The organism is Micromonospora sp. WMMC264 (assembly GCF_027497275.1).
Lineage (GTDB): Bacteria > Actinomycetota > Actinomycetes > Mycobacteriales > Micromonosporaceae > Micromonospora > Micromonospora chalcea.
Genome location: NZ_CP114907.1, coordinates 3,083,495 through 3,140,082, shown reverse-complemented (window position 1 = coordinate 3,140,082; position 56,588 = coordinate 3,083,495). Strand labels below are relative to the sequence as shown.

The window sequence follows — 56,588 nt, the reverse complement described above, 5'->3', positions numbered from 1 at the left end:
GCGGCCGACCCGAAGAAAGGTAGCCAGAGCCAGTGAACCGTCCCACCGCAGCCACCCCGCTCCTGCCCGCCCTGTCCCGCCTGCTCGACGAGCAGCCGGACCTGACCCTCACCCTCGCCGGCGCCCCGTTCACAGTGGCCGAGCTCGACGCCGCGTCGCGTCGCCTCGCCGGCTTCCTCGCCGACCGCGTCGCGCCCGGCGACCGGGTCGTCGTCCTCGCCCGCAACGGCCGCCTGGCCCTGCTCTCCTGGTGGGCGACGACGCTCCGCGGCGGTTTCGTCGTCCCGCTCAACACGAGCAACCGCGGCGCCGTACTGGCCCACCAGGTGCTCGACGCCGACCCGGTCGCGATGATCGTCGAGGACGAGTTCGTGCCCGTCCTGGACGACGCCCTCATCGGCACGGAGCTACGGGTGCCGGTCCTCGTCGGCGCCCCCATCCGGCCCGCCTCGGGCCCGGCGCCCGCCTGGGCCACCGAGGTCGTGGACTTCGACGCCGCCGTCGCTGAGGGCTCGGCGGTGACGACCACCCCGGACCTCGACGCGTACGCCACCAGCCACCTCATCTACACGGCCGGCACGACCGGGCCGTCCAAGGCGTGCATGGTCAGCCACGGCTACGTGGCGAACATGGCCCGCCAGATGCACGAGAACCTCGAACGCCGCGCCGACGACGTCCTCTGGACGGCGATGCCGCTGTTCCACATGGCCGCCGTCGGGCACGTGATGGGTTCGCTCCAGCTCGGCTCGGCCATCGACCTCGCGTCGCGCTTCTCGGTCCGGGGCTTCTGGAACGAGATCCTGCGTAGCCGCGCGACGATGGCCGCGCTCATGGGCTCGATGCTGCCGATGATCGCCGGCGCTCCCGACTCCGAGGCCACCCGCGAGGCCTACGGCCGGCTGCGCGTCGTGTCCGGCTCGCCGGTCACCGCCGAGCTCGCCGCTCGCTGGACGGAGCGCTTCGGCGTCGAACGGGTCGGCTCGGGCGCCTACGGGCTGACCGAGGCCTGCCTGATCACCCTCACCCCACCCGGGGGCTACCGGGCCGGGAGCGCCGGCAAGATCAACGACTCCTTCGAGGTACGCATCGTCGACGAGCACGACAACCCGCTGCCCGTCGGCGAGGTCGGCGAGATCGTCGCCCGTCCCAACCGTCCGGCGATCATGTTCAACGGCTACTGGCGTGAGCCGGAGAAGACGCTGGAGGTCTTCCGGGGACTGTGGTTCCACTGCGGTGACTACGGCCGCCTCGACGAGGACGGCTACCTCTACTTCGTCGACCGGGGCAAGGACTACCTGCGCCGCGGCGGCGAGAACATCTCCAGCTTCGAGATCGAGGGCGTCGTCGCGACCCACCCGGCCGTCGGGGAGGTCGCCGTCCACGCCGTCCCCTCCCCGCTGGCCGAGGACGACCTCAAGGTGACTGTCGTGCCCGCGCCCGGCGCCCAGATCGACCCCGCGGAGCTCTTCGAGTGGCTGCACCCGCGCATCCCGCGCTACGCCGTGCCCTCCCACATCGAGGTCCGCACCGAACTGCCCAAGAACGCCGTCGGTCGGGTCCTCAAGCGCGTCCTGCGCGAGGAGGGCGTGACCGCGCGGACGTGGAGCACCGACCCCCGTGCCGTGACCGGCCTCCCGGTGCCGGCCGGCACCCGGGAACAGGCGTGAGCGGCGTCCCCGGCCAGCGGTTCGAAGGGCCGCTGGCCGGCCTGCGGCTGCTCGAACTCGGTGGGCAGGGGCCGGTGCCGTTCGCGACGATGATGCTCGCCGACATGGGTGCCCAGGTGGTCCGGGTGGACCCACCCGGCGAGCCCGACCGGCGGGAGCGCGCGCAGGTCAACGCGATCGACAGGGGCCGTACGACAGTCACGCTCGACCTGAAGTCCGAGGCCGACCGGGCGCTCGTGCACCGGCTGCTCGCCGACGCGGACGTGCTGCTCGACCCGTTCCGGCCCGGGGTGCTCGAACGTCTCGGCCTGGCCCCGGCCGAACTCGCCGAGCGGTACCCGCGCCTGGTCGTGGCGCGGATGACCGGCTGGGGCCAGGACGGCCCTCTCGCCGCGGCCGCCGGGCACGACCTCAACTACATCGCCGTCTCCGGGGTGCTCGACACGATCGGCCTGCCCGACACCGGCCCCGTCGTGCCGCCGATGTATCTGGCCGACTTCGCCGGCGGCGGCATGATGCTGGCCTTCGGCGTGCTGGCCGCACTGCAGGAGCGTGTCTCCTCCGGGCGTGGGCAGGTCGTGGACGCCTCGATGCTCGAGGGCAGCGCGCTGCTCACCGTCGTCATCCACTCGATGCTCGCGCGGGGCGCCTGGAACCTCACCCGTGGCACGAACTACCTCGACGGCGGGGCGCACTTCTACCGGGTGTATCGCACCGCCGACGACAGGTTCATGTCCGTGGCGGCCATCGAGGCGAAGTTCTACCGCACGTTCCTGCGTACCCTCGGCCTCGATCCGGAGGACGGGCCGGCGCAGTTCGACGAGTCGGGGTGGGCCGGCTGGGCCGAGCGGATCGCGTCGGTCTTCGCCGGCCGCACCCGGCGGGAGTGGACCGGCGTCTTCGAGGGCGTCGACGCGTGTGTGCATCCGGTGCTGGACATCGCCGAGTCGGCCGAGCACCCGCAGATGCGGGCCCGGGGCGCCGTCGTCGAGGTCGAGGGGATCGCCCAGCCGGCCCCGACGCCTCGTTTCTCGCGTACACCCGCGGGGGTCCCACGGGCCCCGCGCCGGCGTGGTGAGGACACCGACCGGGTGCGCTCGGCGCTTGCCGCGAGCAGCCCATGGGAAGCGTTGTCAAGGCCTTGACCTGCGGCAAGCCTCACTCTACGCTTCGACCAAGCGCTTGCTTGTTTGGTGATTCGCGTTTGACGACGGACGAGACGGAGCAAACGTCAATGACGACTCAGGCCCCGGTGGCCCGAAACTCGGGACCCGCCGTCTTCGCCGACATCGTGCGGGCACGCACGGGCGACGACCACCCCGGCCTGCTCTTCGAAGGCCGTACCATCACCTGGGGCCGGATCGTGCAGGAGGCCGCCGACCGGGCCGCGGCACTGGACGACGTGCCCCGGCCCGACGGCAGGCCACTGCACATCGGGCTGCTCCTGGAGAACACCCCCGACTACGTGTACTGGATCTGTGCCGCCGCGCTGGCCGGCGCCACAGTGGTCGGGATCAACCCGACCCGGCGTGGCGCCGAGCTGGCCCACGACGTGCGGCACACCGACACCGACCTGCTCCTCACCGAGGACCGCCTCGCCGGCCTCGTCGACGGGCTCGACCTGGGCATCCCCGCCGGGCAGGTGCGCAACATCGACTCCCCGGAGTACGCCGCCTGGCTGGCCCGGCACGCCGGCGCGCCGGTACCCACCGACGAGGTCGACCCGCGCGCCAACCTGCTGCTCATGTTCTCCTCCGGCTCGACCGGCGCCCCCAAGGCGGTCATCTGCTCCCACGGGCGCCTCGCCGCGGTCTCCGAGGCGCTGCTGGCCCGCACCGAGCTGACCCGCGACTCGGTCAGCTACCTGGCGATGCCGCTGTTCCACGGCAACGCCGTCATGCTCAATCTCGGCCCGGCCATGGTCTGCGGCGCGACGATCTGCATGGTCCGCAGGTTCTCCGCGTCCGGCTTCGTACGCGACGTGCACGAGCACGGCGTCACCTACTTCAACTACGTCGGCCGGGCACTGGCCTACATCCTGGCCCGGCCGGTCGACCCCCGCGACGCGACGAGCACGCTGCGGCGCGCCGTCGGAACCGAGGCCTCGGCCGCCGACATCGCCCGCTTCGCCGAGCGCTTCGGCGTCGTCATCTCCGAGGGCTACGGCTCCAGCGAGGGCGTCATGCGGATCAACCGCACCCCTGAGACGCCCGCCGAGGCGCTCGGTGTGGCCGTCGCCGGCGCCGAGATCAAGGTCATGAACGAGGAGACCGGGCTGGAGTGCCCGCCGGCCCGGCTCGACGGGACCGGGCGGCTGCTCAACGCCGACGAGGCCATCGGCCAGCTCGTCGGCGTCGGCATGGCGGCGAAGTTCGAGGGCTACTACAAGAACCCCGAGGCCGCCGCCGAGCGGGTCCGCGGCGAGGACTTCTGGTCCGGGGACCTGGCCTACCGCGACACCGACGGCTACTTCTACTTCGCCGGCCGCTCCTCGGACTGGATCCGCGTCGACAGCGAGAACTTCGCGGCCGGCCCCGCCGAGCGGATCATCGAGCGCTGGGACCGGGTGGCGGTCGCCCCCGTCTTCGCCGTGCCCGACCCGCGTACCGGCGACCAGGTCATGTGCGTGATCCAGCTGCGCAGCGGCGCCACCTTCGACCCCGAGGCGTTCACCGCCTTCCTCGACGAGCAGGCCGACCTCGGCACCAAGTGGCGGCCCCGCTTCGTGCGGATCGTCGACCAGATCCCCAGCACCGGCAACGGCAAGGTCGCCAAGCAGATCCTGCGCCGTACCGCCTGGGTCACGACCGACCCCGTCTGGGTCCGCGACGGCGCGTCCACCGCGTACCGCCCGCTGACCGAGGCGGACGTCCGGGACCTCGAGAAGCAGTTCGCCGACAACGGACGTGCCGCGCTCCTGCCGGCCACCTGACCTGCCGGCCCGCCCGGCACACCGACTGGCGCCCACGCCCCGAGAATGAGGAACATCCATGTACCTGGAGTACACGCCCGAGCAGCGAGAGCTGAGCAGGGAGCTGCGAGCCTACTTCGCGCGCCTGCTCACGCCCGAGGTCCGCGAGGCGCTCGGCGGCACCAACGAGGACCGCCCGGCCTACCGCGAGATCATCCGTCAGATCGGCAAGGACGGCCTGCTCGGACTCGGCTGGCCCACGGAGTACGGCGGCCAGGGCCGCCCGGCGATCGACCAGTACATCCTCTTCGACGAGATCAACCGCGCCCAGGCGCCGTTCCCCTTCGTCACCATCAACAACATCGGCCCGATGCTGATGCGCTACGGCACCGAGGAGCAGAAGCGCGCCTACCTGCCGGGCATGCTGACCGGCGACGTCATCTTCGCCATCGGCTACAGCGAGCCGGGCTCCGGCACCGACCTCGCCTCGCTGAGCGCCCGGGCCGAGGCGACGCCCGACGGTGGCTGGGTCATCAACGGCCAGAAGGTGTTCACCAGCGGTGTCAGCCAGGCCGACTTCGTCTGGATGGCCGTGCGCACCGACCCCGCCGCCCCGAAGCACAAGGGCATCACCATCCTCATCGTGCCGACGTCGGACCCGGGCTTCAGCTGCACGCCGATCGCCACCAGCGGCATCACCCACACCAACGCCTCCTACTACGAGGACGTACGCGTCGGCCCCGAAGCCCTCGTCGGCGAGGTCAACGGCGGCTGGCGCCTCATCACCGGCCAGCTCGGTCACGAGCGGGTGGGCCTGGCCGCGATGGGCGGGCGCACCGAGCAGCTGTGGACCGACGTCGCCGCGTGGGCCGCCGAGCCCGACGCCGACGGCAACCGCGTCCTGGACAAGCCGTGGGTGCGCACGGAACTGGCCCGCGACTACGCCGAGCTGACCGCGATGCGCCTGCTCAACTGGAAGATCGCCGTCGTGGGGGAGGGCCAGAACCCGGCGCCCGCCGCCGCGTCGGTCGCCAAGGTCTACGGCACGGAGACCCACGACCGGGTCTGCCGCAACCTCGTCTCCGTCGTCGGTCCCCGCGCGACCCGGCGCGCCGGCGCGCCGGACGCCGTCCTCGGCGGACAGCTTGAGGCGTACACCCGCGGCTCCTACATCAACACCTTCGGCGGCGGCACCAACGAGGTGCTGCGCGACATGATCGCGGTCGCCGGTCTCGGCATGCCGAGGAAGGGGCGTTCCGCATGAGCACCACGACGCAGGCCCCCGCCTCCGAAGCCACCGACCAGGACGCCTTCCTCGCCCGTCTGCGCGAGTTCGTCGGCCTCGAGGCCACGCCCACCCGCTACGCCCAGGACGCCGTCAACCAGGCGATGATCCGGCACTTCGTCGAGGCGATGGGCGACGAGAACCCCGTCTACGTCGACGACCGGGCCGCCCGGGACACCGGCCGCGAGGGCGTCGTCGCCCCGCCGCCGATGCTGTCCACCTGGCTCATGGTCGGCTACAAGGCCCACACGGCCGCCGCCGCGGGCGCCGCGCCGGACACCCCGATGGCCCGGCTGCTCGCGCTGCTCGCCGACGCCGGCTTCGTCGGGGTCGTCGCGACGAACGACGAGCACGAGTACGTGCGCGAGCTGCGCCTGGGCGACGAGATCAAGATGACCACTGTCATCGAGGACGTCTCCCCGCGCAAGACCACCGGCCTGGGCACCGGCCACTTCATCACGACGCTGCGCACCTACACCGACCAGAACGACGAGGTCGTGGCCCGCCAGCGCTTCCGCATCCTGCGCTTCGACCCGTCCGGCGCCAAGCCCGCGGCGCCGGCCGCCGCCGACCCGGCGCTGCGGCACAAGCCGTTCATCCTGCGCGACAACGCGTTCTGGTTCGCCGCCGCCGCGCAGCGTCGCCTCGTCATCCAGGCCTGCACCGACTGCGGCACGCTGCGCCACCCGCCCGGCCCGATCTGCCCGTCCTGCCACTCGTACGCGTGGCACGAGGTGGAGGCGAGCGGCCGGGGCACCGTGCACAGCTACGTCGTCAGCCACCACCCGAAGGCGCCCGGGTACGACTACCCGCTCACCGTCGTGCTCGTCGACCTCGAAGAGGGCACCCGTCTGGTCGCCGACTTCGTCGGGGACGCCGGCGAGGTCGAGATCGGCATGCCCGTGCAGGTCGACTGGCTCGACTACGACGAGAACCTCACGCTGCCGCGTTTCCGGGCCGCGACCTCCGCATCGGAGCCCACAGAAGAGGAAGGGAACTGATGGACTTCCAGCTCGCCGAGGAACAGGTCACGGTCAACGACCTGGCGCGCGACGTGTTCTCGCGCAACGGCGACCCGCAGCGGCTCTTCGACATCGAGGCCGGGCCGGACCGCTTCGACCGCGTCCTGTACCGCGACCTGGCCGAGTCCGGCATCCTCGGGCTGCCCGTGCCCGAGGAACACGGCGGCGCCGGGCTGGGCCTGTGGGAGATCGCCGGGGTCTTCGTCGAACAGGGCCGCACGCTCGGCACCGTCCCGCTGTGGGAGACCCTCGTCGGCGGCGTCCTGCCGCTGCTGCGCTACGGCAACGCCAAGCAGCAGGCCGAGTGGCTGCCCCGCGTGGCCGCCGGAGACGCGGTCCTCACCGTGGCCGTCGACGACCTGACCGACGCCCGGCCGTACGGCGCCCGCGTCCGCGCGCGGTCCGGCGCCGAGCCCGGCGGTGACGGGGTCACCCTGAGCGGCACCGCCGTCGGCGTCCGCTCGGCGCACCTCGCCGACGCGATCGTCGTCCCGGCCACCGACGAGGCGGGCGCGGTCGGGCTGTACCTCGTGCCGACCGCCGGACCCGGGGTACGCCGGGACACGTTCGAGCGCACCGACCGCGGACTCGCCTCCGACGTTCACTTCGAGGACGCCGCCGCGGCGCTGCTCGCCGAGGGCCCCGAGGAGGACCGGCTCGACTGGCTGCTGCGCCAGGTCTGGACCGCGGTGGCGGCTCTGCAGAGCGGCATCAGCCAGGCCGCCGTACGCCAGGCCGCCGACTACACCTCGGGCCGTGAGCAGTTCGGTGTGCCGATCGCGACGTTCCAGGCCGTCGCCCACCAGCTCGCCGACTGCCACATCGACACCGAGGCGATGGAGGTCACCTACCTCAACGCGCTCTGGCGCGAGACGACCGGGCGGCCGTCCCGGGCGGCGGTGCACGTCGCGAAGTACTGGGCCGCCGAGGCGGGCGACCGCGTCGCGCGCACCGTGCAGCACGTGCACGGCGGCATGGGCGCCGACGTCACCTATCCGATCCACCGTTACATGCTCTGGACCACGCAGCTGGCCAACACCGCCGGCTCGGGAGCCTGGCACCTGCAGCAGCTCGCGGACCTCGTGGGCGAGGGGGAGCAGCTGTGAGCGGCACGCAGATCACCATCGAGCAGGTGAGCCCCGGCGACACGCTGCCGGAGCTCGAGATCCCGCTGACCCGGACCGTCATCGTCGCCGGCGCCCTCGCGACCCGCGACTACGAGGACGTGCACCACGACCCGGCCCAGGCCCAGCGTCGCGGCACCCCCGACACGTACATGAGCATCAACCACACCAACGGGCTCGTCGGCCGCTACGTCACCGACTGGGCCGGCCCCGCCGCGCGCATGGTGCGCCTGAGCACCCGCCTCGGGGTGCCGAACTTCCCGGGTGACGTGATGCGGCTGACCGGTGAGGTCGTCGGCGTCGAGGAGGACACCGTGCGCGTCGCGGTGCGTGGCATGAACAGCAAGGGCGGGCACGTCGTCTCCGAGGTGACAGTGCGCCTGCCCCGCGGATCGGAGCAGTGACGTGACGTCCACCTTCCTGTCGGGTCGCACCGCGGTCGTCGGCATCGGCGCGACGGAGTTCTCGAAGAACTCCGGCCGCAGCGAGCTGCAGCTTGCCGTCGAGGCCGTCTCGGCCGCCCTCGCCGACGCGGGCCTGAGCCCCGCCGACGTCGACGGCATGACGACCTTCACCATGGAGACCAACCCGGAGAACATGGTCGCCCGCAGCCTGGGCATCCCCGAGCTGAAGTTCTTCTCCCGGATCCCCTACGGCGGCGGCGGCGCCTGCGCACCCATTCAGCAGGCCGCCATGGCCGTCGCGAGCGGGATCGCCGACGTCGTCGTGGCGTACCGCGCCTTCAACGAGCGCTCCGGCGTCCGCTTCGGGCAGGGACCTCCGCCGGCGAAGACCCAGGCCACCTCGGACAACGAGTACCGCTCCTGGGTCAACCCGTACGGCCTGCTCACCCCGGCCCAGCACACCGCGATGTTCGCCCGCCGCTACATGCACACGTACGGCGCGACCAGCGAGGACTACGGCCGGGTGGCGGTGCTCGCCCGCAAGCACGCCGCGAACAACCCCAGGGCGTGGTTCTACGGCAAGCCGCTCACGCTCGAGGAGCACCAGGCCTCGCGCTGGATCGCCGAGCCGCTGCACCTGTTCGACTGCTGCCAGGAGACCGACGGCGGTCAGGCGATGGTCGTCGTCAGCGCCGAACGCGCCAAGGACCTGCCCGTCACCCCGGTCTACATCCGGGGCGCGGCCCAGGGCCTGGGACCGGACCAGTACCAGATGGTCAGCTACTACCGCGAGGACCTGACCCGGATCCCCGAGGTCGAGCTCTGCGCCCGGCAGTTGTGGGCCCAGTCGGGGCTCGGTCCCGCCGACATGGACGCGGCGATCCTCTACGACCACTTCACGCCGTACGTGCTCAACCAGCTCGAGGAGTACGGCTTCTGCGGTCGCGGTGAGGCCAAGGACTTCATCGCCGACGGCAACCTGGAGGTCACCGGCTCGCTGCCGACGAACACCCACGGCGGCCAGATCGGCGAGGCCTACCTGCACGGCACGAACGGTGTCGCGGAGGGCGTCCGCCTCGTCCGGGGCACCTCGACCAACCAGCCCGACGGCGTCCGCAACGTCCTGGTGACGGCGGGCGTCGGCGTTCCCACCAGTGCACTGATCCTCTCCGCGGAGGGCTGAGACGCCGGCCACCACCACAGCTCCGAAGGCCGTCAGCGACCCACGGATCCCGCCCGGCAGCGGCCGGAAGGGACAACACCACCTCTGATCAGCCGGAACGACTCGGCTCGTGTTTAGGAAGGATGAGAATGGGCGTCACCATAACGGCCCGCAAACGTGTGGTCGCGTTGATCAGCATCGGGGCTCTCGCCCTGGCCGGCTGCAGCTCGCCGGACAACTCCGGCAGCGGCAGCAGCGCCGCGCAGGGCGAGATCGACACGTCGGCAGTGCTCAAGTTCGCGTCGGCGGGTCCGTTGCGCGACCTCGACCCGGCCCTGCAGACGAGCTACGGCGCGTGGGGCTACCTGTTCCTCGTCTGGGACCGGCTGACCATGCTGGACAAGGACGACAAGATCGTGCCGGGCCTGGCCAAGGAGTGGAACTTCGTCGAGGACGGCAGCGTCCTGGAACTCAAGCTCCGGGACGACGTGAAGTTCCACGACGGCACGCCGTTCGACGCCGAGGCCGTCAAGGTCAACATCGAGCGCGGCAAGACGCTCGAGGGCTCGACCCTCAAGAGCGACCTCGCCGACATCGAGTCGGTCGAGGTCGTCGACGCGACGACCGCGCGCCTCAAGCTGGTCAAGGGCAAGGGCGTCCAGCTGCCCGCGTCCTTCACCGGCACGGCCGGCATGATGGTCAGCCCGAAGGCGATCAAGGACGGCGCCGACATCAAGAACAATCCCGGCACCGCCGGGTCCGGCCCGTACATCGCCACCCAGCTCGTCCCCCAGGAGAAGCTCGTCCTCAAGCGGGCCGACAACTACTGGGACCCGAACGTCGGCCGTCTCGGCGGCATCGAGCTGCAGCGGGTGCCCGACGCCGCCGCCCGCCTCAACGGCCTGCAGAGCGGCCAGGTCGACCTGGCCCCGCTCAGCTCGGCCGGCGAGATCGCCACGGTGGAGAAGATCGTCACCCCGGGCAGCGGTCTCCAGCAGCACCAGGTGAAGTTCAAGAACGTCGTCGGCATCTACCTGCGCGCCAACAAGGGCGACCTCGTCAAGCCGGAGGTCCGCCAGGCGATCGCCCACGCGGTCGACCCGGAGGCGATCAGCGCGCTCTTCAGCGGCTACTGCACGCCGACCCGCCAGGTCGTGCCGGAGACGGACCCGAGCCGCATCCCGAGCTACACCTACCCGTACGAGTTCAGCGTGGACAAGGCCAAGGCCCTCGTGCAGCAGGCCGGCGGCGCCAAGGTGTCGGTCACCTTCGCCGCGGGCACGAACGCCGAGCAGCCCGCAAACGTCGTGCAGGCGTCCCTGCGGGCCGCCGGCGTCGACGCGACGCTCAACCCCGTGCCCAACACCGAGAACGAGCCGCGCTTCATCGCCGGCGACTTCGAGCTGATGGTCGGCACGTCGTGGAGCCCGAAGGCCGACCCGGCGGCGACGGTGAACACCTACATGCTGAACACGTACAAGCTCGCCGCGGACCCCTCGCTCATCGCGGGCAAGGCGGCCGAGGCCGCCAACCCCACGCTGCCGATGGACAAGCGGGCCCCGCTGTACCAGGACATCTGGAAGACGACGCTCGAGCAGGCCTGGTTCGTGCCGCTGTGCAACCAGACCAACGCGAACGTCTCGAAGGCGAACATCGTCGGCACCGACAACATCCCGATGTCGAACATCGGCATCTGGGACCTGCGCCACATCGCCGTCAAGAAGTAACCGGTCGCTCCTGACCACCGGTGGCGTCGCCGCCGGACCACCCGCTGCGGCGGGGGCCGGCGGCGACACCACCGGCCTTGCCGGCACCAGGCCGTGCGAGGCGCAGTCCCAGGCACACGCTCAGAGTCGAGGTAGGACATGATCCGCTACGCCAGCAGGCGCTTGCTCGCGGCAATACCCCTGCTGTTCGTCGTCCCGCTGCTCGTCTTCGCCCTGATCGAACTCGCTCCGGGCGACCCGGCCGTCGTCCTGGCCGGCGACGAGCCGACCCCGGAACGTGTCGAGGCGATCCGCGAGGAACTCAACCTCAACGCTCCGGTCCTGGTGCGCTACGCCATGTGGGTCGGCGACGTCCTGCGCGGCGACCTCGGCACGTCCTTCCTGTCCGATCAGACAGTCATCGAGCTGCTGACGCGGCGAATGGCCACGACGATGTCGCTGGTGCTCGTCGCGATGATCTTCGCCGTCGTGCTCGGGGCCACCCTCGCCCTCGTGGCCACGCTGCGCTCCGGTGGCATCGTCGACCGGTTCGTCAACGGGCTCGCCTCGATCGCGATCGCCATCCCGGGCTTCTGGTTCGGCCTCGTGCTCGCCTCGGTCTTCGCGGTGGGCCTGCAGATGTTTCCGGCGTTCGGCTACCAGCCGCTGGCCGACGGCTTCTGGCCGTGGCTGTCGCACCTCGTCCTGCCGGGCATCGCCCTCGGCCTGCTACCCGCGGCCGAGGTGACCCTGCAACTCCGCTCGGCGCTCGGGCAGGTCATGAAGTCCGACTACGTCCTCAACGCCGAGGCCAAGGGACTGTCGCGATCCAGCGTAGTGTTCAAGCACTCCCTGAAGAACGCGTGCATCCCCGTCGTCACCGTCCTCGGCTTCCGCGTCGCGGAGGTCCTCGCCGGGTCGGTGACCATCGAGATGATCTACAACATGCCGGGCCTCGGTCGTACCGCGATCGAGGCGGTGCAGGGCCGTGACATCCCGGTGCTGCTCGGCTTCGTCCTGTTCAGCACGACTGTCGTCGTGCTCGTCAACCTCATCGTCGACATCTCCTACGGCTACTTCAACCCGAAGGTGCGGTCATGAGCGCCAACCAGACCCCCTCGGCTCCGGCGCCGGGGAACGACTCGGGCCTCGCCGAGGTGCCGGCGGCGGCCATCGGCACGGGCGAACCGGAGCCGGTCGCCGCCCCCGGCATCCTCAAGAGCATCGTGCGCCGCCCCGCGACGATCGCGGCCGGCGTCTTCCTGCTCGTGCTGACCTTCATCGCGATCTTCGCCCCGGCCCTGGCACCGTACGACCCCGACGTGCAGAACCTGTTGCTGCGGCTCCGGCCGCCGAACGCCGAGCACTGGCTGGGGACCGACGACTACGGCCGGGACGTGCTGAGCCGGCTCATCTTCGGCGCGCGGGTCTCGCTGTGGGCGGCGCTGCAGGCCGCGGCCGTCGCGCTCGTCCTCGGTCTGCCGCTCGGCATGATCGCGGGCTACCGCGGCGGCTGGGTCGACGCGATCCTGACCCGCATCATGGACGCGCTGATGAGCGCCCCGTCGCTCGTGCTGGCCATCACCATCGTCGCGGTCCTCGGCGCCGGCATCACCAACGCGATGCTCGCCATCGGCCTGGTCATGGCCCCGCGCTTCTTCCGGGTGGCCCGCGCCGGCACGATGGACGTGCGGCACGAGACCTACATCGAGGCCTCGATCGCCCTGGGCTGCAGCACCCTGCGGATCGCGGTGCGGCATGTGCTGCCCAACGTGCTGCCGCCGATCATCCTCGTCATCTCGGTGTCGCTTGGTACCGCCGTCGCGGCCGAGGCGAGCCTGAGCTTCCTCGGGCTGGGCGTCCAGGCCCCCGCGGCCAGCTGGGGCTCGATGCTCTCGACGGCCTCGTCGAACATGCGCCTCGCGCCGTACCTCGTGTGGCCGCCCGGCGTGATGATCTTCCTCGCCGTCCTCGCCTTCACCTACGTCGGTGACGGCGTCCGTCGCGCCCTCGTGCGCACCCGCTCGGGCAACTGACCGTCCGGCAACCACCAGGAGCTGACATGGCACGTGAAACGGCGCCCGCCGGCACCAGGACCGACGCCACCGGCGGAACGGCGGACCTGCTGCGCGTGGAGAACCTGAGCGTCGAGTTCCCCTCGCCCTCGGGCGGCTGGCAGACGACCGTCCAGGACGTCTCGTTCTCGCTCAAGCCGGGCGGTTCGATGGCCCTGGTCGGCGAGTCCGGGTCGGGCAAGACGGTGACCTCCATCGCGGTGATGGGCCTGACCGGGGCGACCGGAGGACGGATCGCCTCGGGCCGGATCGTCTTCGACGGCGTGGATCTCACCGCGGGCACCCAGAAGCAGTGGCGGGACCTGCGCGGCCCGGGCATGGGCATGATCTTCCAGCAGCCGATCCGCAGCCTCAACCCGGCGTACACGGTCGGGGACCAGATCGCCGAGTCGGTGCGCAAGCACCTGGGCATGAACCGCAAGCAAGCCCGGGCCCGTGCCGTCGAGATGCTCGACATGGTGCAGATCCCGCGGGCGGCGCAGCGGATCGACGACTACCCGCACGCGTTCTCCGGCGGCATGTGCCAGCGCGTCATGATCGCGATGGTCATGGCGTGCAACCCGCGCCTGCTCATCGCCGACGAGCCGACGACGGCGCTCGACGTGACGGTGCAGGAACGGATCCTCGAACTGCTGCGCGACCTGCAGGAGCAGACCGGGGTGGCGCTGCTGTTCGTCAGCCACGACCTCGCGGTGGTGGCCGAGCTGTGCCGGGACGTCGTGGTCATGTACGCCGGCGAGGTGGCCGAGAACGCGCCCTCGGAGCAGTTGTTCTTCCACCCGCGGCACCCCTACACGTCCGGCCTGATCGGCTCGATCCCGAAGCCGGGCCTGAGCACCGACCGGCGGTTGCGCGCGATCCCCGGTGGCATCCCGGCGCCGGGCGCCTGGCCGCACGGGTGCCGGTTCAGCAGCCGGTGCGAGTTCGCCGTGCCGGGCCGGTGCGACGTGGCCCACCCCGGCCTGGTCCGTCTCGACGGCGCCGCCGAGCACCATGCGCGGTGCGTGCGGGCCGCGGAGCTCTCTCTGGATGGAGTGACGGTCTGATGAGCCTGCTCGAAGTCGAGAACCTCACGAAGTCGTTCAGCGCCGGCCGGGACTGGCTCGGCCGGCGTACGAAATGGTTGAACGCGGTCAAGGGGGTGAGCTTCACCCTGGAGCGCGGCGAGTGCCTCGCCGTCGTCGGCGAGTCCGGCGCGGGCAAGTCGACGGTCGGGCGCATGGTGCTGCGCCTCATCGAGCCGGACTCCGGCTCGGTGACCTTCGACGGGATCGACGTGCTGGCCACGAAGCCGAAGCAACTGCGCGCGCTGCGCCAGCGGATGCAGATGATCTTCCAGGATCCGTACAGCTCGCTCGACCCGCGGATGACGATCAGGGACGCGGTCGCCGAACCTCTCCTCGTGCACACCGACAAGGACCGGGCCACGCGGGAGAAGGAAGCCGTCGAGCTGCTCGACAAGGTCGGCATCGGCTCGCGCTACCTGGAGCGGTACCCGGCCGAGCTGTCCGGCGGGCAGTTGCAGCGGGTCGCGATCGCCCGGGCGCTGACGATGAAGCCGAGCCTCATCGTGTGCGACGAGCCGGTCGCGGCGCTCGACGTGTCGGTCCGGGCGCAGGTGCTCAACCTGCTCCGGGACCTGCAGGAGGAGCTGGGTCTGGCGTACCTGTTCGTCTGTCACGACCTGGCCCTCGTCGAGGTCATCGCCGACCGGGTCATGGTGATGGCCGCAGGTGAGGTGGTGGAGACGGACACGACGGACCAGATCTTCGCCAACCCGCGGCAGGAGTACACGAAGAAGCTGCTCGCGGCGATCCCCGTGCCGCTGCCGCGCGACGCGCAGGGCAACCGGCTCGTCGCGCCCGGAAGGGTGGGCTGAACGGTGACCGGAACGACGGAACCGACCCGGACGCAGCTGCTGGCGCGGTTCGCGACCACGCGCGACGAGGAGATCCCCGAGTCGGTACGCGACTACGGCCGGCTCGTCCTGCTCGACTCGCTCGTCTGCGGGCTGGCGGCGGTGCGGTTGCGGCGCAGCCGCATGGTCCAGCGGGTCGCGGCCCGGTTCGGCGGCCCGGCCGAGGCGACCGTGTTCGGGCTGGAGCAGCGGGTCGCGGCGATCAACGCCGCGCACGCCAACGCGGACATGATGAACGCGCTGGACGCCGACGACACGTTCTTCAACTCGGCGCACTTCGCGGTGTTCGGCGTCGCGGCCGGTCTGGCGGAGGCCGAGCGGCTGCACGCCGACGGCGCGAGCCTGCTGCGCGCGAGCATCATCGCGTTCGAGATCAACGCGCGGCTGAACCTGTCGACCTCGCTCATGGCCTTCGAGGACGGCCAGTTCCGCTGGTCGCCGTTGTCGTCGCACGGGTACGCCTCGATGGGCGCGGCCGCGGCGTGCGCTGTCGTCGGCGGCTGGGAGCCGGAGCGGCTGGCCCACGCGCTCGGCCTGGTCGCCTGGCTGGCCCCGCCGGCGAAGAACTCCTACATGGCCGAGCGGCGCTCGTTCAACGCGTTCAAGTACGGCCCGTACGGCGCGATCGCGCACGCCGGGATGCTCGGCGCGGCGCTGGCCGAGGAGGGCTACACCGGCGACCTGGACGTGCTGGACCGCACCCCGGGCTTCATCGAGGCGATGGGCTTCCTCGGCGGCGAGCGGCACGAGATGGTCGCCGGCCTGGGGTCGAAGTGGTGGATCACCGAGACGTCGCTCAAGCCGTACCCGACGTGCCGTTTCACCCACGCGGCGCTCGACGCGATCCGCGCGTTCCCGGGCACCCACGGGGTGCCGGTGTCGCAGATCGAGTCCATGGAGATCCGGCTGAGCCCGGCGGCCTACCGGACGTTGCAGTTCCGGGAGCCGGCCCCGCAGATCCCGGACACCGCCGTCGCGCCGCTGGACGGCGCCTTCAACATGCCGTACGCCGCGGCGCTGGCGTTGCTCGGGCACGCACCGGGACCGCAGTGGTACGACCCCGAGCGGCTGGCCGACCCGGCGGTGTGGGACCTGGCGCGCCGGATCACGACGGCGCCCGACCCGGTGCTCGACGCGGAGTGGGAGGCCGACCTCAGGGAACACCCGGGCGGCCAGATCCGCCGGACGCGGGGCGCGCTGACGATCCGGGCCGGCGGCCGGGAGTACGTGGTCGAGTCGGACTTCGCCCAGGGCGACCCGTGGGACGACACGACGCGGGCGGACTGGGACTTCGTGAACGGCAAGCTGGCCTCGTTCTGCGACGGGATCCTCGACGCGGGCGCGCAGGAGCGGCTCGTCGAGGTGGTCCGGGGCATCGACGACGTCGCCGACGTCACCGAGACGCTGTCGCCGCTGCTGGCGCGTGCGCGGTGAGCCGACGGATCGGCGCGGAGACGAGGTCGTTCGCCTCGTACGGCCGGTCGTGGCTGATCGTCATCCGCGGGCCGCGCGGGATGGCGTTCGACCGCTTTCTCGTGCGACGGACCGGGTTCTCGCTCGTGTCGTTGCAGTACGCGCTGGCGGGCAGGTTCCCGTACCACCCGACGCTGCTGCTGACGACTGTGGGCCGTCGCTCCGGGGAGCTGCGCGACGCGGCGCTGCCCTACGTGCCGTACGGGAAGGATCTGGTGGTCGTCGGCTCCAAGGGCGGCGGCCCCAAGGACCCCGCCTGGGTGGTCAACGCGCGTCACCACGAACTCTGCTGGATCGTCCTGCGGCGCAGGACGGTCCCGGTGCGGGCGCGGGTGACCGACGGCGAGCGCGACCCGGAGCTGTTCGCGCACGTCGTGGCGCGCAAGCCGAACGTGGGACGCTACGCCGAACGGGCCGCCGGCTTCGGGCGGCAGATCCCGCTCGTCGTCCTGACCGCCGTCTCGGGTGAGCCGCTCGCCTGAGCGGCTCAGCCCGTGGTGAGGACGATCCGCCCGACGAACTCGGACGCCTCCAGCCGGTCGTGCGCGACAGTGGCCTGCTCGAGCGGGTACGTCGCGGCGATCGCGGGGGCGGCGGTCACGGCCGAGAGGGTGAGCGCCTCGCGTAGCTGGCCGGCCACCGCCTCGGGCCCGGGCCGGCCGATGCCGCGCAGCGTCCAGCCCTTGACCATGAGGCGACCCAGGTGCAGGTGGGCGTGGCTGTCGGCGGTGACGCCGCAGGTGACCAGCCGGCCGCCGGGGGCGAGGACCTTGAGCACGTCGGACCAGAGGGCGCCGCCGACCGACTCGACGATGACGTCCACCTCGCCGCCGGGCAGCGCGGCACGCAGGGACTCGACGACGTCGGGGCGGTAGTGGTCCACGACGTCGAGCGCGCCGAGGGCGCGTACCGCGTCGGCCTTCGCCGGGGCGCTGGTGCCGAAGACGCGCGCGCCCAGGTGGTGGGCGTACTGGACGGCGAAGGTGCCGACCGCGCCCGCGGCGGCGACGACGAGGACCCGGTCGCCGGGGCGTACGCCGGCGAGGTTGACGACCGCGTCGTAGGCGGTGCGTCCGGCGGTGGGCACCGCCGCGGCGTGGACGGCGTCGAGCGCGGCCGGTCGCGGGAAGCAGTGCGTGGCCGGGACGACGGCGTACTCCGCGTGGGCGCCGGTGGTCAGCCCGACGACCGCGTCGCCGGCGGTGAAGCCGGTGACGCCCGGACCGGTCCGCACGACGGTGCCGGCGACGTCCCGGCCGAGGATGGTCGGGCCGGTGACCGCCATCCCGTGGGTGCCGCGACGGATGTAGGTGTCGACCCGGTCCAGGCTTGCCGCCTGGACCCGCACGAGCACGTGACCGGGGCCGGGCGCCGGGGCGTCGAGTTGGCCGAGGCGCAGGCTGTCGGGGGAGCCGGAGTCGACGACGTAGCTGGCGAGCACGCGATTCCTCTCAGGGCAGGGCGATGGTGGCGGAGGCGATGACGTGGTCGCCGAGGCTGTTGGTGCCGCGGACGTCGACGGTGACGTGCGTTCCCCCGTCCGCCGGCTGCAGGCCGGTGACGACGCCGTCGAGCGTGCAGGTGTCGCCGGGGTGGTTCTGCGCGGCGAGGCGGGTGCGGAAGTCGACGACGCGAGCCTCCGGTCCGGCCCAGTCGGTGAGGTAGCAGTTGACCAGCGCGCTGGAGCCGAGGATGTTCATGTAGACGTCGCGGGCGCCTCGTTCGAGGGCGGCGTCGCGGTCGAGGTGCACGTCGTTGAAGTCGAACGTCGCGGTCGCCAGCGCCGCGATGGACAGCTGGGTGACCGGGATCGGCCAGGGGGCGAGGCGTTGCCCGATGCTCACGTCGGCCCCGGTGCGGGTGCTCGTGCGGCGTTGCGGCCGGGGGGCGGTGAGCACCGGCAGGATCGCACCGTCGCGGGTGCGCCGGTGCGCCACGACGACCGGCATGCCGTCGTGCACGAGGTCGGGGCGCAGGTACGCGACGTCTCCGGTGAAGCGGGTCCCGTCGGCGAGGTCGGCGCTACCGACGAGGTAGGGGCGCTCGTCGAGGGGGGCGGCGGCGTAGCCGGGTTGCAGGTGCGCGGTCAGGGTGCCGGTGGTGCCGGCCGGCGGCAGGTCGACCGGGGCGGCGGCCGGGCGTACCGGGCGGGCGAGGCGGTCCCCTGACCTCGCCGGGCCCTCGGTCCGGGTCGCCGGGTTCCAGCGGAGCATCCGCAGGACGACGCGCCCGACCGGCTCGCCCTCGACGGTGCGGTAGTCGCTGACGAGGTCGACGAAGTGGCCCCGGCCGAGCCGGGTGGACTTCTCGGGGGAGACCGCGCCGATGGAGGGGAACTGCTCCAGGTGGTCGCCGGGGCGCAGCGGGCGTACGTAGGTGTGCTCCGTCTGCACCGCGGCCACCGAGGTGAACCCGCGCGTGGCGAGGACCTCGTTGACCCGGTCGAGGCTCTCGGCGTGGCGGTGAGCGCGCCTGTTGCCCGGCAGGGTCCACATGTTCAGCGAGGTCGCCGGGGCCACGATGCCGCCCCAGACGGAGCGGGCGGCCCACCGGGGGTCCTGGTACGCGGGGTTCTCGTCGCCGACGGCGTCGCACCAGACGCGGATGGCCGCTTCGGTGATCGCGTCCTTGGCCCGGCGGGGCGGGTCGGTGAGGCCGATCAGAGCGTCGAGTCGGGCGCGGAAATCCGCGTCACTGCCGGTCATGGGGCTCCTCTTGCGGACAACGATGTCAACCAAGCGCTTGCTTGACCATATGACCGGCGCTGCCCTAGGGTCAAGGCTCGAAACACCGGCCGCGCCCCGGCGGCGACACCGGACCGATCGTGCGTCACCAGCGCCCCGACCCGCGAAGAGGGCCGAGATGCTCCCCAGCACCCCAGCGACAGCCACCCGAGCCTTCTTCTCGTTTCCGAAGGTGACCGACCCCGCCCGCCATCGCGACTACAACGCCTGGCATCAGCTCGACCACCGCCCCGAGAACCTCGCCCTGCCCGGCGTCGTGCACGGCGACCGCTGGGTGCGTACGCCCGCGTGCGAGCGGCTCGGCAGCTACCCCGATCCCGCCCTCGCCGGCAGCCAGTACATGGCGATGTACTGGTTCGCCGAGCCGGCCGCGGACGCGGTCGCGGAGTGGACGGATCTCGGCGACCGGGCGATCCACCAGGGCCGGCGTCCGGAGCTGGCCTGGACCGAACGGCCGATGACCCGGATGTTCCGGCCCGTCCAGGGCCACGTCGCCCCCCGGGCCCTCGTCACCCTCGCCGCGCTGCCGTTCCGGCCCCACCGCGGGGTGTACGTCGAGGTGAGCCGGGTCGAGACGTCCCAGCGCCCGGACGTGGCCGACCTGTCCCGGTTCGAGCACGAGACCCAGGTGCCCGACCTGCTCGCGCGCGACGGCGTCGCGGGCGTGTGGACCTTCCGCAGCGCCCCGAGCCGCAGCCGCCCCGACGGACCCGTCGTGCGGATCCGGCTCACCTACCTCGAAGCCGACCCGGTCGAGTTCGCGCGGGCCCTGGCCGCGGACCCGCCGGCGGCCCCGCCCACGGCGCTCGCCGGCACGGCCACCCCGCTGTTCACCGGGCCCCTGGCCACCATCACACCCTGGGAGTGGGACTGGTTCGACGAGTCCGCCACGGCGACGGACCGCGTGGCATGAGCGAAGCCACCGCCGGACTGTTCGAGCGCTACGGGCCCTGGGCCCTGGTCGTCGGCGGTTCCGAGGGGGTCGGCGCCGCGTTCGCCGAGCAGCTGGCCCGGGCCGGCCTGGGCATCGTGCTCGTCGCCCGCAAGCCCGCGCCGCTCGGGGAGACCGCCGACCGGGTCCGGGCGCACGGGGTCCCGTGCCGCGTGCTCGCCCTGGACCTGCTCGACGCGGACGCGACCGCCCGGATCGTCGAGGCCGTCGCCGACCTCGACCTCGGCCTGCTCGTCCTCAACGCGGGCGCGAACACCTACCGCAGCCGCTTCGTCGAGGCGGACCTCGCCCGGGTCCGGGCCGTCATCGATCTCAACGTGACCCGCCCGCTCGAACTCTGCCGGGAGCTCGGCGCCCGGCTCGCCGCACGCGGCCGCGGCGGCATCCTCGTCGTCGGCTCCTCGGCCGGCTACCTCGGCCACGCCGACATCGGCGTCTACGCCGCCGCCAAGGCCTTCACCCGGATCTTCACCGAGGGCCTCTGGCTCGAGCTGCGGCAGGTCGGTGTCGACGTGCTGCACCTGGTGCTCGGGCTCACTGCCACCCCCGCCATGGCGCGCGCCGGCCTCGACCTGACCGGCGCGGCCGACCCGGCCGACGTCGCCGCCGAGGGGCTGGCGGCCCTGGGCGCCGGCCCGGTGCACGTGGTGCGCCAGCAGGCCGAGGTCGCCGCGCGGCGCTCCGGACCGGACCGGGCCGCCCTCGTCGCCGGCAACCACGGCGGGATGCGGGCGATGCTCGGCGGCCCGGGCACCGACCCGAGCTGACCGGCCGCGTTCACTGCGTGACGGTCCACCCGCCGTCGACGACGAGCACCGCCCCGTTGACGTACGAGGCCAGCGGCGAGAGCAGGAAGAGGATCGGCCAGGCGATCTCGTCCGGTGTGGCCATCCGGTGGCTCGGCACCCGGGCCAGCACGGACTGCCCCGTCGGGGACCCGGCGAAGCCCCGCAACCTCGGGGTGTCCACCATGCCGGGTGCGACCGCGTTGGCCCGTACGACGTCGGCCCGGTGCGCGGCCAGGTGCCGGGTGTAGCCGACGATCGCTGCCTTCGCCGCGCTGTACCAGTCGGAGGCGGTGCCCACGACGGTGCCGGCGACCGAGGCGGTGTTCACGAGGGTCGCCCCGGGCGGGGCCTGTTCGAGCCAGGCCCGGGTCACCGACCGTACGCTGCCGACACACAGCCGTACGGCGTGGTCGAAGTCGAGTTCGGTCGCCGAGGACGGGCCGGCGTTGTTGACGAGGTGGCGCACCGGCCCGTACGCCGAGCAAGTCGCGGCGAGGGCCGCGCGCACGGCCGCCTCGTCGGCGACGTCGACCACGTGCGGGTCGACCACCCCGCCCGTCGCGCGGACGGCGGCGCTCACCGTCGTGAGGGCGGCGGCGTCGAGGTCCCACGCGGACACCACGAGTCCCTGGGCGGCGGCTGCTACCGCGGTCGCCGCGCCGATCCCGCTGCCGGCACCGGTCACGACGACGACGTCGCCCGTGCGGAAGCCGAGCCGCGGCACGTCGGCGCCGACCCCCGGCCGCGGGTCACCCACAGGGGCGCCCGGGCTCGCCGGCCGGGTCCGGCCCGGCCTCCGCAGCCGGGCCGCCGGGCGGCCACGGGCTGCTGATCGGGTCGGAGGCGTCGCGGGCTCCCCGCAGTGCCGCCTCGGGGATCGGCCACTGGCCGGCGAGGTCGTCGACCCGCTGCCACTCCGAGACGGTGCGGCGTTCCTGCACGCGCCACTCGCCCGCGCGCCGGGTGACCAGGTCGACGTAGCGGAACCCGCTGATGATGTTGCCGCGTGGCGGCTCGGACGTGCTGCGCTGCAACGCGATGCCGTACGTCTCGGCCCGGGCGCGGTCCGGGTCGGCCGGGTCGAGTTCGACCAGGATGTTCGTCAGGTAGTGCATCGTCATGGTGCGTCGCGCCACGAGCGCGAAGACCGTGTCCAGCATCGTGTCGCGTTCGGCGGTGGTCCCGCCGAGGGTGATCCGGGCGTCCGGGTGGAAGGCGCTCGCGGCCAGGCCCCGGTCCATCCGGTCGATCCCGCGTGCATAGCGCAGCAGGGCCCGTTCGACGGCCCGCTCGGCGAGCAGCGCGTCCAGCTCGACCGGGAGGGACCGCGACGGTTCAGACACCGAAGCCTCCGTCGACGTCGAGCTTCTGCCCGGAGATGAAGCCGGCCCGGTCGCTGGCCAGGAAACAGGCGGCCTCGGCGATGTCGAGGGCACTGCCGAACCGCCGCAGTGGAGTCGAGGACCGGGCGACGGCCAGGGCGCGCTCGTCGAGGTCACCGGAGGAGATCAGCCGCTCGGCCATCCCGTCGGTGAGCATGCCCGGCCCGACGCAGTTGAACCGGATGCCGAAGCGGCCCTCCTCGTTGGCGAAGGCCCGTACGAGCGCCTCGACCGCCGCCTTCGGCGCGGCGGACAGGCCGTCCCGGGCGGGATAGCGCGTCGTCGCCGCGGTCGTGATCGCCACGACGTTGCCACGGCTCTGCCGCAGGGCCGGGAGACAGGCCGAGACCAGCGTGAAGAAGGCGGTCGTGTCGTTTGCGACCTGCGTGGCGAACTGCTCGGGGCGCACTGTGGACAGGTGCCGCATGGGTACGTGCGGCCCGGCCGCGTGCACGACCGTGTGCAGCGGTCCGCGTCCGGTGAGCTGCGCCACGAGCGCGGCGGTGGCCTCGGCGTCGGTGAGATCGAGGTGGTGCGCCGAGTGCGTGCCGGACGCGACGGGCGGCAGTTCGTCGAGCACCTGCCGGGCGGCGTCGGCGTCGCTGCGGTAGGTGATCGCCACCGCCGACCCTCGGCGCGCCAGCTCGCGGGCGATGACCCGGCCGAGGCCGCCGGTGCCGCCGGTGACGAGCGCGACGCCGGCGCGGTGGACGAAGTCGGCGGGCACGGGCAGTGGCGCCGTGGGCACGGTCGGGGAGGACTGGTCGGTCACGACAACTCCTGAGGAGGTGGGAGGGCCGGGGGAGGTCAGGTCGCGGGGAGGGGGTCGGCGCGTCCGCGGCGCAACCACAGGAGCACGGTGGCGGCCGTGGCCAGGCATGCGGCGGCGTACAGCAGGAACGCGGTCGTGGAGCCGAGCCACGTGCTCAGCCCGCCGAGCAGGAGGGCGCCGAACGGCATGCCACCCCAGCCGAGGAAGTAGAGGCTCATCACCCGGCCGCGCTGCGCGTCGTCGACGACCTTCTGGACCACCGTCTGCAGGGTCACCATGGCGCCGATGCTGAACGTGCCGCACAGCAGCGCGGCCGCCGCGAGCACGGGCACCGTCGTGGCGGCGCCGAGCAGGGCGTTGCTCAGGCCGAGCAGAACGAGGGTGACAGCGGCGTGCCACACGGTGGCGATGCGCTCGGAGAGGCGGGCCACGACGAGGATCCCGAGGAGCGAGCCCAGCCCGGTCAGCGCCACGAGCACGGGGAAGACCGGGTCCGGGTTGTCAGTGGTCGCGGCCGCCCGGACGGGGAGCTGAGTGGTGAAGGCGCACCCGAAGAACGCGTTCACCGCGACGATGACGAGGCAGAGCGCGGCCGGGGGACGCTCGCGGGCGTGCCGGATCCCGGCGCGTACCTGGGTGGTCAGGCTCTCCCGGGCCACCCGGACGGCCGGCGGGATGCGCCGGGTGCGGACCGCTACCGCGGCGGCGGCCGCGGCGAGAGTGAGCGTCGCGTACATCACGAACGTGCCCAGCGGTCCCCAGGCCACGAGGATCAGCCCGGCGACCGCGGGGCCGATCGAGCGGGCGAGGTTGAGCCCGGCCGCCTGGATCGGGACGGCATGGCCGAGCGCCTCGGCCGGGACGGTGTTTGCCACGAGTGCCTGGGTCACGGGGGACAGGAAGCTGATTCCGGTGCCGGCGAGGAAGGCGAGCCCGAGCATCACGGGCAGGGCGACGATGCTGGCCGCGATCGTCGCCGCGCAGACCCCGGCCAGGACGGTGGTCGCCAGGAGCACGCCGATCTGCAGCCGCCGCCGGTCGACCGCGTCGGCCAGCACGCCGGCCGGGATGGAGAAGAGCGTGAACGGCACGAGCAGACAGAAGAAGAGCGCACCCATCGTCGCCGGGGTGGCGTCGCTCTCGATCAGCACCGACTGGAAGGCGATGTTGCAGCCCCAGTAGCCGGCCTGGGACAACACCAGGGTCAGGAGTACGAAGCGGAAGTCTCGGAATTGCAGGGCCGAGAACATTTTCACGTCTTTCGCCATCCTTCTATCGTTTCCGGGACCCTACCAAGCGCTTGCTTGCATAGCTAGTGCCGGGTGTGGTTTTCTTCCCGTACCTCGAGTGAAAGGGCGTGCCGTGAGCGGCTTCTGCGCAGGACGAACGGTGATCGTGACCGGTGCCGGACAGGGGCTGGGCCGGGTCCACGCCCTCGAATTCGCCCGGCAGGGCGCAAACGTCGTCGTCAACGACATCGACAGCAGCCGGGCGGCGGCCCAGGCCGTCGTCGACGAGATCCGCGCCCTGGGCGGCCGCGCGGTCGTCAGCACCGGCGACGTCAGCGACTGGGCCTACGGTGAGCGCCTCGTGCGCGAGACGGTCGAGACCTTCGGCGGGCTGCACACCCTCGTCAACAACGCCGGCATCAACCGCGACCGGATGCTTGTCAACATGAGCGAGCAGGAGTGGGACCTGGTTCTGCGGGTCGACCTCAAGGGACACTTCGTCCCGATGCGCCACGCCGCCGCCTACTGGCGGGACGAGGCCAAGGCCGGCCGCCCGGTCGCCGCGCGCGTGGTCAACACGTCCTCCGGCGCGGGGCTCATGGGCAGCGTCGGACAGGGCAACTACGGCGCCGCCAAGGCCGGGATCGCCGCGCTGACCCAGATCGCGGCCGCCGAGTGGGCCCGGTACGGCATCGTCGTCAACGCGATCGCCCCCTCGGCCCGTACCCCGATGACCGAGGCCGTCTTCGCCGAGGCGATGGCCGCCCCCGCGACGGGCTTCGACGCGATGGACCCGGCAAACGTCTCCCCGCTCGTGGTCTGGCTCGGCTCCGACGCCGCGCGGGCCGTCAGCGGCGCCGTCTTCGAGGTCGCCGGCGGCGAGGTCTCGCTCGCCGACGGCTGGCGCCACGGGCCGGCCGCCGACAAGGGCGGCCGATGGGAACCGGAGGAGCTCACCGACGTGGTCGCCGACCTCATCGCCCGCTCCGAGCCGCCGACCCCCGTCTACGGTGCCTGACATGGGTGCGCCGGTGAGCGACGAGCAGTTCCGGGCCGAGATCCGCGGCTGGCTCCAGGAGGCCCTGACCGGGCCGTTCGCCGAGGCGGTCGGCACCGGCGGCGAGGGACGCGAGCACGAGGCGCACGAGCTGCGCCGCGAGTGGGAGCGCCACCTGGGCCGGGCCGGCTGGATCGGCCTCTCCTGGCCCACCGAGTACGGCGGTCGCCCGGCGACCCTCGCCCAGCAGGTCATCTTCCACGAGGAGTACGCCCGCGCCGGCGCGCCCGGCCGGCTCGGGCACATGTCCGAGCAACTGCTCGGCCCGACCCTGCTCGCGTTCGGCACGCCGGAGCAGAAGGCCCGCTTCCTGCCCCGCATCACCAGCGGCGAGGACATCTGGTGCCAGGGCTACTCCGAGCCCGGCGCGGGCTCGGACCTCGCCGGGGTGCGCACCCGCGCCGAACGCCGGGGCGACCACTACGTCATCACCGGGCAAAAGGTGTGGACCTCGCTGGCGCACCTGGCCGACTGGTGCTTCGTGCTGTGCCGCACCGATCCCGGCTCGACCCGCCACGCGGGCCTGTCGTACCTGCTGGTGCCGATGAATCAGCCCGGCGTGACGGTGCGCCCGATCACCCAGCTGACCGGCACGAGCGAGTTCAACGAGGTCTTCTTCGACGAGGCCGTCGCCGCCGTCGAGCACCGTGTCGGCGCCGAGGGCGAGGGCTGGAAGGTCGCCATGGGCACGCTGGGCTTCGAGCGGGGCGTGTCCACCCTCGGCCAGCAGATCGGCTTCCGCCGGCGCCTCGACGCCGTCATCGCCCGGGCCCGCTCCAACGGCGCCTGGCAGGAGCCGGCGCTGCGTGACCGCCTCGTGGACGCATACATCGGGCTCGAGGTGATGCGGCACTCGGCGGTGCGGCTGCTCGCGTCCGCCGGTGAGGGGCTGTCCGGTCTGGAGGCGTCGATCTCCAAGCTCCAGTGGGCCACGTGGAACCGCTCGCTGGGTGAGCTCGCGGTCGACGTCGAGGGGGCCGGGGCGCTGCTCACCGGGCCCGGGTACGAGCTGGACGACGCCCAGACGCACTTCCTCTTCAGCCGCGCCAACACGATCTACGGCGGCTCCAACGAGATCCAGCGCAACATCATCGCCGAGCGCCTGCTCGGCCTGCCCCGATGAGGTGAGGACGATGACCGGAACGCCCGAGGACCTCGCCGAGATCCGTGCCTCCGTGGCCGAGGTGCTCGACGGGCAGGCCGACCTGCGCCGAACCCACGAGGTCATGGTCGGGGAGCGGGGCTACGACCCGCTGCTGCACGAGTTGCTCACGGCCGAGCTGGGCCTGCTCGGCCTCGTCGTACCGGAGCACCTCGGCGGCCTCGGCCTGGACGTGCCCGCCGCGACCGCCGTCATCGAGGAGCTCGGGGCCCGGCTCGTGCCGGGCGCGCTCGCGACGAGCCTCACCGCGATCCTCGCCGCCCGCGCCCTCGGCCGGAGCGCCGAGCCCCTGCTGGCACGCGTCGTGGACGAGCAGCTGACCCTGGCCGTCGCGCTCGCCGAGGACGGCGCGGGCTGGGATCTCGGGCAGACCGCCACCCGGGCCACCGGCGCCGGGGACGAGTGGGCGCTGACCGGGACGAAGACCCTCGTCGCCGGGGCCGAAGCCGCCCGGGTCGTTCTCGTCACCGCCCGCAACGAGGGCGGTGAGCTCGGCGTCTACGCGGTGGACCGGGCCGCCGACGGGGTGGACGTGCGGACGCACATGACGCTCGACCAGACCCGTCGGCTGAGCACCGTGCGCCTGCGCGAGGCCGCCGCCACCCGGGTCGACGCCCCCGGCGGCGACGGTGCCCGGGTGCTGCTGGACCACGTACGCGCGATGCTCGCGCTGGAGTCGGCGGCCGCCGCCCGCGCCTGCCTCGACCTCACCGTCGACTACCTCAAGGTGCGGGAGCAGTTCGGCCGCCCGATCGGGTCGTTCCAGGCCCTCAAGCACCGCTGCGCCGACCTCGCCGTCGCGGTCGCCGGGGCGCGGGCCACCGCCGACCACCTCGTCACGACGTTGCGCACCGGGGCCGCCACCCGCTCGCACGACGCGGCGCTGGCCAAGCTCGTGTGCGCCGACACGCTGATGACCGTCGCGGCCGAGGCGATCCAGTTGCACGGCGGCATCGGGTTCACCTTCGAGCACCACGCACACCTGTTCTTCAAGCGCGGCAAGTCGGCCCAGCTGCTGGCCGGCTCTGCGGCGGCGGTCCGCGCCGAGGTGGTGGCGCTCGCCGGCCTCTGAGCGAGGCGCCGAACTCCACGGCAGGCAGGAGCGGAGGGGCCGCACCGAACCGGTGCGGCCCCTCCGCCGTACATGCCCCGCGCGCTCAGCCGAGCGGACCGGCGCCGGGCGGCTGGGCGGCCAGGTGCCGCGACGGGATCTCCCCACCACCGTCGACGACGATCTCCGTGCCGGTGACGTAGGCGGACAGCGGCGAGACGAGCAACAGGCAGGCCGCGGCGATGTCGGCCGGGGTGGCCATCCGCCGCATGGGGATGGTCCGCGCCACGCGGTCCTGCCCCGCCTCGTCGCCGTAGTAGAGATGCGACAGCTCGGTCTGCACGAGACCCACAGTCACCTGGTTGACCCGTACGGCGGGCGCGAAGTCGAGCCCGAGGCACCGGGTCAGCATCGTCAGGCCCGCCTTGGCCGCGGCGTACGCGGCGGTGTCCGGGGCCGGGTTGGCTCCGGCGACCGAGCCGATGTTGATGATCGTCCCGCTGCCCTGACGCTGCATGACCTCGTTGGCCTGCTGGGCGACGTAGAACGGGGCGAGCAGGTTGAGCGTGACGACCGCCGAGACGAAGCGGGGGGACACCGTCGCGGTGTCGGCGCTCGGTGCGCCACCGGCGTTGTTGACCAGGATGTCGAGCCGGCCGAACCGGTCCACCGCCGCGGCGACGAGGGCCTTGGCCTGCTCCGGGTCGCGTACGTCCGACTGGACGAAGACGGGCGTGCGTCCGTCGATCCCGGGCAGTTCCTCGGGCTCGCTGCGGCCGCACACGAGCACCCGCGCCCCGGCCCGGAGGAAGGCGCGGGTGATCTCGGCGCCGATGCCACGGGTGCCTCCGGTGACGACGGCGACCTGGCCGGTCAGGTCGACGCCGCCGGGCGTCGCGGGGGAGTGGGTCATCAGAGCCTCTCGATGATCGTGACGTTGGCCTGGCCGCCGCCCTCGCACATCACCTGCAGGCCGTAGCGGCCGCCGGTGCGTTCGAGCTCGTGCAGGAGGGTGGTCATCAGCCGGGCGCCGGTGGCGCCGAGCGGGTGGCCCAGGGCGATCGCGCCGCCGTTGACGTTGACCCGCTCCGGGTCGGCCCCCGTCTCCTGGAGCCAGGCGAGCACGACCGAGGCGAACGCCTCGTTGATCTCGAACAGGTCGATGTCGTCGATCGACATTCCGGTGCGTTCGAGCGCGTGGGCGGTGGCGGGGATCGGGGCGGTGAGCATCAGCACCGGGTCGTCGGCGCGTACCGACAGGTGGTGGATCCGGGCGCGCGGGGTCACGCCGTGCTCGGCCACGGCCTGCTCGCTCATGACGAGCAGGGCCGCCGCGCCGTCGCAGATCTGGCTCGCCACGGCGGCGGTGACCCGGCCGCCGGGGGTCAGCGGGTCGAGGGCGGCCATCTTCTCCAGGCTCGTGTCGGCGCGCGGACAGGTGTCGGTGTCGACGTCGCCGACGGCGCGGATCTCGCGGCCGAAGCGGCCCTCGGCGATGGCCCGCAGGGCCCGCTCGTGGCTACGCAGGGCGAAGCGCTCCATGTCCTCCCGGCTGACGCCCCACTTCTCGGCGATCATCTCGGCCGAGCGGAACTGCGAGATCTGCTCGTCGCCGTAGCGCTCGCGCCAGCCGATCGACCCGGAGAAGGGGTCGTCGAAGCCGTACTGCTGACCGGTGAGCATCGCGGCCGAGATGGGGATGGCGCTCATGTTCTGCACGCCCCCGGCGACGACGACGTCGTTGACTCCGGCCATGACGGCCTGGGCCGCGAAGTGCACCGCCTGCTGGCTCGAGCCGCACTGCCGGTCCACTGTGACGCCGGGTACGTGCTGCGGGAGGCCGGCGGCGAGCCATGCGGTGCGGGCGATGTCACCGGCCTGTGGGCCGATGGTGTCGACACAGCCGAACACGACGTCCTCGACGGCGCCGGGGTCGATCCCCGAGGAACTCATGAGGCTGGTGAGCGCGGCGGCTCCCAGGTCGGCGGAGTGGATCTTGGCGAGCGCGCCACCGCGTCGCGTGACGGGGGTGCGGACGGCGTCCACGATGTATGCCTCTGCCACCGGGTTCCCTTCCTTCAGATGCCTCACCGGTCGGTGCCGCCGGCGTCGCTGCCGCTAGTCTAGCAAGCGCTTGGTTGGTAGTCTGTGCTTCGTTTCCGACAAGTGACCGGCTCCGCGTGAGGAGATGTGCGTGAGTGACGTGTTGACCACGATCCCCGCACTGCTGCGGCAGGCCGCGCAGGACGCCGCCGAGCTGGAGGCCCTCGTCGACGGGGACGTGCGGATGACCTTCGCCGAGCTCGACGCGGCCGTCAACCGGTTCGCGCGGGCCGCTGTCGCGCACGGTCTCGAGCCGGGGGACCGCGTCGTCGTCTGGGCCCCGAACAGCGCCGACTGGGTCGTCAGCGCCCTCGGCGTGCTGGCCGCGGGCGGCGTGCTGTGCCCCGTCAACACCCGCTTCCGTGGTGCGGAGGCACGGTCCGTCATCGCCAAGGTCCGGGCCACGATGGTCGTCCTGGACGACGCCTTCCTGGACACCCACTACCTGGCCGCGCTGCGCGGCGACGGGCCGTCACCGGCGGTCGGCCGCCCCGTGCCACTGTTGCCCTCGGTGCGTACCGTCGTCGACCTGTCCGCCACCGGCCGCGAGCAGACCGATCACGGCGTGTGGTCCCTGGCGGGCTTCACCGCGCTGGCCGACCAGGTCGACCCCGGAGTCGTGGACGAACGGATCGCCGCCCTCGCCCCGGAGGACGTGTCCGACATCCTGTTCACCTCCGGCACCACCGGCTACCCCAAGGGCGCGATGGTCTCGCACGCCTCGAACCTTCGCGTCGACCGGGAGTGGGCCCGACTCGTCGGGCTGCGGCGAGGCGACCGCTATCTCATGGTCAACCCGTTCTTCCACAGCTTCGGCTGGCGGGCCGGCATCCTGGCCTGCCTCCTCACACGCGCCACGATCATCCCGGTCGCCGTGTTCGCCGTCGAGACCGTGCTGCGTCTCATCGAGCAGGAACGGGTCACGGTCTTCCCCGGCGCGCCCACCGTCTACACGTCCCTGCTCGAACACCCCGACCTCGGCAGGTACGACCTCAGCTCGGTACGCCTGGCCGTCACCGGCGCCACGATCGTGCCAGTGCCGCTGCTGCGCCGGATGCGCGAGGAACTCGGCTTCCGCGACGTCATCACCGCCTACGGCCTGACCGAGACGTGCGGCACCGCTACCGTTTGCCCGCCCGACGCCGGCCTCGAACGGATCTCGACCAGCTGCGGGCGGGCGATCCCGGGCACCGAGTTGCGGATCGCCGGTCTCGACGGACAGCCGCTGCCGGCCGGCGAGTCGGGCGAGATCCTCGTGCGCGGCTACAACGTGATGGCGGGCTACTTCGAGGACCCGGACGCCACGGCGCAGGCCATCGACGAGGACGGCTGGCTGCACACCGGTGACGTCGGCTGGGTCGACGAGGACGGCTACCTGCGCATCACCGACCGGATCAAGGACGTCTACATGGTCGGGGGCTTCAACGTCTACCCCGCCGAGGTCGAGCGGGTGCTGTCCGAACATCCCGCCGTCTTCGACGTCGCGGTCGTCGGGGTCCCCGACGCGCGGATGGGCGAAGTCGGCAGCGCCTTCGTGCAGACCGTTCCCGCCTGGACCGGTGACGAGTCGGCGCTCGCCGACGAGCTCGAGGCGTGGTGCCGGGAGCGGCTGGCCAACTTCAAGCGCCCGCGCAGCTTCACCGTCGTTGCGGCGCTGCCACGAACCGCGAGCGGAAAGATCCAGAAGTTCAAGCTCACCGGGTGAGCCCGGCGTTGCGCTTCGTGCGGGCGCACCGGCCCCGGTGCCCTGCTCGCCGGCAGGCCCGACGCCCCGACCAGACCTGACACCGACGGCACCGCCGTCACGGGCGCCAGCCCGAGAACCGGAGGACACCAATGCAGGACGCAGTCATCGTCGCCGCGGCGCGCTCGCCGATCGGCCGTGCCTTCAAGGGGTCGTTGGCCTCGATGCGGGCCGACGACCTGGCCACCCAGATGGTCCAGGCGGCCCTGGCCCAGGTGCCGGCGCTCGACCCGGCCCAGATCGACGACCTCATGCTCGGCTGCGCGCAGCCGGCCGGCGAGCAGGGCTGGGGCCTCGCGCGCGTCGTCGCTGTCGAACTCGGGCTCGACCGGGTTCCCGGGACGACGGTGCAGCGGTACTGCGCGTCGAGCCTGCAGACGACCCGGATGGCGCTGCACGCCATCCGCTCCGGTGAGGCCGACGTGCTCGTCTCCGCCGGGGTCGAGGCCGTCTCGCGCTTCGCCGCCGGCAAGTCCGACGGCATGCCGGACACGAAGAACCCGATCTTCGCCGCGGCGGGGGAGCGCACCGCCACCCGCGGACGGGGTGGCGCCGGCCCGTGGACCGACCCACGCGACGCGAATGAACTGCCCGACGTCTACATCGCGATGGGCGAGACCGCGGAGAACGTCGCGAGCCACCGCGGTGTGAGCCGCGCCGAGCAGGACGAGTGGGCCGCCACGAGCCAGCAGCGGGCCCAGGCCGCGATCGAGTCGGGCTTCTTCGCCACCGACATCACGCCGGTGACCCTCGCCGACGGCACCGTCGTGGCCACCGACGACAGCCCTCGCGCCGGAGTGACGGCCGAGTCGCTGTCCGGCCTCAAACCGGCCTTCCGGCCCGACGGTACGGTGACCGCGGGCAACTGCTGCCCGCTCAACGACGGCGCGGCCGCCCTCATCATCATGTCCAGCCGCAAGGCCGCCGAACTCGGCGTCACGCCGCTGGCCCGGATCCTGTCCACCGGTGTCTCGGCGATCTCGCCGGAGATCATGGGTCTCGGCCCGGTCGAGGCGTCGAGGCGGGCCCTCGCGCTGGCCGGGCTCTCGATGGCCGACATCGATCTCGTCGAGCTCAACGAGGCGTTCGCCGCTCAGGTCGTCCCCTCCATCTCGGACCTCAAGGCCAACCCCGAGCAGGTCAACGTGCACGGCGGCGCGATCGCCCTGGGCCACCCGTTCGGTCAGACCGGAGCGCGGATGACGACGACGCTCATCAACGGGCTGCGGGCGCGGGACGGCCAGTTCGGCCTCGAGACCATGTGCACGGCCGGTGGCCAGGGCATGGCGATGGTCATCGAGCGGCTCTCCTAGGCGGGTGTGTCGACGTCCCCGGTCGAACCGGGGACGTCGACAGCCGGCTCATGCCACCACGCCGAGTGGGTACGGCCGGGCGCGGATCAGTGCCGGGGCAGCGCCGCGGCGAGGGCCGCCGCCCGGCCGGCGACGGCGGCCGCCTGCTCGGCGAACGAGGCCGCGGTGCGGTCGCCGCCGCTCATCGCGCCCTGCGTGACCCTGGTGTACACGCCCTCGAGGATGCACGCGGTCTTCCACCAGTTGTAGGCGACGAAGTAGTCGATCCGCCCCGGGTCGGTGCCGGTGGCGAGGCAGTACCGGGAGAGCAGTTCGTCCCGGGTCGAGAAGCCGGGCCGGACCGTGGCCGGGTCGTGCAGCGCGCGGGCCGTGTCGCCGGCCTGCGCCCAGTAGACGAGCAGTTGGCCGACGTCGGCCAGCGGGTCGCCGACGGTGGTGAGCTCCCAGTCGAGTACGCCCTGGACCCGCCATCGCGAGTCGAGCATGCAGTTGTCGAGGCGGAAGTCGCCGTGCACGATCCCCGAGCGGGCCTGCTCGGGCGCCGCGGCCACCAGGTGCTCGTGCGCGGTCTGCAGGTCGGGCAGGTCGCGGATCCTGCTCCGCTGCCAGTTCTCGTGCCAGCGTCCGAGTTGCCGGGTGAGGTAGTCACGGCGGCGGGCCAGGCCGCCCAGTCCGATGACCTCCGGGGCGAGTCGGTGCAGGGCCACGAGAGCGTCGACGAGCGTGGGGCCGATGAGCGCGCGGTCGGCCTCGGTGGTGAGCCGCTCGACGTCGGCGGGGCTGCGCAGGATCACGCCGTCGAGGTGCTCGAGTACGACGAGAGGGGCGCCGGCCACCTCGCCCGTCTCCTCGACGGCGAGCACCCGCGGCACCGGGAGGTGGCCGTGCAGACCGCGCAGGATCCGCGCCTCGCGCAGGACGTCGTGCGCGGTGGCCGGCTGGTTTCCGAGCGGTGGACGGCGCAGCACGACGACGTGTCCGGCCGCGTCGGTGGTCCGGTAGGTCAGGTTGGAGCGCCCTCCGGCGATGACCTCGTGCCGGAGGTTGCCCTGCAGCTCGGGCACCGCGCGGCCGAGCCAGGCGTCGACGCCCACCGGGAGCCCGGCGTGCCGGGTGGGCTCGATCGGGGCCGGACCTGTCCGGGCGTGACCTGCTGCCGTCATGGGGGCGCCTCCTCTTCCGGGCACCACCCTAGCAAGCGCTTGGTTTGTCCGCGCTCAGTCGCGGGCGAGAATGCCGTCGAGGAACACCGAGACGAAGTCGTCGGCGAAGTTCGCCATGGAGTACGACGGGGTCGGCTTGAACCAGCGGACCGAGAGCCACAGCGCGTCGCGCAGCATGCCGTGCAGCACGCGTACCGGGATGTCGTTGCGGAAGTCGCCCGTGGCGATACCGGCCTCGAGCACCTGGATCCAGGCCCGCTGGATCGTGGCGGCCGCCTCGCGGATGTGCTCGTAGCCCTCGATCTTGGGCAGGTAGCCGCTCGAGTTCTGGTAGATCTCGGTCGCGTGCGGGTGGGCCTCGATGTTGGCCAGCGAACTGGTGACGAGCTTGCGCAACTGGGTCGCCGGCTTCTCCTCGGAGGCCAGGACTTCGCCGTAGCGGTAGGTCAGGTCGGTCAGGTAGTCCGAGATGATCGCGTTGACCATCTCGTCCTTGGACTTGAAGTGGTGGTACAGGCTGCCGGAGAGGATCCCGACCGAATCGGCGATCTCGCGGACGGTCGTGGCATCGATTCCTTTGGCTGCGAAAAGGTGGGCGGCGTTGTCGAGGATGACCGAGCGTCGGTCCTGGGTCGTCGACATATGGGTGCTCCCGGTTCCTCGAGCAAATGTGTTGGTCAAGCGCTTGCTTTATATCACTTCGATGCCTTCAGCATGATAAAGCCAGCCTCCCTTGACCGGGGTGCTGGCAATGCCTAGGGTAGCGGCCAACCAAGCGCTCGTTCGGTGCCCGGAGCCCGCTGCGGATCCCGATCAGCCGAGAGGGGCTGCCCGATGCCCGACCCGAGTCCCGCCGTCCCGTCCGGGCATCCGTCCGCCGCCCGGTCCGACCGGGCAGCCGGCCTGCTCGCCGGCCGTGTCGTCCTCGTCACCGGTGCCGCCGGCGGGCTGGGGGCGGCGTACGCGCGCGGCATCGCCGCGGCCGGAGGCCACGTGGTCGCGGTCGACGTCGACGCGGACGGACTCGAACGGCTCAGCGGGCAGATCGCCGCGGCGGACGGCCGGGGCTCGATCCGGGTCGCCGACGTCGCGGACTGGGCGAGCGCGCACGACGTCGTGCGTGACTGCCTCGCCGAGCACGGCAGGCTCGACGGCCTCGTCAACAACGCCGGCGTCTTCGCCATGGCCCGCGCCGGCACCGAGTCCGAGGCCACTGTGCGCCGGATGCTCGAGGTCAACGTGCTCGGCGCCGTCGCCTGGGGCGACGCCGCCATCGCGGCGATGCGCGCCCAGGGGCACGGGGTCCTGGTCAACGTCACCTCGGGCGAGCAGATGGGCCGTGCCGAGACGGCCGTGTACGGGGCGACGAAGGCCGCGATCGCCACGCTCACCTACGCCTGGGCGGCCGAACTCGCCGACGTCGGGATCCGCGTCAACGCGATCTCCCCGAACGCCCAGACCCGGATGGCCGAGGTGCTCGAGCGGTTCCGCGGCGTACCGAGCGGGCAGAACGCGGGCATCGCGCCCGAGGCCAACGTGCCGCTGCTGCTCTACCTGCTCTCCGACCTCAGCGCCGAACTGACCGGCCAGGTGCTGCGCTCCTACGGTCCCGAACTCATGCTGACGACCCACCCGGCGCTCGCCGAGCCCGTGCTGCGGCACACGGCGTGGACCCCGGAGCGCATCGCCGAGGCCGTCACGGCGCGGCTGCGACCGCACCTGGCGCCCCTCGGGGTGCGCCGGGCGCGCATCGAATACCTCGACTGACCCGACGTCCGAGGCTGACCCGACGTCCGAGACCGATCCGACGTCCGAGACCGACCCGACGTCCGACCCTCCGGACGACCGCCGAGCCGACAGGAGCCCGATGTCCGCCACGACCAACCCGGTCTGCGTCAGCGGCATGGCCGCGATGTCCTGGGCCCTGCCCGAGGAGATCGCGATGTACCGGCGTACCGGTACCGACCTCGTCGGACTCCAGCGCAGCAAGGCCGTCTCCTTCGGCGTGACGGCGCTCGGCGACCTGCTCGCCCGGCACGACGTACGGCTCGGTTACCTCGTGCACAGCTTCACCGCCCATCCGGACGACGAGCCGGGCTGGGCGCAGCAGGTCGCGGCGTTGCGGGACGGCGTCGTCGACGCCGGTCGGCTCGGGGCCGACCTGGTCTACCTCACCTCGGGCCCTTCGGCGCACCTGACGTGGGAGGAGGCGGCCGACCGGTTCGCGGAGCGGATCGCTCCGGTCGTGGCCACCGCCCGCGAACACGGGGTGCGTCTCGGTGTGGAGAACACCCTGCCGGTCAAGTGCGACCTCAGCTTCACCCACACCGCGCGCGACGCCGTCGCCCTGGCCGACCTCTGCGGCATCGGCATCTGCCTCGACCTCTACTGCTGCTGGCAGGAGCGGGGCCTGACGGAGCTGATCCGCGACCGGGTCGGTCAGGTCGAGATTCTGCAGGTGTCCGACTTCCGGGTCGGCACCTCGACCTTCCCGAACCGGTGGGTGCCCGGGGACGGCGACCTGCCGATGGCCGGTCTGCTGGCGAGCGTGCTGCGGGCCGGCTACACCGGCGTCGTCGACGTCGAGTTGCTCGGCCCGGCCGTCGAGGCCGAGGGCGCCGAGCCGGCGCTGACCCGTTCGGTCGCGTGGACGCGTGCGCAGATCGCGGCGGCGCGTCCCTGAGCGCTCAGGGCGCGTCCGCCCATCGCGGCGCGCGTTTGGCGACGAACGCGGCCGCGCCCTCGGCCGCGTCCGGGCCGGCGAGCAGATCGAGGGTCGCGAGCCTGTTGACCGCGGCGAGATCGCCCACGCGGGGGTCCAGGCTCAGGTGCATGAGCCGCTTGGTCGCCCGCACCGCGGCGGGGGAGTGGGTCGCGATCCGGGCGCCCAGCTGCAACGCGCGCGGCAGGACCTCGTCGGCCGGGACCACGGCGTTGACCAGCCCCAGCTCGTGGGCCCGGGCCGCGGCAAGCGGTTCGGCGGTCAGTCCGAGTTCCAGCGCCACGGCGACCGGCAGGCGACGCGGCAGGTCGGTGCCGCCCTCGGTGGCGGCGATGCCGCGCCCCACCTCGGGCAGCGCGAAGTAGGCGTGCTCGGCCGCGACGACGAGGTCGCAGGCGAGGGCGAGTTCGAAGCCGCCGCCGACGGCGGGCCCGTTGACCGCGGCGATGACCGGCTTGCGGTAGCCGCCGCGCAGCAGCGTCAGCGGGCTGCGGGCCACGTCGACCAGGCGTCCCTCGGCCGCGGCGCGCAGGTCCATCCCCGCGCTGAAGGACAACTCGCCGGTGCCGGTCAGCACGATCGCGCGTACGCCCGGGTCCGCGTCGTACCGGAGCAGGGCGTCGGTCATCGCCAGGAGGGTGTCGGGATCGAGGGCGTTGCGCACCTGCGGCCGATTGATCCTGACGACTCCCACCGCGTCGATGCGCTCGCGCACCACGGTGTCCATCTTCCGCCCTCCTTGGCCACAGGGTCTTGACCCTTCCCCTGGGGCTGTTAGTGTACCAACCAAGCGCTTGCTACATGGCGACCCGGCCGTGGATGCCCGGCACGCGACTCGCCCTTCGCGCTGCTCACCACCGCTCGGGCAGTGCTCCGACAGACGCAACGATGAGGGACACATGGCCGACAAGACTCTGACCGCCCGCGACGTCGTGTCGCGGCTCGAATCCGGGATGACCATCGGCATCGGGGGCTGGGGCTCACGGCGCAAGCCCATGGCCCTCGTGCGCGAGATCCTGCGTTCCGACCTCAAGGACCTGACCGTGGTCAGCTACGGCGGGCCGGACGTCGGGCTGCTCTGCGCCGCCGGCAAGGTCAGGAAGGTCGTCTTCGGTTTCGTCTCCCTCGACAGCATCGCCCTCGACCCGCACTTCCGCGCCGCGCGGCAGAACGGCGCCGTCGAGATCGCCGAGTACGACGAGGGCATGCTCCAGTGGGGGCTGTACGCCGCCGGCATCCGCCTGCCCTTCCTGCCGACCCGCGCCGGGCTCGGGTCGGACGTCCTGAAGCACAACCCCGACCTCAAGCTCGTCCAGGACCCGTACGGCACCGAGCGGCTCGTGGCGATGCCGCCGCTGCGCCTCGACGCGGCCCTCGTGCACATGAACCGCGCCGACGCCCAGGGCAACGGCCAGTTCCTCGGGCCCGACCCGTACTTCGACGACCTCTACTGCCTCGCCGCCGACCAGGCCTTCATGTCCTGCGAGCGGATCGTGCCCACGGCTGAGCTGAGCGCCGCCGGGCACTCGGCGACCATCAAGATCAATCGCCAGCTCGTCGCCGGTGTCGTCGAGACCCCGAACGGCGCGCACTTCACCTCCTGCGCCCCCGACTACGAGCGCGACGAGGCCTTCCAGCGCGAGTACGTCAAGGCCGCCGGCGACCCGCAGGCCTGGGCCAAGTTCGAGCAGCGGTACCTGTCCGGTACCGAAGATGACTACCAGGCGGCCGTCGCCGCCCGAGCCGAGGAGGTCGCATGAGCAGCGCCGCCACCGAGTCCGTGGACCAGCCCACGGGCAGCGCCACCACCGCCGACGCGCCGGTGACCCGCGCCGAGTACTGCGCGGTCGCCGTGGCGGACACGTTCGCCGGCGACGGTGAGTCCATCGCCAGCGCCTTCGGCACGATCCCGGCCATCGGCGTCCGCCTCGCCCGGCTCACCGTCGCCCCCGACCTGCTGCTCACCGACGGCGAGGCCCACTTCGTCTCCGGCTCCTGGGAGATCGGCGCGGACCCGCACGCCACCGAGGGCGTCGTCATCGAGGGCTGGAGCCCGTTCCGCACCATCTTCGACCTCGTCTGGCACGGCAAGCGGCACGTCATGATGATCCCGGTCCAGATCGACGGACACGGCAACACCAACATCTCGGCCATCGGCGACTACACCCGGCCCAAGGTCCAACTGCTCGGCGTACGCGGCGCCCCCGGCAACAGCATCTACCACCCGACCAGCTACTGGGTGCCCAACCACTCCACGCGCAGCTTCGTCCGGACCGTCGACATGATCTCCGGCGTCGGCACCGACAGCGCCCGGGCCGCCGGCCCGGCCGCGATCGCGCACCACGAGCTGCGGCGCGTCGTCACCAACCTCGCGGTCCTCGACTTCGGTGGCCCCGACGGCACGATGCGGCTGCTCAGCCTGCACCCCGGCGTCACGCTCGACGAGTTCCACGCCGCCACCGGCTGTGCCGTGCACGTCGAGGGCGAGGTCCCGGCCACCCGCGAGCCGAGCGCCGAGGAGCTGCGCCTCATCCGCGAGGTCATCGACCCCCGCTCGCTGCGCGACCGCGAGATCCCGGCATGAGTCAGGGCCGCGGGATGCACCCGACGCTGCGTACCCGGGCGACCGACCTGTTCGGGGTGCGGTACCCGATCGTCCAGACCGGCATGGGCTACGTCTCCGACGTGCGCCTGACCACCGCGACGGCCAACGCCGGTGGACTGGGCATCCTCGCGGCCGGCCTGCTCTCCTACGACGAGCTCGTGGAGGCCGTCGAGCAGATCCAGGCCGGCACGGACGCGCCGTTCGGCGTCAACATCCGTGCCGACCAGCCGGACGTCGTCAAGCGCATCGACCTGCTCATCTCGGCCGGCGTCAAGGTCGCGTCCTTCGCGCTGGCCCCCAAGCAGGAACTCATCGCCAGGTGCAAGGACGCCGGCCTCGTCGTCGTACCGTCGATCGGCGCGCGCCGCCACGCCGAGAAGGTCGCCGCGTGGGGCGCCGACGCCGTCATCGTGCAGGGTGGTGAGGGCGGCGGCCACACCGGCGGGGTGCCCACCAGCCTGCTGCTGCCCCAGGTCGTCGACGCCGTCGACATCCCGGTCATCGGGGCCGGCGGCTTCTTCGACGGCCGCGGCCTCGTCGCCGCGCTCGCCTACGGCGCCGAGGGCGTCGCCATGGGCACCCGCTTCCTGCTCACCAGCGACTCGCCGGTCCAGCCGTCGGTGAAGGACGTCTACCTGTCCAAGACGGTCAACGACACCGTCCTGACCCTGCAGGTCGACGGCGTGCCGCAGCGCGTGCTGCGCGCCGGCACGATCGAGGAGCTGGAGCGCACCTCCGCCGCCGGCCGGCTGCTTCGGGCCGTACGCAACGCCTTCGCCTTCCAGAAGTTGTCCGGCACGCCGTGGGGCGACATGGTCCGCGAGGGCCTGGCCATGCGCAAGGCCCACGACCTGACGTGGAGCCAGGTCGTCATGGCGGCAAACGCTCCGATGCTCTACCGGTCGGCCCTGCTGGAGGGCAGGACCGACCTCGGCGTCATGGCCACCGGCCAGGTCGTCGGACTGATCGACGACGTCCCGAGCGTCGCCGAGCTCATCGACCGCATCATCGACGAGGCCACCCGGACCCTCGACCGGCTCGGCGTGTCCGCGCCGGTCGCGTCGACCCCGGCCGGGCACAAGGAGGAGTAGTCATGGGAGCACTGCAGGGACGCGTCGTCGTCGTCACCGGTGCCGGCCGCGGCCTCGGCCGTGAGCACGCCCTGCTCGCCGCCGCCGAAGGCGCCTCGGTCGTCGTCGCCGACACCGGCGCCGCCGCCGACGGCACCGGCAGCGACCCCTCTGTCGTCGAGGCCGTCGCCGCCGAGATCACGAACGCCGGCGGGCGGGCCGTGGCCAGCACCGCGGACGTCGCCACCACCGAGGGCGCCCGCGAGCTGCTCGCGCTCGCCCGCGACACCTACGGACGCGTCGACGGCCTCGTCAACAACGCCGGCATCCTGCGGGACCGGATGTTCGTCAACATGAGCGAGGACGACTGGGACGCGGTCATCCGTGGCCAGCTCCGCGCGACGTTCGCGCCGTGCCGGGTGTTCGCCGACCACTGGCGCACCGAGTCCAAGGCCGGCAACCAGCCGGTCGCCTCGATCGTCAACGTCTCGTCGACCTCGGGCATCATCGGCGCCGTCGGGCAGACGAACTACGGCGCGGGCAAGGCCGGCATCGCCGCCCTCACCGTCATCCTCGCCCAGGAGATCAGCCGCTACGGCGTACGCGTCAACGCGATCGTCCCGGTCGCGCGTACCCGGATGACCCAGGACCTGCCCGGCATCGGCGAGATGGTCGCCGCCCCGGCCGACCCCGCAGTGTTCGACGTCTACCACCCGGGCAACGTCTCCCCGCTCGTCGCCTGGCTGCTCACCGCCGACGTGCCGGTGACCGGCGAGGTGTACTACGCCAAGGGCGGCGAGATCCGCCGCTGCGCGCCGTGGAGCTACGACTGGACGATCGACAAGGGTGCCCGCTGGACCGTCGAGGAGATCGCGAAGGAGATGGCCGCCCGTGTCTGACACCGGTCACACCGACGTCGCCGACTGGGCCGGCCCGGCCCACGGGCTGCTCTCCGGGCGTTCGGTGCTCGTCACCGCCGCGGCCGGCACCGGCATCGGCTTCGCCACGGCGCGCCGCGCCGCGGAGGAAGGCGCGCGTGTCGCCGTCAGCGACCGTCACGAGCGCCGCCTCGCCGCGTCGGCCGACGAGATCGAGCGCCTCACCGGGACCCGGCCGCTCGCGGTGCCCTGCGACGTCACCGACCAGGCCCAGCTCGACCACCTCATGGACACCGTCGCCGCCGAGTTCGGCGGCATCGACGTGCTCGTCAACAACGCCGGCCTCGGCGGCACCGCGGCGGTGCAGGACATGACCGACGAACAGTGGGACTCCGTCCTGTCGGTGACCCTGACCTCGACGTTCAAGGCGACCCGGTCGGTGCTGCGGCACATGATCCCGGCCGGCAAGGGGGTCATCGTGAACAACGCCTCCGTCATCGGCTGGCGCGCCCAGAAGGGGCAGGCGCACTACGCCGCGGCCAAGGCCGGAGTCATGGCGCTGACCCGCTGCGCGGCCCTCGACGTCGCCGAGCACGGCATCCGGGTCAACGCGGTGTCCCCGAGCATCGCGATGCACGCCCATCTGGCCAAGGTGACCAGCGACGAGCTGCTCGCCCAGCTCTCGGCCCAGGAGGCGTTCGGCCGGGCCGCGACGCCGTGGGAGATCGCCAACGTGATCGTCTTCCTTGCCAGTGACTACTCGTCGTACATGACCGGCGAGGTCGTGTCCGTCTCGAGCCAGCACCCGTGACCACCCGCTGCGCGCCGGCGACCGTGCCGGCTCGCAGCGGACCAACGAAAGGAGCACGTCGTGGCCAACCCCGACGCGCAGGGCGTCACCGGCGCCCCCTTCCGGCTCGACGTCGAACGCGGCAAGATCCGCGAGTTCGCGCTGGCCACCGGAGCGGCTGACGCGGACTACCTGCGGGAGGAGAACCCGGTCGTACAGCCGACGTTCCTCACGACGACGTTCTTCTGGCAGGGCGAGGACTCCAACCCGTGGTCCGCGGTTGAGCTCGACCAGCAGCGCGGCCTGCACGCCGAGCAGCAGTACACCTTCTTCGGCGAGCCGCCCCGCGCCGGCACCCGGCTCACCTGCCAGTCGCGCATCGGCGAGATCTACACCAAGGTGGGGCGTCGCGGCGGGGAGATGACGTTCGCCGTGATGTACACCGACTTCCACGACGAGACCGGGCGTCTCGTCGCCCGCGCCAAGCTCACCGGTGTCGAGACGGCCCGCCCGCCGGTCACCGGGGACGGAGCGTCCGCATGAGCGACACGACGGCCACCGCCGGGCCCCGTACGACAGAGGTCGCCCTGCCCGTCCCGGCGACCCCTCCGGCGCGCACGTACGGCCCGGTGACCCGCACCGACTTCGTCCGCTACCAGGGTGCCTCGGGCGACATGAACCCGATCCACCACGACGAGGTCTTCGCCAAGGCGGCCGGGTTCCCGAGCCCTTTCTCGGTGGGCATGTGGCAGGCCAGCCTGCTCGGCACCTACGCCACCGACTGGCTCGGCGGCCCCAACGTGCGCGACTTCCGCATCCGGTTCCTGGCCCAGGTGTGGCCCGGCGACGTCCTCACCCTCGACGGCGTTCCGCTGCGCACCTACGTGCTCGAAAGCGAGGACGGCCGTGAGGGCCGCGTCGACGTCGAGCTGACCTGCCGGCGGCAGAGCGGCGACAAGGCCGTCACCGCGTGGGCGACATTCGTGCTGCCCCTCGACGTCGCCGTCGAGGCCGGCGAGCGGCCCGAGACCACCGAGGAGCAGGGATGAACCCCACGAGCCACCCGTCGGTGACGACGACCGTGCACGCCGACGGGATCGCCGAGATCGTCGTGGACAACCCGCCGGTCAACGCGCTGCCGGTGGCCGGCTGGTTCGCGCTCGCCGCCGCCCTCGACGCCGTCGGCGCCGACGAGTCGGTGCGGGTCGTGCTGCTGCGCGCCGAGGGCCGCGGCTTCAACGCCGGCGTCGACATCAAGGAGATGCAGCACACCGACGGCTTCACCGCGCTGCTCGGCGCCAACCGCGGCTGCTACGCCGCGTTCAAGGCCGTCTACGAGTGCCCCGTCCCGGTCGTCACCGCCGTCCACGGCTTCTGCCTCGGTGGCGGCATCGGCCTGGTCGGCAACTCCGACGTCATCGTCGCCTCCGACGACGCCACCTTCGGCCTGCCCGAGGTGGACCGCGGCGCCCTCGGCGCGGCCACCCACCTGTCCCGGATGGTGCCCCAGCACCGGATGCGCGCCATGGTCTACACCTCGGCCACCGCCACCGCCCAGGAGCTGCACGCGTACGGCTCGGTGCACAGCGTCGTACCCCGGGAGCGGTTGCGCGCGACGGCGCTCGCCGTCGCGACCAGCATCGCCGAGAAGGACCCCACGGTGATCCGCGCCGCCAAGGCCTCGCTCAACGGCATCGACCTGTGGGACGTCAACCGCAGCTACCGCTTCGAGCAGGGCTTCACCTTCGAGCTCAACCTCACCGGGGTCGCCGACCGGATCCGCGACGAGTTCGCCGGCACCGACAAGGCGGCGCGCCCGGGCAGCGAGGGCTGAGCCGTGCGGTCGATGGTGGTGCGCGAGCTCGGCGGTCCCGAGGTGCTCACGGTCACCGACGGGCCGCAGCCGCAGCCCGGACCGGGGCAGGTGCTCGTCGACGTCGCCGGCGCGGGGGTGAACTTCCCCGACGGCCTCATCGTCGCCGGCACCTACCAGACCAAGCCGGAGCTGCCGTTCGTGCCCGGCTGCGAGGTCGCCGGCACGGTCGCGGCGCTCGGCGACGGGGTGACCGGCCCACCCGTCGGCACCCGCGTCGTCGGCTTCTGCGGCATCGGCGGCTACGCCACCCAGGTGCTCGTCGACGCGCGCATGGTCCACCCGTTGCCCGACGGCGTCGACCTCGTCGAGGCGAGCACGATCCCCGTGGTCTACGGCACGTCCTACCACGGCCTCGTCGACCGGGCCCGCCTCGCCGCCGGCGAGACGCTGCTCGTGCTCGGCGCCTCCGGCGGCGTCGGCCTCACCGCCGTGCAGATCGGCAAGGCCCTCGGCGCGACAGTGATCGCGGCCGCGTCGAGCGAGGACAAGCGTGAGCTGTGCCTGACGCACGGCGCCGACCACGCCATCGGCTACGACGACCTGACCGCGACGGTGCGCGCGCTGACCGGCGACGCCGGCGCCGACGTCGTCTACGACCCCGTCGGTGGCGACGCCGCCACCGCGGCGCTGCGCGCCCTCGCGTGGGCCGGGAGGTTCCTCACCGTCGGCTACGCGGCGGGCACGATCCCGCAGGTCAAGCTGAACCGGCTGCTGCTCACCGAGGGCGCGGTGCTGGGGGTCCTCTGGGGCGCCTGGGCAAGGCGCGACCCGGCGGCGAACGCCGCCAACATGACGACGGTGCTGGAGTGGATCGCCGCCGGCCGGCTGAGGCCGCACGTCAGCGAGGTCTTCCCGCTGGAGGAGGCCGCCCGCGCGCTCGGCACGGTGCTGAACCGTGGCGCTCGCGGCAAGATCGCCCTCCGCACGAGCACAGGCAAGGAGTGACGGTGGCTGACGCGACCGACCTGACCCGGATGGACCTCGGCCCCGGCCCGCGCGCGAGCGAACTGCTCGCGACGTTGCGCACGTTCATGACCGAGCACGTCTACCCCGCCGAGAAGGTGTACGCCGCCCAGCTCGCCGCCGCGGCCGGCGAGAACGGCGGGGTGTCCCACGTCCTGCCGCCGGTTGTCGAGGAGCTGAAGGCGACGGCGCGCACGCTGGGGCTGTGGAACCTCTTCCTGCCCGACCTGTCCGGCCTCACCAACGTCGAGTACGCCTACCTGGCCGAGGAGACCGGACGCTCGCCCTACCTCGCCCCCGAGGCGATCAACTGTGCCGCGCCGGACACCGGCAACATGGAGCTGCTGCACATGTTCGGCACGCCCGAGCAGAAGCAGCGGTGGCTCGCCCCGTTGCTCGACGGCACGATGCGCTCCGGCTTCTCGATGACCGAGCCGGACGTGGCCTCCTCCGACGCGCGCAACATCGCCACCTCGATCGTGCGTGACGGCGACGAGTACGTCATCAACGGACGCAAGTGGTGGACGACCGGCGCCGCGGACCCGCGCTGCGCCGTCCTCGTGCTGATGGGCAAGACGGACCCGGAGGCGGCCGTCTACCGGCAGCAGTCCATGATCCTCGTACCGGTCGACACCCCCGGGGTGACGATTCTGCGGTCGCTGCCGATCTTCGGTTACCACGACCAGCACGGCCACTGTGAGATCCGGTTCGACGACGTGCGGGTGCCGGTGACGAACCTGCTCGGCGCCGAGGGCGAGGGTTTCGCCATCGCCCAGGCCCGCCTCGGCCCGGGCCGCATCCACCACGCGATGCGCTGCGTCGGCATGGCCGAGCGGGGCCTCGAGCTGATGGTGCGCCGGACGACGGCCCGCGAGGCGTTCGGCGGCCCGATCTCCGACCAGGGCGTGGTGCGGAACTGGATCGCCGAGTCCCGCATGGAGATCGAGCAGGCGCGCCTGCTCGTGCTCAAGGCGGCGTGGCTCATCGACCAGGTCGGGATCCAGGGCGCCGCGACCGAGATCGCCGCGATCAAGGTCGTCGCGCCCCGGGTCGCCCGCAACGTGCTGGACCGTTCGATCCAGGCGCACGGCGGCGGCGGGGTCACCGACGACTTCCCGATCGCCCGGATGTGGGCGAGCGCCCGCATCCTCGGCATCGCCGACGGCCCGGACGAGGTGCACCTGCGCACGGTGGCGCGTACGCAACTACGCCGCTACCGCGACACGCCGGCGACGGTTTCCGCCGGGACGGGACGGGACTGAGATGGATCTGACCTGGTCGGCACAGGACGAGCAGTTCCGTGCGGAGGCCCGCGACTGGCTCACCGCGAACGTACCGCGGCAGCCGCTGCCCTCCGGGGACACCGCGGCGGGCTTCGCCGCCCACCTGGAGTGGGAGCGGGCACTGCACGCGGACCGGTGGTCGGTCGTGTCGTGGCCGCAGGAGTACGGCGGCCGCGAGGCCTCGATCTGGCAGTGGCTCATCTTCGAGGAGGAGTACTACCGGGCCGGCGCGCCGCAGCGGGTGACGCAGAACGGCATCTTCCTGCTGGCCCCGACGATCTTCGAGTTCGGCACCAAGCAGCAGCAGGACGAGCTGCTGCCGCGGATGGCGGCGGCGCAGGACCTGTGGGCCCAGGGCTGGTCCGAGCCGGGCGCGGGCAGCGACCTGGCCGGGATCACGTCCCGGGCGGTACGCGATGAGCAGGCCGGCGGGTGGCGCCTGAGCGGGCAGAAGACCTGGTCGACCCGGGGCGCGTTCTGCACCCACCTGTTCGGGCTGTTCCGTACCGACCCGCAGGCGCAGCGGCACCGCGGACTGACGTACTTCCTCGTGCCGCTGGACACCCCGGGCGTGACGGTGCGCGGGTTCGACCGGCTCGACGGTGACGAGGGCTTCGCTGACGTGTTCTTCGAGGACGCGTTCGTACCGGACTCGGCGGTCCTCGGCGGCGTCGACCAGGGCTGGTCGGTCGCGATGTCGACGACCGGCTCGGAGCGGGGACTGACGCTGCGCTCACCGGGGCGTTTCCTCAAGGCGGCAGCCGCGCTCGTGGCGCTCGCGGGCGAGCGGGGCGAGGCGGCGACCGACCTGCTCCGCGACCGGGTGGCGCGCTCGTGGATGCAGGCGCACGCCTACCAGCAGTTCACGCTGGCTCAGGTCACCGACATCGTCGAGGGTCGTCCGTCCGGCGCACGTTCGAGCCTCAACAAGGTCTTCTGGTCCGAGCTGGACATCGCGTTGCACGAGACGGCGCTGGAACTGCTCGGCCCGGACGCGCTCGTGGACGGCCCGTGGACCCGCGGCTACCAGTTCTCGCTGTCGGGCCCGATCTACGCGGGCACCAACGAGATCCAGCGCAACATCATCGCCGAGCGCCTGCTCGGCCTGCCGAGGAGGTGATCAGGCGTGCGTTTCGCTCCGAGTGACGAGCAGCGGGAGCTGGAGGCGGTCGTCCGTCAGGTGCTCACCGACCGGTGCCCGCCGCAGACGGTACGCGCCGGAGCCGGATCGGCGCAGGTGGCCGCACTGGCCGAGAGCCTGGCCGGTCTCGGCGTTGCGGGGCTGCTGGTGGCCGAGGACGACGGAGGGCTGGGCGTGGACGAGAACCACCTCGTGTCGGTCTTCGCGCAGATCGGGTACGCCGCCGCGCCGCTGCCGCTCACGGCGACCCTCGCGGTCGCCCCGGCGGTGCTCGCCGCGGGCGCTCCGGACCTGCTGGCGAAGCTCGTCGACGGGAGCCTCACGGTCGGCGTCGACCCTGCGGAGACCGGGCATGTCGCGTTCGGTTCCGGTGTCGACCTGGTGCTGCGTGGCGGCTTCGGTGGGACGGGGCGCATCGAGATTCTCGACGTGTCCGACGCGGCGGTCTCGACGTCGCCGTCGGTGGACGTCGCGCTGGACCTGACCGGGTACGCAGGCGCGCGGCTCGTGGCGGCGGTGGACGACCCGCAGGTGGTGCGGCTGGCCTGGGAGCGCGGAGTGCTGGCGACCTCGGCCGAGCTCATCGGGCTGTCCCGGCGGATGCTCGACCTCACTGTCGAGCACGTCCGCACCAGGGAGCAGTTCGGGGTGCCGATCGGCAGCTTCCAGGCGGTCAAGCACCACCTCGCCACGGCGCTGCTGCACCTGGAGTTCGCCGTACCGGTGGTGGCGACGGCCGGGTTCGAACTGGCCGCGGGCGCCCCGGGCCGGCTGCGTTCCCTGGCGACGGCCAAGGCGCTGGCGTCCGAGGCGGCGCACGTCGTGGGCCGGGCCGCCCTGCAGTGCCACGGCGCGATCGGTTACACGACCGAGTACGACCTGCACCTGTTCCTCAAGCGGTCGTGGGCTCTGGAGTCGTCGTGGGGCAGCGCCGCCTGGCACCGGTCGGCTCTGCTGGACGACCTCGGTGTCGGCCTGACCGGCGTGCGCCCCGCGTCCTGACCGCCGGCCCCGCGCGACGTACACCGACCCGTGAGAAGGAGATCCAGATGAGCGAGACCAGCGGCGTGGACCCGCAGGCGGCGGCGGAGGTCGTCCGGTACGAGACGCGGGGGCCGGTGGCCGTCGTGACGATGAACCGGCCGGAGTACCGCAACGCGCAGAACTCGGCGATGACCTACGCGCTCGACGACGCGTTCTACCGCGCGGCCGCGGACGACGAGGTGAAGGTCATCGTCCTGGCGGGCGCGGGGAAGCACTTCTCGGCCGGCCACGACATCGGTACGCCGGGCCGGGACATCGACTCGTCGTTCGACAGGCGGGCCGGACTGTGGTGGGACCATGTGGGCAAGGCCGGGGCCGACAGCCGGTTCGCCCGGGAGTCCGAGGTGTACCTCGGGATGTGCCGCCGCTGGCGTGAGCTGCCCAAGCCGATGATCGCGATGGTGCAGGGAGCGTGCATCGCCGGGGGCCTCATGCTCGCCTGGTCGTGCGACCTGATCGTCGCCTCGGACGACGCGTTCTTCGCCGATCCGGTCGTCCGCATGGGGATCCCCGGCGTCGAGTACTTCGCCCATCCGTGGGTGATGGGTCCGCGCTTCGCCAAGGAGTTCCTCTTCACCGGCGACCGGATGCCGGCGGCGCGCGCCGCCGAGCTGGGCATGGTCAACCGGGTGGTCGCCAGAGACGAGCTCGAGGCGGAGGTCATGGGGCTCGCCGCACGGATCGCGCAGATGCCGCGTCTGGGTCTCGCGCTGACGAAGAAGGCGGTCAACCAGGCCGAGGACCTCATGGGCCTGCGGGACGGAATGGATTCGGTGTTCGGGCTGCACCACGTGGCCCACGCGCACAATGCCGAGGTGGGCAGTGACTCCCTCGGTGGCCAGGACGCCCGGAGCATGCGTGACGCCGCGAGACAGGAAAGGTGATCGAAGCGATGAATATCGTCGTACTCGTCAAGCAGGTGCCTGATTCGGGCGCGGACCGCAGCCTGCGTTCTGACGACAACACCGTCGACCGCGGTTCGGCGAACAACGTGATCAATGAGATGGACGAGTACGCCATCGAAGAGGCGTTGAAGATCAAGGAAGCGCATGGTGGTGAGGTCACCATCCTGACGATGGGTCCGGACCGGGCGACCGAGTCGATCCGTAAGGCGTTGTCGATGGGCCCGGACAAGGCCGTGCATGTGGTGGATGACGCGCTGCACGGTTCCTGCGCGGTGGCGACCTCGAAGGTCCTCGCCGCGGCGCTCGGGCAGTTGGGCGCCGATCTGGTCCTGTGCGGTGCGGAGTCGACCGACGGGCGGGTGCAGGTGATGCCGCACATGATCGCCGAGCGGCTGGGTGTGGCCGCGCTGACCGGCGCGCGGAAGCTGACCGTGGACGGGTCGGCCCTGACGGTGGAGCGGCAGACCGAGGAGGGTTACGAGGTGGTGACCGCCTCGACCCCGGCTGTGGTGTCGGTGTGGGACACGATCAACGAGCCGCGGTACCCGTCGTTCAAGGGCATCATGGCGGCGAAGAAGAAGCCGGTGCAGACGCTCTCCCTGGCCGATGTGGGTGTGGCCGCGGCGGAGGTGGGCTTCGACGGCGCCACCAGCGCGGTGGTGGAGCACTCGAAGCGGCCGCCGCGTTCCGGCGGCGAGAAGATCACCGACGAGGGCGACGGCGGCGTGAAGCTGGTCGAGTTCCTCGCCTCCGAGAAGTTCGTGTGAGAGGTCACTGACATGTCTGAGGTTCTCGTCGTCGTCGAAGCCACCCGGGAGTTCGGCGTCAAGAAGGTCACGTGCGAGATGCTCACCCTCGCCCGCGAGCTGGGCACCCCGAGCGCCGTCGTGCTCGGTGGCGCCGGCGCGGCGCAGGCGTTGAGCGGCAAGCTGGGTGAGTACGGGGCGGAGAAGATCTACGCGGCCGAGGGTGAGGAGATCGACGGCTACCTGGTGGCCCCGAAGGCGACTGTGGTCGCCGACCTCGTCGCGCGGGTGCAGCCGGCGGCGGTGCTGCTCGCTTCGTCGCAGGAGGGCAAGGAGATCGCCGCGCGGCTGGCGGTGAAGCTGGACAACGGCATCCTGACCGACGTGGTCGGCCTGGCCGCCGACGGCACCGCCACCCAGGTCGCGTTCGCCGGCTCCACGATCGTCAAGGCGAAGGTCACCAAGGGTCTGCCGCTGGTCACCGTCCGGCCGAACTCGCTGAACCCGGTCCCGGCCGCGGCCAGCCCGGCGGTGGAGCAGCTGACCGTGTCGGTCACCGACGCGGACAAGCTCGCCAAGGTCGTGGAGCGGGTCGCCGAGCAGAAGGGCTCCCGCCCCGAACTGACCGAAGCCTCCGTAGTCGTGTCCGGCGGGCGGGGTGTCGGTAACGCGGACAACTTCAAGCTGGTCGAGGAGATCGCCGACCTGCTCGGCGGCGCGGTCGGCGCGTCCCGCGCGGCAGTCGACTCCGGCTACTACCCGCACCAGTTCCAGGTGGGCCAGACCGGCAAGACCGTGTCTCCGCAGTTGTATGTCGCGCTGGGTATCTCCGGGGCGATCCAGCACCGGGCCGGCATGCAGACCTCGAAGACCATCGTCGCGGTGAACAAGGACGCCGAAGCGCCGATCTTCGAACTCGCCGACTACGGCGTGGTCGGCGACCTGTTCAAGGTCGTCCCCCAGGCCGCCGAGGAGATCCGCAAGCGCAAGTGACACAGTCGTGTCGGTCATGCTCTGGATGGAGGACGGCGAATGGTGGGGGCAGCAGCGATGCGGGTCGAGCCCGATGACGTGACGTCGGACTGGACGCGTCCGGGCGTGTTCGAGGTGGCCGCCGGGGTGTACCGCATTCCGCTGCCGCTACCGCAGGACGGTCTGCGATCGGTGAACGTGTACGCCCTGGCCGGTGACGACGGCCTCGTGCTGGTCGACTCGGGCTGGGCCATCACGGCGGCCCGACAGACACTGGATGCGGCCCTGGCTGCACTGGGCGCGGGCCTTGCGGACGTGCGCCGGTTCCTCGTGACGCACGTGCACCGCGACCACTACGCGATGGCGGTGGCCGTACGGCGCGAGTTCGGCACCACGGTGAGCCTCGGCGAGGGCGAGGAACCCTCTATCCGCGAGCTGTCGACTCCGGGCCACCGGCCGATGTCCGAACACTGGCAGGCGCTGACGCGATGCGGTGCGGGCGAGATCGTCGAAGCGCTGCGCGCGCGGGCCGAGTCGGCGCGGCATGATCCGACGGACTGGGCGGCACCGGACGACTGGCTGGCCGGGGGGACCGACGTCGTCCTACCGACCAGGACCCTGCGGGTGGTGGCGACCCCTGGACACACCCGTGGGCACGTCGTCTTCCTCGATCGCGACGCGGAGCTGATGTTCACCGGCGACCACGTCCTTCCGCACATCACACCGTCCATCGGCTTCGAGGCGGCGGCCGCGGCGCTGCCACTCGGGGACTACCTGGATTCGTTGCGGTTGGTCCGGTCTCTGCCCGACCAGCGGATGCTGCCTGCGCACGGCCCGGTCGGCCCGAGTGTCCACGCGCGCGTCGACGAACTCCTGCACCATCATGCGAAGCGACTCGACCAGGCGTGCGGGGTCGTGCGTGACGCGACGACGGCTTACGAGGCGGCGGGTCAACTGACCTGGACCAGGCGGGAGCGTGCCTTCGCCGACCTGGACCTGTTCAACCAGATGCTCGCCGTCACCGAGACGGCCGCCCACCTCGACCTGCTGGTGGCGCAGGGGCGGCTGAAGGCTGCCGACGTCGACGGAGTGCGCCGCTACGCCCCGGCGTGACCGCCCGGGATCTTCCAGTCGAAGCCGGACGATCTCCGTCGAGCTGTTCTCGGCGAATTTCCTGCGTCCGCGCAGGGTTTCCGTCCTACTGGTGGCAGCGCCAATCAGCCAGTGCCGACCAGGGAGGGGCTCGATCATGAAGGTCGTCGTCATCGGTGGCAGTGGGCTCATCGGCTCCAAGCTCGTGAAGATCCTCGATGCCAGGGCCACGAAGCGGTGGCGGCGTCGCCGAAGGCCGGCGTGAACACGCTGACCGGCGAAGGAGTGGCGGAGGCGCTGACCGGCGCCGGCGCCGTCGTCGACGTGTCGAACTCGCCGTCGCTGGAGGGCAGCGCCGCGTTGGAGTTCTTCGAGACGTCCACGCGCAACCTTCTCGCCGCCGCCGCGGACGCCGGGGTGGGTCACTACGTGGCGCTGTCCGTCGTGGGTTCCGAACGGCTTCCGGACAGCGGATACATGCGGGCGAAGGTCGCCCAGGAGCAGCTCATCGCGGCGTCCGGGCTCCCGTACTCGCTCGTGCACGCCACCCAGTTCTTCGAGTTCCTCCAGGGCATCGTCGACGCCGCCACGGACGGCGCTACCGTGCACCTCGCGCCGGTGCTCATCCAGCCGATGGCAGCGGACGACGTCGCCGCCGCAGTGGCCGAGGTCGTGGTCGGCGCGCCGACGTACGCCGTGGTCGAGGTCGGCGGCCCGGAGCAGTTCCGCCTCGACGAACTGGGACGATCCGTCCTCGACGCTCAGCGGGATACTCGTTCGGTGGTGGGTGATCCCGGCGCCCGCTATTTCGGTGCCGCGGTGGCCGAACGCTCGCTGGTTCCCGCCGACGGCGCCCGCATCGCCGGTACGCGCCTGGACGAGTGGCGAACACGGACGAGTAACGGTCAGTGAACCGGCGCGCTACGTGGGACTGAGGGTGCGTTCACGTGGGCGCGGAGGGCCGGTGCGCCAACAGAAGTGGGACCGGCTCAGCGCGGTGAGTTCCAGTGCCGGAACAGCTTCTGCACCTCCGCGTGCCAGCGGACCGCGCCGTCGATCCAGCCGGAGCCTGGCTGACCAGTGGTGGCATTGACGACCAGCGCAGGTAGGGAAGGCTCTCCGGCGGCGGTGCACTCCTCGGCCACCCGGGCCAGAACGTGGCGCATCTGGTTGCGGAGATCCACGCCGGCCATGCCGATCGCCTGGCCCAGTTCGCCGTAGGTCAGCAGCGACCGTCGCATCGCGGCGATGATCAGTGCGGCACGTGCCATCCGGACCCACTGTTCCCGTTGCTCGCTCGGCATGCCCGCCAGCGTGGCACCCGCATATATCGTGATCGACCCTTCGAACGGGTCGCCGTGGGCGGCCGTACGGGCAGATCGGCGTCGCCCGTGACCTGCCGAGGACATCGCCGCTCCGCTTCTGCGCCGTAGTCCGGCCCAGATGCCGATACCCGATGCCGCTGTCGTGCGACAGACCGAGGAGGCACTCGCATCGGCAGAGCGAGCCGGAGGCTCGCCAAGCATCACGTGAGACGCATCCCTTTGGACGTGGCGTTTTCGATTCGTTGCCGCTGGCGACCGCTTCCTGGACGTCGTTCGTTCCAGGTGCTGGCGGCTATTCTGAGCGCAAGGCGTTCCGGTAGCTGCGGGACCCTACGCTCGGGTGTCACTTCGCAGCCGTGAACGTTCAGCCAGTTCGTAGTTCCACTGTTCGGTGGAACGTAAGGGACCGCGGCGGTGTCGACAATCGTTTGTACGCCCTCCCATTGGAGCTGCCGTGCAGCAGACGCCCGATCCGCCGGATCCGTTCGTTAATCCGCTTGGAACCGACGCGGCGACGCCTTCAGGGCGACCCCCGGCGCAGTATGCGGCCAGGGCTCCCGGGAAGGGCATGAGGGTAGGGATCGTCCTGTCGGTGGCAGTTGTCGGTGGTCTCTTCCTTTGCTGCATCGGCGGAGGTGCTCTCTCCGCTGTCGGCCTTCTCCTCGGCGGGGCGTCACCTTCGCAACCTGCCCCAGCCTCCCCTACCATCGAGCGAACGCCAGCACCGAGTACGCGCACGCCCGAGCCGGTTCGCACCACCGCTCTGCCTACCCCGTCGGCCACGCCGCCTTCCACGCCACCGGTAGGGGCGAGTCGCCCAGCGAGTACAAGGCAAGTGCTGCCTGCCTACGACATCTTCGAGCGCCGAGACGTCAGTTCCGGCTCCGGCGCTCGCCGTCTAGCCCTGCGGGTGGAACTGCACGTCTACCCCGTCAGCGTTCAGCAGGTCATCGACGTCGCGACACGTATCGTGGAGAACCACAGAGGGCAGGGATGGCAGGCGCTGTCGATCGTGATCACATACGACCGACGTGAGGTGTCGCCCAGTTACGCGGCGTTCGAATGGGCGCCTGAGGGGCGTTGGGCGGACGCCGCCAAAGGGGACGCCGCCTCTTGGCAGGGCTACCAGCTCCACCAGGCCATCGTCCGCGACAAGCTGAGCCAGCCGGACAAGTGTCGAGTCCCGTCCGCGCAGGCATACGGGCTCAGCGGGGAGTTCAACCAAGCAACACAGGACAATGTCGAGGTCAGCGAGGGAGCGGTGCTGGCGGATATCGCCAAACGACATCGCATCTCGACCACTCGCGCTGAGGAGTTGGTCTTGACCGTCGAGGACTGGACGATGTGCTGACTCGTCCAGGTCATCCTGATCACCAGTAGGCGGAGTCGACCGGCGCATCAAAGCGCCTGGATGTACGGTCCTTCGTCATGAGCTATGACCTGATCTTCGTACCCCGAGGCGACGACCAGTCCTGGGAGGACGCCCTGGAGGCGGCGGCGGAGGCCGACAGCGACGAGCGTCCGCGCGCCGAGGCGTGGAACCGGATCGTGGCGGCGGCGCGGCAGGTGCTCGGTGAGGTCTCCGTGTTCGAGGGGGCCGACAACTACGAGCTGACGCACGAGCCGACCGGCGTCCAGGTCAGCTACTACGCGGACGAGGTCAGTGTCACCGTGCCGTACTGGTACCGGGGCGGTGACGCCCGGGCCGTCGTCGCGGCGGTGCACCAGCTCGGCGCGGTCGTCGAGGCGGTCACCGGTCTGTCCGGCTACGACCCTCAGGTGGAGCTGCCGTTGGCCGAGGCCGCCGCGCGGCCGGAGCTGGCCGTCGCGGCCTTCGACGAGGTCGCCGAGTCCTTCGCGAGGCGCGGGATCTCCAGTCCTAGCAACGGCTGAACGCCTGCCTGCACGCCGGCAGGTCGCAGTGGCGGGGCGCTGTCGGATCGGCTGCGGCGTGCGACGCTCGTGGCGTGCGTACCGTCTTCGTCTTCCCGGCCATGGCGCAGGCCGCCGTCGTCGCCCTGCTCGACCGGCTGTCGCCGGATCAGAGACATCCGTGGCTGGTGGACGGATGCCTGTACCCGGATCTGACCGGCGAGGACGAGCACCTGTACGCGGACTGGGAGCCGGCGGCGGTGCGGGCCCTGAGCCGCGCCCGCGGTGACCGGCCCAGGTGGGCGGTGCAGGTCGACGTCTCAGGCCGGGTCGACGGGACGGTGGAGGTCCGTCGCCTGACGTTGACGCTGCTCGGTCGGGGCGGCGGCGCGATGGACGACTACTCCGACCATGTCTGGACGGCGGAGCAGATCGCCGCTGACGCGACTGTGGACGGGCTGCGCTTCTTCGACTTCAGAGGCCACTACGAGCGGAACCGGCTCGCCCGGTAGCCGGCCGACAGGAATGTCAGAAGAGCAGCACGAGTTCCTGGGCCAGCATGTCGGTCCAGGTGCGCCGGGTGAAGTTGCAGCCGGTGTGTTCCACGAACTGCCGCAGCGTGCGTACCGGGCCGATGCCGAGCCGGTCGACCGGCGGCGTGTGCAGCATGTAGAGCACCCGCCGGCGGCTCAGCTCCTCGTAGCGGGCCCAGTCGGACTCGACGTGGTCGCTCCAGTGCCGCGGCTTGTCCTGGCGGATGTAGTAGTGCCACGCCAGCACCTCGGTGGGATGGAACAGGTCGTAGCCCCATGTGTAGGCGCGCAACGCCAGGGTGATCTCCTCACCGTGGAAGTAGATGCCCGGGTCGTACGGCACCTCGACGGCGAACGAGCCGGGCGCGAAGAGGAAACCGGCGGCCAGGAACAGCGCCGGTTTGGGTGGTACGCCGGGCGCCGCCCCCTCGATGGGACGCTGACCGAAGACCGGTATGCCGAACGCCGTCCAGTCGGTGACCACGATCTCGGCCGGCACGCCGTCGCCGGTGAACTCCCGCTCGGGCTCGTAACTCGCCGGGTACGCGGTCAGGACCGGCTTCG

At 72.0% G+C, this 56,588-nt stretch carries 57 protein-coding genes (1 of these 57 cut by a window edge); 44 read left to right on the top strand and 13 right to left on the bottom strand.

The genetic code is table 11. The features are described from left to right. Positions 1-32 precede the first annotated feature (32 nt). The 15 genes from O7542_RS13425 to O7542_RS13355 all read left to right on the top strand — a co-directional run bounded on the left by O7542_RS13425 (position 33) and on the right by O7542_RS13355 (position 17,229). A complete protein-coding gene (locus tag O7542_RS13425; protein WP_281606330.1) occupies positions 33-1,667 on the top strand; it encodes an AMP-binding protein in 1,635 nt (544 codons plus the stop codon). Next, positions 1,664-2,812, top strand: a complete 1,149-nt coding sequence (locus O7542_RS13420; protein ID WP_281606329.1) for a CaiB/BaiF CoA-transferase family protein — start codon at positions 1,664-1,666, stop codon at positions 2,810-2,812. The genes O7542_RS13425 and O7542_RS13420 overlap by 4 nt, the downstream gene beginning before the upstream one ends. A gap of 89 nt (positions 2,813-2,901) precedes the next feature. Then, the gene (locus O7542_RS13415) at positions 2,902-4,599 is read left to right on the top strand and encodes an AMP-binding protein (RefSeq protein ID WP_281606328.1); all 1,698 of its coding nucleotides are present in this window, start codon (positions 2,902-2,904) and stop codon (positions 4,597-4,599) included. A 58-nt stretch (positions 4,600-4,657) separates the two neighbouring features. Next, positions 4,658-5,842, top strand: a complete 1,185-nt coding sequence (locus O7542_RS13410; RefSeq protein ID WP_281606327.1) for an acyl-CoA dehydrogenase family protein — start codon at positions 4,658-4,660, stop codon at positions 5,840-5,842. Then, complete coding sequence (locus tag O7542_RS13405) at positions 5,839-6,864, top strand: MaoC family dehydratase N-terminal domain-containing protein (protein ID WP_069090069.1); 1,026 nt, start codon at positions 5,839-5,841, stop codon at positions 6,862-6,864. The genes O7542_RS13410 and O7542_RS13405 overlap by 4 nt, the downstream gene beginning before the upstream one ends. Then, positions 6,864-7,991 (top strand): acyl-CoA dehydrogenase family protein, encoded by a 1,128-nt coding sequence (locus O7542_RS13400; RefSeq protein ID WP_281606326.1) that lies wholly within the window; start codon positions 6,864-6,866, stop codon positions 7,989-7,991. Before O7542_RS13405 ends, O7542_RS13400 begins: the two co-directional genes overlap by 1 nt. Next, positions 7,988-8,413, top strand: a complete 426-nt coding sequence (locus O7542_RS13395) for a MaoC/PaaZ C-terminal domain-containing protein (RefSeq protein WP_281606325.1) — start codon at positions 7,988-7,990, stop codon at positions 8,411-8,413. Before O7542_RS13400 ends, O7542_RS13395 begins: the two co-directional genes overlap by 4 nt. Position 8,414: 1 nt before the next feature. Then, complete coding sequence (locus O7542_RS13390; RefSeq protein ID WP_262013813.1) at positions 8,415-9,596, top strand: lipid-transfer protein; 1,182 nt, start codon at positions 8,415-8,417, stop codon at positions 9,594-9,596. 128 nt (positions 9,597-9,724) lie between these two features. After that, on the top strand, positions 9,725-11,302 hold the full coding sequence (locus O7542_RS13385; RefSeq protein WP_064446348.1) for an ABC transporter substrate-binding protein: 1,578 nt from the start codon (positions 9,725-9,727) through the stop codon (positions 11,300-11,302). 138 nt (positions 11,303-11,440) lie between these two features. After that, positions 11,441-12,382 carry an ABC transporter permease gene (locus tag O7542_RS13380; RefSeq protein WP_043324835.1) on the top strand — a complete coding sequence of 314 codons (942 nt, stop codon included), beginning with the start codon at positions 11,441-11,443 and terminating at the stop codon, positions 12,380-12,382. Next, positions 12,379-13,317, top strand: coding sequence for an ABC transporter permease (locus tag O7542_RS13375; RefSeq protein ID WP_043324834.1), 939 nt, complete (start codon positions 12,379-12,381; stop codon positions 13,315-13,317). The genes O7542_RS13380 and O7542_RS13375 overlap by 4 nt, the downstream gene beginning before the upstream one ends. Before the next feature lie 26 nt (positions 13,318-13,343). After that, entirely contained in the window at positions 13,344-14,402 is a 1,059-nt protein-coding gene (locus O7542_RS13370) for an ABC transporter ATP-binding protein (RefSeq protein ID WP_064446347.1), read from the top strand. Next, positions 14,402-15,235, top strand: coding sequence for an ATP-binding cassette domain-containing protein (locus O7542_RS13365; protein WP_051611046.1), 834 nt, complete (start codon positions 14,402-14,404; stop codon positions 15,233-15,235). Before O7542_RS13370 ends, O7542_RS13365 begins: the two co-directional genes overlap by 1 nt. A gap of 3 nt (positions 15,236-15,238) precedes the next feature. Beyond that, entirely contained in the window at positions 15,239-16,708 is a 1,470-nt protein-coding gene (locus tag O7542_RS13360) for an MmgE/PrpD family protein (protein ID WP_281606324.1), read from the top strand. Next, a complete protein-coding gene (locus tag O7542_RS13355) occupies positions 16,705-17,229 on the top strand; it encodes a nitroreductase/quinone reductase family protein (protein WP_051611044.1) in 525 nt (174 codons plus the stop codon). Before O7542_RS13360 ends, O7542_RS13355 begins: the two co-directional genes overlap by 4 nt. A 5-nt stretch (positions 17,230-17,234) precedes the next feature. Here the strand turns inward: O7542_RS13355 and O7542_RS13350 are convergent, their stop codons facing one another. Together O7542_RS13350 and O7542_RS13345 are read right to left on the bottom strand one after the other, a co-directional pair. Then, the gene (locus O7542_RS13350) at positions 17,235-18,188 is read right to left on the bottom strand and encodes a zinc-binding dehydrogenase (protein WP_281606323.1); all 954 of its coding nucleotides are present in this window, start codon (positions 18,186-18,188) and stop codon (positions 17,235-17,237) included. A gap of 10 nt (positions 18,189-18,198) precedes the next feature. Next, positions 18,199-19,452 (bottom strand): MaoC family dehydratase N-terminal domain-containing protein, encoded by a 1,254-nt coding sequence (locus tag O7542_RS13345; protein ID WP_209961408.1) that lies wholly within the window; start codon positions 19,450-19,452, stop codon positions 18,199-18,201. Between the two features lie 211 nt (positions 19,453-19,663). Here O7542_RS13345 and O7542_RS13340 point away from each other — a divergent pair, with 211 nt between their 5' ends. Next, positions 19,664-20,404 carry a hypothetical protein gene (locus O7542_RS13340; protein WP_281606322.1) on the top strand — a complete coding sequence of 247 codons (741 nt, stop codon included), beginning with the start codon at positions 19,664-19,666 and terminating at the stop codon, positions 20,402-20,404. Further along, positions 20,401-21,210: an SDR family NAD(P)-dependent oxidoreductase gene (locus O7542_RS13335; protein WP_069090074.1), complete on the top strand. Its 810-nt coding sequence runs from the start codon at positions 20,401-20,403 to the stop codon at positions 21,208-21,210. The genes O7542_RS13340 and O7542_RS13335 overlap by 4 nt, the downstream gene beginning before the upstream one ends. Before the next feature lie 10 nt (positions 21,211-21,220). Here O7542_RS13335 and O7542_RS13330 read toward each other — a convergent pair whose 3' ends face one another. Genes O7542_RS13330 through O7542_RS13315 form a run of 4 tightly spaced genes read right to left on the bottom strand, consistent with a single transcriptional unit; the run spans position 21,221 to position 24,653 of the window. Next, complete coding sequence (locus O7542_RS13330) at positions 21,221-21,988, bottom strand: SDR family oxidoreductase (protein WP_281606321.1); 768 nt, start codon at positions 21,986-21,988, stop codon at positions 21,221-21,223. After that, positions 21,981-22,574, bottom strand: coding sequence for a nuclear transport factor 2 family protein (locus O7542_RS13325; RefSeq protein ID WP_281606320.1), 594 nt, complete (start codon positions 22,572-22,574; stop codon positions 21,981-21,983). The genes O7542_RS13330 and O7542_RS13325 overlap by 8 nt, the downstream gene beginning before the upstream one ends. Beyond that, the gene (locus tag O7542_RS13320; RefSeq protein WP_205797176.1) at positions 22,567-23,385 is read right to left on the bottom strand and encodes an SDR family oxidoreductase; all 819 of its coding nucleotides are present in this window, start codon (positions 23,383-23,385) and stop codon (positions 22,567-22,569) included. The genes O7542_RS13325 and O7542_RS13320 overlap by 8 nt, the downstream gene beginning before the upstream one ends. Positions 23,386-23,420: 35 nt before the next feature. Further along, the gene (locus O7542_RS13315) at positions 23,421-24,653 is read right to left on the bottom strand and encodes an MFS transporter (protein ID WP_082930941.1); all 1,233 of its coding nucleotides are present in this window, start codon (positions 24,651-24,653) and stop codon (positions 23,421-23,423) included. A 79-nt stretch (positions 24,654-24,732) separates the two neighbouring features. On the opposite strand from O7542_RS13315, the gene O7542_RS13310 reads away from it, so the two are divergent. From O7542_RS13310 to O7542_RS13300, 3 genes are read left to right on the top strand one after another with little or no spacing between them, the layout of a single operon-like run. Next, the gene (locus tag O7542_RS13310; RefSeq protein ID WP_309228018.1) at positions 24,733-25,632 is read left to right on the top strand and encodes an SDR family oxidoreductase; all 900 of its coding nucleotides are present in this window, start codon (positions 24,733-24,735) and stop codon (positions 25,630-25,632) included. Positions 25,633-25,645: 13 nt separating this feature from the next. Next, positions 25,646-26,794 (top strand): acyl-CoA dehydrogenase family protein, encoded by a 1,149-nt coding sequence (locus O7542_RS13305; protein ID WP_199496114.1) that lies wholly within the window; start codon positions 25,646-25,648, stop codon positions 26,792-26,794. Between the two features lie 10 nt (positions 26,795-26,804). Beyond that, positions 26,805-27,905: an acyl-CoA dehydrogenase family protein gene (locus O7542_RS13300; RefSeq protein ID WP_281606319.1), complete on the top strand. Its 1,101-nt coding sequence runs from the start codon at positions 26,805-26,807 to the stop codon at positions 27,903-27,905. 85 nt (positions 27,906-27,990) lie between these two features. On the opposite strand, the gene O7542_RS13295 is transcribed toward O7542_RS13300, so the two are convergent. Next, positions 27,991-28,797, bottom strand: coding sequence for an SDR family oxidoreductase (locus tag O7542_RS13295; protein ID WP_166456550.1), 807 nt, complete (start codon positions 28,795-28,797; stop codon positions 27,991-27,993). Continuing rightward, complete coding sequence (locus O7542_RS13290) at positions 28,797-29,948, bottom strand: acetyl-CoA C-acetyltransferase (RefSeq protein WP_064446337.1); 1,152 nt, start codon at positions 29,946-29,948, stop codon at positions 28,797-28,799. The genes O7542_RS13295 and O7542_RS13290 overlap by 1 nt, the downstream gene beginning before the upstream one ends. Positions 29,949-30,087: 139 nt before the next feature. Between O7542_RS13290 and O7542_RS13285 the strand changes: the two genes are divergently transcribed. Both O7542_RS13285 and O7542_RS13280 read left to right on the top strand, forming a co-directional pair. Next, complete coding sequence (locus O7542_RS13285; RefSeq protein WP_223201424.1) at positions 30,088-31,692, top strand: FadD3 family acyl-CoA ligase; 1,605 nt, start codon at positions 30,088-30,090, stop codon at positions 31,690-31,692. Between the two features lie 131 nt (positions 31,693-31,823). Continuing rightward, a complete protein-coding gene (locus O7542_RS13280; RefSeq protein WP_166456549.1) occupies positions 31,824-33,044 on the top strand; it encodes an acetyl-CoA C-acetyltransferase in 1,221 nt (406 codons plus the stop codon). Positions 33,045-33,130: 86 nt separating this feature from the next. On the opposite strand, the gene O7542_RS13275 is transcribed toward O7542_RS13280, so the two are convergent. Both O7542_RS13275 and O7542_RS13270 read right to left on the bottom strand, forming a co-directional pair. Continuing rightward, positions 33,131-34,207 carry a phosphotransferase family protein gene (locus O7542_RS13275; RefSeq protein ID WP_166456548.1) on the bottom strand — a complete coding sequence of 359 codons (1,077 nt, stop codon included), beginning with the start codon at positions 34,205-34,207 and terminating at the stop codon, positions 33,131-33,133. 54 nt (positions 34,208-34,261) lie between these two features. Then, positions 34,262-34,849 (bottom strand): TetR/AcrR family transcriptional regulator, encoded by a 588-nt coding sequence (locus tag O7542_RS13270; RefSeq protein ID WP_043324821.1) that lies wholly within the window; start codon positions 34,847-34,849, stop codon positions 34,262-34,264. 192 nt (positions 34,850-35,041) lie between these two features. Between O7542_RS13270 and O7542_RS13265 the strand changes: the two genes are divergently transcribed. Together O7542_RS13265 and O7542_RS13260 are read left to right on the top strand one after the other, a co-directional pair. After that, the gene (locus O7542_RS13265) at positions 35,042-35,974 is read left to right on the top strand and encodes an SDR family oxidoreductase (RefSeq protein WP_166456547.1); all 933 of its coding nucleotides are present in this window, start codon (positions 35,042-35,044) and stop codon (positions 35,972-35,974) included. Positions 35,975-36,074: 100 nt separating this feature from the next. Further along, positions 36,075-36,890 (top strand): sugar phosphate isomerase/epimerase family protein, encoded by an 816-nt coding sequence (locus tag O7542_RS13260; RefSeq protein WP_281606318.1) that lies wholly within the window; start codon positions 36,075-36,077, stop codon positions 36,888-36,890. A 4-nt stretch (positions 36,891-36,894) separates the two neighbouring features. On the opposite strand, the gene O7542_RS13255 is transcribed toward O7542_RS13260, so the two are convergent. Continuing rightward, positions 36,895-37,656, bottom strand: coding sequence for an enoyl-CoA hydratase-related protein (locus O7542_RS13255; RefSeq protein ID WP_281606317.1), 762 nt, complete (start codon positions 37,654-37,656; stop codon positions 36,895-36,897). A gap of 172 nt (positions 37,657-37,828) precedes the next feature. Between O7542_RS13255 and O7542_RS13250 the strand changes: the two genes are divergently transcribed. The 17 genes from O7542_RS13250 (at position 37,829) to O7542_RS13170 (ending at position 53,206) form a co-directional block, all read left to right on the top strand. After that, positions 37,829-38,689: a CoA-transferase gene (locus tag O7542_RS13250; RefSeq protein ID WP_043324819.1), complete on the top strand. Its 861-nt coding sequence runs from the start codon at positions 37,829-37,831 to the stop codon at positions 38,687-38,689. Further along, positions 38,686-39,513, top strand: coding sequence for a CoA-transferase (locus O7542_RS13245; protein WP_205797172.1), 828 nt, complete (start codon positions 38,686-38,688; stop codon positions 39,511-39,513). Before O7542_RS13250 ends, O7542_RS13245 begins: the two co-directional genes overlap by 4 nt. Positions 39,514-39,527: 14 nt before the next feature. Beyond that, positions 39,528-40,625 (top strand): nitronate monooxygenase, encoded by a 1,098-nt coding sequence (locus tag O7542_RS13240; protein ID WP_348651589.1) that lies wholly within the window; start codon positions 39,528-39,530, stop codon positions 40,623-40,625. A gap of 2 nt (positions 40,626-40,627) precedes the next feature. Then, on the top strand, positions 40,628-41,503 hold the full coding sequence (locus O7542_RS13235; protein WP_064446330.1) for an SDR family NAD(P)-dependent oxidoreductase: 876 nt from the start codon (positions 40,628-40,630) through the stop codon (positions 41,501-41,503). Continuing rightward, entirely contained in the window at positions 41,496-42,293 is a 798-nt protein-coding gene (locus O7542_RS13230) for an SDR family oxidoreductase (protein WP_069090083.1), read from the top strand. The genes O7542_RS13235 and O7542_RS13230 overlap by 8 nt, the downstream gene beginning before the upstream one ends. Before the next feature lie 60 nt (positions 42,294-42,353). After that, positions 42,354-42,815: a MaoC family dehydratase N-terminal domain-containing protein gene (locus O7542_RS13225; protein ID WP_043324817.1), complete on the top strand. Its 462-nt coding sequence runs from the start codon at positions 42,354-42,356 to the stop codon at positions 42,813-42,815. Next, entirely contained in the window at positions 42,812-43,321 is a 510-nt protein-coding gene (locus O7542_RS13220; protein ID WP_043324816.1) for a MaoC/PaaZ C-terminal domain-containing protein, read from the top strand. The genes O7542_RS13225 and O7542_RS13220 overlap by 4 nt, the downstream gene beginning before the upstream one ends. After that, complete coding sequence (locus tag O7542_RS13215) at positions 43,318-44,106, top strand: enoyl-CoA hydratase family protein (RefSeq protein WP_166456542.1); 789 nt, start codon at positions 43,318-43,320, stop codon at positions 44,104-44,106. The genes O7542_RS13220 and O7542_RS13215 overlap by 4 nt, the downstream gene beginning before the upstream one ends. A 12-nt stretch (positions 44,107-44,118) precedes the next feature. Beyond that, a complete protein-coding gene (locus O7542_RS13210; protein ID WP_104113746.1) occupies positions 44,119-45,093 on the top strand; it encodes an NADPH:quinone oxidoreductase family protein in 975 nt (324 codons plus the stop codon). 29 nt (positions 45,094-45,122) lie between these two features. After that, positions 45,123-46,373 carry an acyl-CoA dehydrogenase family protein gene (locus O7542_RS13205; RefSeq protein ID WP_166456598.1) on the top strand — a complete coding sequence of 417 codons (1,251 nt, stop codon included), beginning with the start codon at positions 45,123-45,125 and terminating at the stop codon, positions 46,371-46,373. A gap of 1 nt (position 46,374) precedes the next feature. Continuing rightward, positions 46,375-47,514 (top strand): acyl-CoA dehydrogenase family protein, encoded by a 1,140-nt coding sequence (locus O7542_RS13200; protein WP_166456541.1) that lies wholly within the window; start codon positions 46,375-46,377, stop codon positions 47,512-47,514. A gap of 6 nt (positions 47,515-47,520) precedes the next feature. Further along, positions 47,521-48,537 (top strand): acyl-CoA dehydrogenase, encoded by a 1,017-nt coding sequence (locus tag O7542_RS13195; protein ID WP_166456540.1) that lies wholly within the window; start codon positions 47,521-47,523, stop codon positions 48,535-48,537. Between the two features lie 47 nt (positions 48,538-48,584). Then, complete coding sequence (locus tag O7542_RS13190) at positions 48,585-49,463, top strand: enoyl-CoA hydratase (RefSeq protein ID WP_166456539.1); 879 nt, start codon at positions 48,585-48,587, stop codon at positions 49,461-49,463. Positions 49,464-49,471: 8 nt separating this feature from the next. After that, a complete protein-coding gene (locus tag O7542_RS13185) occupies positions 49,472-50,251 on the top strand; it encodes an electron transfer flavoprotein subunit beta/FixA family protein (protein ID WP_069090197.1) in 780 nt (259 codons plus the stop codon). A gap of 12 nt (positions 50,252-50,263) precedes the next feature. Beyond that, on the top strand, positions 50,264-51,223 hold the full coding sequence (locus O7542_RS13180; protein WP_166456537.1) for an electron transfer flavoprotein subunit alpha/FixB family protein: 960 nt from the start codon (positions 50,264-50,266) through the stop codon (positions 51,221-51,223). Between the two features lie 57 nt (positions 51,224-51,280). Further along, positions 51,281-52,315 (top strand): MBL fold metallo-hydrolase, encoded by a 1,035-nt coding sequence (locus O7542_RS13175; protein ID WP_166456536.1) that lies wholly within the window; start codon positions 51,281-51,283, stop codon positions 52,313-52,315. Between the two features lie 240 nt (positions 52,316-52,555). Beyond that, entirely contained in the window at positions 52,556-53,206 is a 651-nt protein-coding gene (locus O7542_RS13170; protein ID WP_281606315.1) for an NAD(P)H-binding protein, read from the top strand. 77 nt (positions 53,207-53,283) lie between these two features. Here the strand turns inward: O7542_RS13170 and O7542_RS13165 are convergent, their stop codons facing one another. Next, complete coding sequence (locus O7542_RS13165) at positions 53,284-53,598, bottom strand: hypothetical protein (protein ID WP_064446322.1); 315 nt, start codon at positions 53,596-53,598, stop codon at positions 53,284-53,286. Positions 53,599-54,454: 856 nt separating this feature from the next. Between O7542_RS13165 and O7542_RS13160 the strand changes: the two genes are divergently transcribed. From O7542_RS13160 to O7542_RS13150, 3 genes are all read left to right on the top strand, one after another. Continuing rightward, on the top strand, positions 54,455-54,970 hold the full coding sequence (locus O7542_RS13160; protein ID WP_064446321.1) for a hypothetical protein: 516 nt from the start codon (positions 54,455-54,457) through the stop codon (positions 54,968-54,970). 77 nt (positions 54,971-55,047) lie between these two features. Beyond that, the gene (locus O7542_RS13155; RefSeq protein WP_210884732.1) at positions 55,048-55,512 is read left to right on the top strand and encodes a hypothetical protein; all 465 of its coding nucleotides are present in this window, start codon (positions 55,048-55,050) and stop codon (positions 55,510-55,512) included. A gap of 74 nt (positions 55,513-55,586) precedes the next feature. After that, positions 55,587-56,003, top strand: coding sequence for a hypothetical protein (locus O7542_RS13150; RefSeq protein WP_210884730.1), 417 nt, complete (start codon positions 55,587-55,589; stop codon positions 56,001-56,003). Between the two features lie 16 nt (positions 56,004-56,019). On the opposite strand, the gene O7542_RS13145 is transcribed toward O7542_RS13150, so the two are convergent. Further along, positions 56,020-56,588, bottom strand: partial view of a GlcNAc-transferase family protein gene (locus tag O7542_RS13145; protein WP_064446318.1) — the 3' portion only. It continues 334 nt past the right edge of the window; 569 of the gene's 903 nt are visible here — the last part of the coding sequence; its start codon lies beyond the right edge, outside the window — the gene reads right to left on this strand; the stop codon is at positions 56,020-56,022.

Excerpts from the sequence above, each read along its gene's own strand:
- O7542_RS13415 (WP_281606328.1), top strand. The coding sequence starts at position 2,902 with ATGACGACTCAGGCCCCGGTGGCCCGAAACTCGGGACCCGCCGTCTTC.
- O7542_RS13410 (WP_281606327.1), top strand. The coding sequence starts at position 4,658 with ATGTACCTGGAGTACACGCCCGAGCAGCGAGAGCTGAGCAGGGAGCTG.
- O7542_RS13405 (WP_069090069.1), top strand. The coding sequence starts at position 5,839 with ATGAGCACCACGACGCAGGCCCCCGCCTCCGAAGCCACCGACCAGGAC.
- O7542_RS13400 (WP_281606326.1), top strand. The coding sequence starts at position 6,864 with ATGGACTTCCAGCTCGCCGAGGAACAGGTCACGGTCAACGACCTGGCG.
- O7542_RS13385 (WP_064446348.1), top strand. The coding sequence starts at position 9,725 with ATGGGCGTCACCATAACGGCCCGCAAACGTGTGGTCGCGTTGATCAGC.
- O7542_RS13380 (WP_043324835.1), top strand. The coding sequence starts at position 11,441 with ATGATCCGCTACGCCAGCAGGCGCTTGCTCGCGGCAATACCCCTGCTG.
- O7542_RS13375 (WP_043324834.1), top strand. The coding sequence starts at position 12,379 with ATGAGCGCCAACCAGACCCCCTCGGCTCCGGCGCCGGGGAACGACTCG.
- O7542_RS13370 (WP_064446347.1), top strand. The coding sequence starts at position 13,344 with ATGGCACGTGAAACGGCGCCCGCCGGCACCAGGACCGACGCCACCGGC.
- O7542_RS13365 (WP_051611046.1), top strand. The coding sequence starts at position 14,402 with ATGAGCCTGCTCGAAGTCGAGAACCTCACGAAGTCGTTCAGCGCCGGC.
- O7542_RS13345 (WP_209961408.1), bottom strand. The coding sequence starts at position 19,452 with ATGACCGGCAGTGACGCGGATTTCCGCGCCCGACTCGACGCTCTGATC.
- O7542_RS13335 (WP_069090074.1), top strand. The coding sequence starts at position 20,401 with ATGAGCGAAGCCACCGCCGGACTGTTCGAGCGCTACGGGCCCTGGGCC.
- O7542_RS13315 (WP_082930941.1), bottom strand. The coding sequence starts at position 24,653 with ATGGCGAAAGACGTGAAAATGTTCTCGGCCCTGCAATTCCGAGACTTC.
- O7542_RS13300 (WP_281606319.1), top strand. The coding sequence starts at position 26,805 with ATGACCGGAACGCCCGAGGACCTCGCCGAGATCCGTGCCTCCGTGGCC.
- O7542_RS13295 (WP_166456550.1), bottom strand. The coding sequence starts at position 28,797 with ATGACCCACTCCCCCGCGACGCCCGGCGGCGTCGACCTGACCGGCCAG.
- O7542_RS13280 (WP_166456549.1), top strand. The coding sequence starts at position 31,824 with ATGCAGGACGCAGTCATCGTCGCCGCGGCGCGCTCGCCGATCGGCCGT.
- O7542_RS13275 (WP_166456548.1), bottom strand. The coding sequence starts at position 34,207 with ATGACGGCAGCAGGTCACGCCCGGACAGGTCCGGCCCCGATCGAGCCC.
- O7542_RS13270 (WP_043324821.1), bottom strand. The coding sequence starts at position 34,849 with ATGTCGACGACCCAGGACCGACGCTCGGTCATCCTCGACAACGCCGCC.
- O7542_RS13265 (WP_166456547.1), top strand. The coding sequence starts at position 35,042 with ATGCCCGACCCGAGTCCCGCCGTCCCGTCCGGGCATCCGTCCGCCGCC.
- O7542_RS13260 (WP_281606318.1), top strand. The coding sequence starts at position 36,075 with ATGTCCGCCACGACCAACCCGGTCTGCGTCAGCGGCATGGCCGCGATG.
- O7542_RS13255 (WP_281606317.1), bottom strand. The coding sequence starts at position 37,656 with ATGGACACCGTGGTGCGCGAGCGCATCGACGCGGTGGGAGTCGTCAGG.
- O7542_RS13250 (WP_043324819.1), top strand. The coding sequence starts at position 37,829 with ATGGCCGACAAGACTCTGACCGCCCGCGACGTCGTGTCGCGGCTCGAA.
- O7542_RS13245 (WP_205797172.1), top strand. The coding sequence starts at position 38,686 with ATGAGCAGCGCCGCCACCGAGTCCGTGGACCAGCCCACGGGCAGCGCC.
- O7542_RS13240 (WP_348651589.1), top strand. The coding sequence starts at position 39,528 with ATGCACCCGACGCTGCGTACCCGGGCGACCGACCTGTTCGGGGTGCGG.
- O7542_RS13235 (WP_064446330.1), top strand. The coding sequence starts at position 40,628 with ATGGGAGCACTGCAGGGACGCGTCGTCGTCGTCACCGGTGCCGGCCGC.
- O7542_RS13220 (WP_043324816.1), top strand. The coding sequence starts at position 42,812 with ATGAGCGACACGACGGCCACCGCCGGGCCCCGTACGACAGAGGTCGCC.
- O7542_RS13215 (WP_166456542.1), top strand. The coding sequence starts at position 43,318 with ATGAACCCCACGAGCCACCCGTCGGTGACGACGACCGTGCACGCCGAC.
- O7542_RS13210 (WP_104113746.1), top strand. The coding sequence starts at position 44,119 with ATGGTGGTGCGCGAGCTCGGCGGTCCCGAGGTGCTCACGGTCACCGAC.
- O7542_RS13205 (WP_166456598.1), top strand. The coding sequence starts at position 45,123 with ATGGACCTCGGCCCCGGCCCGCGCGCGAGCGAACTGCTCGCGACGTTG.
- O7542_RS13200 (WP_166456541.1), top strand. The coding sequence starts at position 46,375 with ATGGATCTGACCTGGTCGGCACAGGACGAGCAGTTCCGTGCGGAGGCC.
- O7542_RS13190 (WP_166456539.1), top strand. The coding sequence starts at position 48,585 with ATGAGCGAGACCAGCGGCGTGGACCCGCAGGCGGCGGCGGAGGTCGTC.
- O7542_RS13185 (WP_069090197.1), top strand. The coding sequence starts at position 49,472 with ATGAATATCGTCGTACTCGTCAAGCAGGTGCCTGATTCGGGCGCGGAC.
- O7542_RS13180 (WP_166456537.1), top strand. The coding sequence starts at position 50,264 with ATGTCTGAGGTTCTCGTCGTCGTCGAAGCCACCCGGGAGTTCGGCGTC.
- O7542_RS13175 (WP_166456536.1), top strand. The coding sequence starts at position 51,281 with ATGCGGGTCGAGCCCGATGACGTGACGTCGGACTGGACGCGTCCGGGC.
- O7542_RS13165 (WP_064446322.1), bottom strand. The coding sequence starts at position 53,598 with ATGCCGAGCGAGCAACGGGAACAGTGGGTCCGGATGGCACGTGCCGCA.
- O7542_RS13155 (WP_210884732.1), top strand. The coding sequence starts at position 55,048 with ATGAGCTATGACCTGATCTTCGTACCCCGAGGCGACGACCAGTCCTGG.